The following is a 55,901-nucleotide window of genomic DNA, read 5'->3' on the forward strand; positions in this document are numbered from 1 at the left end:
CGTCGGGCGGCGCGGAGACAGAATTTGCCTGGCGGCTGTAGCGCGGTGGTCCCACCTGACCCCATGCCGAACTCAGAAGTGAAACGCCGTAGCGCCGATGGTAGTGTGGGGTCTCCCCATGCGAGAGTAGGGAACTGCCAGGCATCAAATTCGTTCCTTTTCCCCTGACGAGGAAAGTAACAGGAACAGACGGCTATCAGCAAGTGGCTGATGCCGTGAAAGAACCGGTGGAGCGGTAGTTCAGTTGGTTAGAATACCTGCCTGTCACGCAGGGGGTCGCGGGTTCGAGCCCCGTCCGTTCCGCCACTTAATTGGAAAGCCCTGACTTAACGGTCAGGGCTTTTTCCATTGCAGCAAATTTTATCGGTAAAATTGGCCACCCTGATTTCTGTCAAGCCCGAAAATCCAATTAATAGTCGCTAATTATCTGAATTTACATCGATAATCTTACTATCATCCCTCATTTCTTTATTGCACCCGCGACCGTAGTAGCAGACCCCGACATGTACTGCCACTCTAGACTTCAGGTGCGCCACGGTTGCTCAGCTGTATACTCACTGAGAAAGTCGATAAAGGCCCGCACACGCTGGCTTACGCCAATATCACTATAGTAAACCGCATTGAAGGGCATCTCGACCGGAAGGCGTTGATTGGCCAACACTTCAACAAGTTTTCCCTCAGCAACCTCACGATCGATCATATAGTCCGACAGACAGGCGATGCCATTACCGTTAAGACAAAGCTGCTTGATGGTCTCACCACTGTTAGAGGAGAGAGTCCAGTCGATATCATAGAGTTCGCCGCTTTCGCGAGAGACGGGCCAGCGATTGAGTCGTGGGGAGTCATCAAAGCCAAGACAGTAGTGGTTATCCAGCTCAGCCACCGTTTGAGGTATCCCATGCTCATGCAGATAGGCTGGTGAAGCAACGACCTTGCGAAAGCTATTGAACAGCAGTCGGGCGCGCAGCGTAGAGTCGGTTAGGTTGCCGGCGCGAATAGCGATATCCACTTTCCGCTCAATCAGGTTGATAAAACTTTCTGAGGAGATCAAAGAAAGGGTCACTTCAGGATAGCGCAGACGAAATGGCTTAATCATCGGCATCAGCAAATGCAGGATAACTGGTGTCGCGGCATCAACGCGCAGCAGTCCTTTAGGCTCCTGTAAACTTTCCATCAAATCGCTTTCTGCCGTGGTCATCTCCTGCAAAAAGCGTTGAACATGGCGGAAATAGCGTTCGCCCTCTTGTGTAAGCGCCAGCTGCCGCGTTGTACGGGTCAGCAGGGCAATACCAAGCTTGCTCTCAAGTTTTTTAATTGTCCTGCTGACGGCAGAGTTAGCCATCTGCAACTGTTCAGCAGCGCGACTGAAACTTCCACTTTCTACTACGCTGACAAACACTTTTAGTTCGTCAGAAGATGCCTTCATTCTTCCTCCCTGCAGTAACGTGGTCATTAAGCCTGTTTATGACCGATAATGTTGTTATAACCAATATAGGATCCCTAAACCATGACACCGTATATGTCGTCACCTGATCTGCCTCGTTTTGCTTAGCTGACATAGAGGGGCTGCTTTATTCTGGAAAAGGGTGATGAATTCTGACATTCACCTGCATCCATTGAAACCCCGGTCTAAAATCCCTATAACAGACAGGTGTTAACTGTATTTTGAATCATCAGCCAGGCGGGAAAGTGCGCAAAAAAACTTATGCAATGCGATATGTAGCAGGACAACCAGTGGAACAGATCTTTCCACCTGGCGCGATGCTCCATCTCGGTCAGGCACTGCCACCCGGCGCGCCATTGCCCGCACATCCAAATCTCAAAGTCCTTGTATGGAATATCTTCAAGCAGCAACGCGCAGACTGGATGTCGGTACTGGAAGGGTTTGGTAAGGATGCTCACCTGGTATTATTACAGGAAGCGCAGACTACTCCTGAACTGGTGGCGTTTGCCACCAGCAATTATCTGGCTGCCGATCAGGTACCTGCCTTTGTGCTGCCTCAGCATCCCTCTGGGGTGATGACGCTAGCCTCTGCGCACCCTGTCTATTGTTGTCCGCTGCGCGAGCGGGAGCCACTGCTGAGGCTGTCAAAATCAGCCCTGGTTACCGCATATCCTCTGCCCACTGGTGAAATGCTGATGGTCGTTAACATCCATGCAGTTAACTTCAGTCTGGGCGTCGATGTTTATAGTAAACAGCTGGGCCCAATCGGGGAGCAGATTATGCATCACCAGGGGCCAGTGATTATGGCCGGGGATTTCAATGCCTGGAGCCGGCAGCGCATTAATGCGCTGTACCGCTTTGCTCAGCGTATGAAGCTGGAGGAGGTAATGTTTACTGCCGATCATCGTCGTAAAGCATTTGGCCGCCCGCTGGATTTCGTCTTTTATCGCAATCTCAGAGTGAGTGAGGCATCCGTACTGGTGACGCGCGCTTCCGACCATAATCCCTTACTGGTGGAGTTCAGTTCTGGTCGCTAGTCAGGCGCATAGCGTTTGCCTGCAGAAGAAGGGAAATTCGGGGGATAAGTAAATAGCAGCAGATGAATAAAAGTAAAAGGCTGACAAATATCAGCCTTTTCAGCATATCAGGTATCAGGTGTTGCGTTATTATTCACAAACAGCGTTAAGTTATCGCCGGGTTGAATATCTTTTGCACTGTCCAGCACACTGTTCCAGCGCATCACGTCTTTGATATTGACGCCGTGATGACGGGCAATACTGTCAAGAGAATCACCCTTACGAACACGATAGGTGATGCTGTTGCCGTTATCAGCCAGTCGGGTGCCATTCGAACCGATAGTCAGAGTCTGACCGGGTCGGATATCAGCACCGCGCAGATTGTTCTCCTGCTTCAGTGTGGAGACACTAACGCCAAGTTTAGAGGCGATACCAGAAAGCGTATCACCCTGTCGCACTTTATACCCGCCATTCGCGCTGGCTTTTGCAAGCTGCATGGGCTGTACCGCTGCGATGTCACCGGAAGCCAGTGAGTTACGCAGTTTGGCGACATTCGACTTCGGCACCATAATATAGTGCGGGCCGTTTGGCGCGGTTGCTCCGCCTTTGTAACCGGTATTGAAGCTCTTAAGTTTCGTGAGCGACATACCCGCCATTTCGGCGGCCTGCGTCAGCTGTATCTGCTGACCCACTTCCACTCGCGCCAGAGCACGACTTTCATTAGGTGTCGGCAGTTTGATACCGTAACGCTGGTTATTTTTGAGCAAGTCACTCAGCGCTAACATTTTAGGCACATACACAGTCGTTTCGCGTGGTAGCGATAAATGCCAGAAGTCAGTCGGCTTACCGCGCGCCTTGTTCTGCTTTATCGCTTTGAGTACACGTCCTTCACCGCTGTTGTACGCTGCGATGGTTAGTAACCAGTCACCGTTAAACATGGTATTAAGACGCTGCATCATATCCAGCGCAACTTTCGTGGATGCGACCACATCGCGTCGCCCATCGTAATACTGGTTCTGTTTCAAACCATAATTTCGACCTGTTGCAGCAACAATCTGCCATATACCAGCGGCATTGGCGGATGAGGTTGCGCGGGGGTCAAAAGCGCTCTCCACTATGGGTAGCAGTACCAGTTCCATCGGCATTTTACGTTTCTGTATCTGCTCGACTATCCAGTACATGTACGGCTCTGCCCGTAATGTTACATCGTGGAGATAGCTCTTATTTTTTAAAAATTTACTCTTTTGTTCGCGGATTGCCGGATTTTCCGGAATCCCCATCTTCAACTCGTCACTAATGAAACGCCAGAGATCTGCGTCTGCTGCGAGGCCAGTTCCATCTTCCTGCCATCGCGGCGACAAAAACTCGTCTCCGTACTTTCCATTTTCACCTTGACCAGCTGAAGACAGACTCTGTGCATGCTGTACCGGGATATTGGCATCGTTCCTGGACGCCTGACATCCTACCAGCAAGACTGAGGCGAGTAAGATCGCTTTAGCCTTCATATGTGTGTCAATAGTTCGCTTAAAAGACGAGCAACTATACGTGACGACTTTTCACAACACAACCCGAAAAATCAAAAAGCGTCTTTCTTCTCGCGTAGAACGGCAAATGTCCGCCATACTGGTTCATCAGTAATGTTAACGTTTAATGCTCTTTGTAAATCAATGTCTTGCGTACGCAGAAATAAATTTATTGACCGTTCGTGCGCCAGTTTTGTTGGCAAACTAATGCTATTTTCAGCGCGTAAGTCCTTAATTTTCTGATATTCGGCCATTATTTGCGGGTCATGGGGCATAATAGCCGCAGCAAACTTCAGATTGGATAAAGTATATTCATGCGCACAACAGACTAAGGTCTCACCCGGAAGCTGATTAAGCTTTTGAAAAGAATGATACATCTGTTCGGCCGTGCCTTCAAAAAGGCGGCCGCAGCCACCCGAAAAGAGGGTATCGCCACAGAAAAGATAAGGTGAGCTGTAATATGAGATATGTCCTAAAGTGTGACCAGGGGTGTGGAGCACCTCGAAAGTCAGGCCCAGTATCGAGACTGTATCGCCTTCGCTGACTATCGTTCTTGCCCCTTTAGCGGCGGTTTCCTGGGGACCATAGACCTCAAGCTGTGGGAAATGCTCACACAGTGTTTTTACTCCGCCCGTGTGGTCGTTATGGTGGTGAGTCAACAGAATAGCGACCGGCTGCCAGCCATTGGACGCCATTTTTTCTAACACTGGCTGAGCTTCGCCGGGATCGACAATCAGACATTTACCTTCATCATCAGTCAGCGTCCAGATGTAATTGTCCTGCAACGCAGGAATACTGGTAAGATTCATCATCACCTCTTGCAGGTCGTCGGAAAAGGAAGAGCGTAAAGCATGAAGCCCGCGAAATCACGCCAGATTCTGAACGCACCGCTGTCCTGGCGCGATATGCCGTGGGGAGATTATTTCCGCGACGCGCTAACGCAGCAGCTTCAGCCTTACCTCGGAAAGCTATATGGCTTTCATATGCTTAAGCTTGGCAACCTCAGCGCAGAAATCAACACCGAAAATTGTGCTATTTCACATCAGGTTAATGTTGGCAGTGGAGGTGAGCTGTTACAGGTGCTGGCTGACCCGATGCAGCTGCCGTTTGAGTCGAAGTCGATCGATGCCTGTTTGCTGGCCCATACGCTCGCCTGGAGTCAGGATCCTCACCGTGTATTGCGCGAAGTGGATCGGGTATTAATTGATGATGGCTGGATGATCATCAGCGGCTTTAATCCGTTCAGTCTGCTTGGCGTGAGTAAAATGGTGCCGGGATTAACCCGCAAGGCGCCATGGAGCGGGCGAATGTTCAGCCAGATGCGGTTACTCGACTGGCTGGGATTGTTGAATTATGAGGTGGTCTACCGCACCCGATTTCAGGTACTGCCGTGGCACCGACAGGGCGGAAAACTGATTAGCGCCCACTTACCGGCGCTGGGATGTCTGAATATTGTGGTGGCACGTAAACGCACTTTCCCGCTGCTGCCGACCCGGGCTAAGAAGAGCATGAGCACCAGCAAGATTCGCCAGACAGTCAACGCCACACGTCAGTTTCGGCAGACAGAAGATCAGGATTCGGTCTTATAGCCGATATCTTCAAAGGCGGGGTTCTCAGCCGCACTGCGGGCCAGCACGTCGCAGCGCTCATTTTCAGGATGCCCGGCATGACCTTTAACCCACTCCCACTGAATCTTATGGGTGCTCAGTGCCAAGTCGAGACGCTGCCAGAGATCGACATTCTTCACCGGTTTTTTATCGGCGGTTTTCCAGCCACGCTTTTTCCAGTTATGGATCCAGCTGGTGATCCCCTGCCGCACATACTGACTGTCGGTGCTGAGCACCACATCGCACGGCTGGGTCAGCGCTTCAAGCGAGACAATTGCCGCCATCAGTTCCATCCGGTTATTGGTAGTAAGGTGATAGCCGGCGCTAAAGGTTTTCTCATGCTGACCGTAACGTAAAATCGCCCCATAACCGCCGGGACCGGGATTTCCAAGACAGGATCCATCGGTGAATATTTCTACCTGTTTGCGCATCTCTGGTAGACTTCCTTCTGACAAAAACGCCAAGTCTGACATAAAACGGGTCTTATGAGCACTGCAAATAACCGCCAGATCGTTCTCGATACTGAAACCACCGGCATGAATATGATCGGGGTACATTATGAGGGGCACCGCATCATTGAGATTGGTGCGGTAGAGGTGATTAACCGTCGCCTGACCGGTAACAATTTCCATATGTATCTCAAGCCTGATCGGCTGGTCGACCCCGAAGCGTTTGGCGTACATGGCATTGCCGATGAGTTTCTTGCCGACAAGCCCGCGTTCAGCGAGATCGTTGATGAGTTTCTCAATTACATTCGCGGTGCTGAACTAGTGATCCATAACGCTCCGTTTGATATCGGCTTTATGGACTATGAGTTTTCTAAGCTGAACCGTGGCATTGAGAAAACCGAAACCTTCTGCAAAATTACGGATAGCCTCGCGCTGGCGCGTCGTATGTTTCCCGGCAAGCGCAACAGCCTTGATGCGCTTTGCTCACGTTACGAAATAGACAACAGCAAACGAACCCTGCACGGCGCACTGCTTGATGCCGAGATTCTGGCTGAAGTCTTCCTGACCATGACCGGCGGCCAGACATCACTCTCTTTTTTATCGGAAAGTGAAAGCGCCCGTCAGGCACAGGGAGAGAGCATTCAGCGCATCGTGCGTCCCGCCTCTGCACTGCGTGTGGTCACGGCCAGCGAAGAGGAAGTGGTTGCCCATGAATCACGTCTGGATCTGGTGATGAAAAAGGGCGGGAGCTGCCTGTGGCGCGGCTGAATTGCGTAATTTTGTGGATAAAATCAACGGCAAGCTGAAAAAAACAGCAAACAATTTATTCGCCTGGAAAAAGCATTGACGCCGTAACAGCCTGCCATTACTATGCGCCTCGTTCTCGACGGGGAACAAAGCGCGGAGCGGTAGTTCAGTTGGTTAGAATACCTGCCTGTCACGCAGGGGGTCGCGGGTTCGAGCCCCGTCCGTTCCGCCAATATCTTTAAAAAAGCCGATTCAGAAATGAATCGGCTTTTTGCTGTCTGCTATTCAGCGGCAGCTTGATTTTTTGGCGCCACCCCATTGGCATGCCAGTGGGCAACCTCCTCAGCCTCACGATCTTCACGGGCGATAAAGCGATAGCAGCCTGCAGCCAGACCGGCACCAATAAACCAACTGAAGTTTGCCACTTGATGCAGGGATGGGATAAAGCTAATCACCAGGCAAACCGCCACCGACGGCAGCAGCGCGCCAATCGCTTTGGGGTTAAAGCCACCGTGATACCAGTAACGGCCTGCTGGCGTATCGTTAAACAGATCGTCGACCGAGATACGTCCACGTCTAATCAAATAGAAATCGGTCAGCAAAATCCCGAACAGCGGCCCGATAAATGATCCCAGCACATCCAGGGTGTAGTGAATCAGTTCAGGAGACTGGAACAGGTTCCACGGCGTTAACAGCACCGAGCCAATTGCAGCGATCATCCCACCAGTACGGAAGCTAATTTTCTGTGGTGAACAGTTAGAGAAGTCAAAAGCGGGTGAAACGAAGTTCGCTACGATATTGATGCCGATGGTGGCGGTAATCATGGTCAGCAGTCCAATCGCAACTGCCAGATCGTTGCCGACCATGCTCACGGTTTCAATGGGATCGGTAATCATTTTGCCAAACAGCGACTGGGTACCCGATACAATCACCACCGTCACCACGGAGAACAGCAGAAAGTTAAACGGCAGGCCCCAGCGGTTGCCGCGACGGATCTCTGACATGCTTTTGCCGTAGCGTGAAAAGTCACCGAAGTTCAGCAATGGCCCGGAGAAGTAAGAGACCACCAGCGCCGTCGCCGTAATCATCTGCCATGTCTGCTCTCCAGCCGTGAGCGATTTGCTGGCCAGGGTAAAGGAGATTCCATCGAAACCGGTCTTGTATACAATCCATCCCGCCAGCGCCACCATTACCACATACACTGCTGGCCCTGCGACATCGATAAACCGTTTGATGGCATTCATGCCATGCCAGAACACCATTGCCTGCAGTAACCACATAATGCCGAAGCAGCACCAGCCCAGCAGCGACAGACCCAGCCAGTGCGGAACGGTCATCGATGTCAGCGAAGGCGCGAACTTCAGCAGCACCAGCATCAGCGCATTCGCCGCCAGATAGGTCTGGATGCCATACCATGCAAACGCGATCAGTCCGCGTATCACTGCCGGAATGTTGGCGCCAAACACGCCAAATGCCTGACGGCAGATCACCGCGTAAGGCACGCCCGCCATCTGGCTCGGTTTCGCCACCAGATTTGCACAGATTTGCACGATGCAGATGCCTGCCAGCAGGCAGAGCAGCACCTGCCAGCTGGCTAATCCCAGTGTGAAGAAGCTGGCGGCCACCACATAGCCGCCCATGCTGTGTACATCGGACATCCAGAAGGAAAAAATGTTGTACCACGACCAGTTCTGATCGCGTGTCGGTGCCAGGTCGTCGTTACAGAGCCGTGGGCTGTAACGGGCACTGGCTTCAGAGGCCGTGCTGACCACCGTTGATTGATTTGGCATGAAACCTGCTCCTTTACCCGAGAGTGGAATGAATAATCTGGTAAAACGGTATTGCAGGATTCAGGCCAGATCTCTTTTCTTGTATACAATTTTTAATTTTCACGTATACGATAGTGGCACACAGCGAGCGACCGGAGCAGGTAATGACGAGTAAAACAGGCCAGCGAGATGCCACCAGGCTGCAGGATAAGGATGAAGGAATTTACCAGGCGTTGATGAACGCCATTGTTGAGCACCAGCTGCCGCCGGGGAGTAAATTGCCGGAAGAGGCACTTTCCGGGGTATTTGGTGTGAGCCGCACCGGTATTCGCAAAGTGCTGCAACGCCTCGCGGCGGTGCAAATGGTCACTCTGACGCCCAAACGTGGTGCGCAGGTGGCCACACCCGGCGTTGAAGAGGCGCGTGACATCTTCTCAACCCGTAGCTTAATGGAGTGCGCCAATCTGCCTGCGGTACTGGCGCATCTGCAGCCCCCTCATCTGGTGGCGCTGGAGCAGCTCATCGTGCAGGAGAACCAGGCGCACGCCGATCATGATGGCCCGGCTGCAATTCGGCTCTCAGCAGCGTTTCATATTCAATTACAGGCGATTTCCGGTAATCAGGTGCTCACCGGCATGGTAACCAGCCTGACGCAGCGCTCTTCGCTGGTGATTGCCGCTTATGGCGCGCCCTGGCAGCGAGGCTGCCGCTGTGACGATCATGGGAATCTGCTGCAGTTACTCCGTGCGCGTGCGCTGGCGCCACTGACGCAGGCGCTACAGCATCACTTTGAGCACATCGTTTCCAGCCTGCACTTTGAGCGCAGCGGGGAAACCCTGCCCGATTTCCCCCGACTGTTTGCCGCCGGCTTTGGAGTTGCCTCATGAGCCTGATTCAGGTTATCAACCCCAACACCAGCCTGACGATGACCGAAACCATCGCTCAGGCCGCACGTGCGGTCGCCGCGCCGGGTACCGAAATTCTGGCTGTTTCGCCGTCGCAAGGCGTGCCCTCCATTGAAGGGCACTTCGATGAGGCAATCGCCGCTATCGGTGTGCTGGAGCAGATCAAACTGGGCAGAGCGCAGGGTGTCAGCGGCCACGTCATTGCCTGCTTTGGCGATCCGGGTTTACTGGCTGCACGCGAACTGGCCAACGGACCGGTGATCGGCATCGCGGAAGCGGCGATGCATACCGCCACCCTGCTGGCGACGCGATTCTCCATTGTCACCACGCTGCCACGCACCCTGGTGATTGCACGTCATCTGCTGCAGCAGTATGGCTTTACCCATCACTGTGCAGCACTGCATGCCATCGATCTGCCGGTTCTGGCGCTGGAAGATGGCAGCGGCGTGGCGCAGGAAAAAGTGCGACAGCGCTGTATTCAGGCGAAACGGGAAGATGGCAGCGGGGCAATTGTGCTGGGCTGCGGCGGGATGGCGACACTGGCTGCCTCGCTGACCCAGGAGCTGGGCCTGCCAGTGATCGATGGGGTCAGCGCGGCGGTTAAAATGGTGGAGTCGCTGGTAGCGCTTGGCTTTGGCACCAGCAAACATGGCGATCTGGCCTGGCCTTTGCAGAAACCTCTCTCTGGTGCGTTTCAGCATCTAAACTAACGGAACGTTCCCGATGACAGGAAGCGAGTGATGACTGACGCTGCAGAGAAGAAAGAGTACAGCTTTAACAAAAACTATCCGCGCGATGTAATCGGTTATGGCGCTCATCCGCCGCACGCCGCCTGGCCCAATAAGGCCCGGGTGGCGGTGCAGTTTGTTCTGAACTACGAAGAGGGCGCAGAAAATAGCGTGCTGCACGGCGACGCGGGCTCAGAACAGTTCCTCTCCGACATCATCGGTGCAGCCAGCTATGCCGATCGTCACATGTCGATGGAGTCGTTGTATGAGTACGGATCCCGCGCCGGTTTCTGGCGCATCCACAATGAATTTCAGAAACGCGGTCTGCCGTTAACGGTTTTCGGCGTGGCGATGGCGCTGGCGCGTCACCCGGAAATCGTCGAGGCGATCAAGCAGGCCGACTATGATGTCGTCAGCCACGGCTGGCGCTGGATCCACTATCAGGGGATGGATGCAAAAACCGAACGTCAGCATATGCAGCAGGCGGTCGATGTGCTGGTCGATCTGTTTGGTAAAGCGCCGACAGGCTGGTACACCGGCCGCGACAGCCCGAATACGCGTCGGCTGGTGGTGGAGCAGGGGGGGTTCAGCTACGACAGCGATTACTACGGCGACGATCTGCCTTTCTGGACCCATGTCACCTGTCAGGATGGCACGGTGAAACCGCACCTGATTATCCCCTATACCCTGGAGTGCAATGACATGCGCTTTGCCTCGCCGCAGGGATTTAACACCGCCGAACAGTTCTTCACCTATCTGCGCGACAGTTTCGATGTGTTATATGAAGAGGGAGAGACAGCGCCGAAGATGATGTCGATCGGCATGCATTGCCGCCTGCTGGGGCGCCCTGGCAAATTCCGCGCACTGCAGAATTTCCTCGATCACATTCAGCAGCACGATGATGTCTGGATTTGTACCCGCCAGCAGATCGCTGACCACTGGATTCGCACGCATCCGGCAGCTTAATCCGGTTCCGGCGCTGGCCCCGCTCAGTTCGGGCGAAGCGCCGGATAGTGTCAACTCATCAGACTGACCTGTGCCGCCACGATGCACCAGCCGTGGCGCATTCGCACCCAGGTCTGCTGCTGACGGCCAATTTTATCGCTGCCGGTACGGGTAAATTCGGTGCTGCAGACTGCATAATCCTCGCCAAAAGTGGTAATTACGGTGTTACGCAGCGTCCGGTTCAGCCCGGCGGAAGGGCGTGCAGCCCGGAAGGCCCGAATCTCATCAATGCCATACAGATTCTCACCTGCACCAAGACGCACGGTTCGCGGATCGTGCCAGAACAACGCATCCAGTTCCGCCACGTCATTGCTGACCAGCGCCTGCTCGTAGCGATAAAACTGCGCCGTTACCTCGGTGACCACCTGCGGTATATTAATCTCTCTGTTCATCAGGCTCCTGCCATATTCATTTGCGGCATGGTGATGCCGCGTTGTTCCAGTGTCCACGCGGTACGTAATACCGCCTCTTCATTAAACGGACGGGCGATAAGCTGTAATCCAATCGGCAGACCACAGCGGGTTGCCAGCGGCACGGTACAGACTGGCAACCCCAGGAAGGAGATCGGCTGCGTCAGCATACCCATGCTCGCTTTAGCGGGCAGAGATTCACCCTGAATCGACAGTGTCTGCTGACCGAGGGTGATCGCGCTGCAGGGTGTGGCCGGGGCTATCAGCACATCGACGTGGTCAAACAGCGGTAAAACCTGCTGCTGAAAATGGCGGCGGAAGCGCTGTGCCTGCACGTACCAGGCACCTGGCATCATGGCACCGGCCAGCAGACGCTCGCGTGAGTTGGGTTCAAACTGCTCCGGCATCTGGCGCAGAGCGGGCAGATAGTGATTACCGCCTTCTGCGGCGGTCATGATAAACGCCGCCGAGCGGGCCAGTTCTGCTTCCGGCATCAGCACTTCTTCCTGTGCATCAAGTGCTGCTGCGACCACTGCGACGGCAGCGCGGGCATCCTCATCGCACCAGCGGGCAAAAAAACCGCCCAGTACGCCGCAGCGTAATCCTTCACTGCCCTGTGATAGCCCCGGCAGGGTCTCGGCCAGCGGACGCTCGGCCTGAAACGCATCGGCACGGTCTGCGCCCTGCAACTGATCATAAACCAGCGCCAGATCCTCAACCCGCCGCGCCAGCGGACCGATATGGTCAAGGCTGGCGACAAACGGATGGCTGCCGCTACGTGACAAACGGCCAAAGGTTGGCTTGAGGCCAAAAATGCCACACAGCGACGCGGGCACCCGAATTGATCCGTTGGTGTCGGTACCCAGCGAAAAGTGGACCAGCCCGGCGGCCACCGCGGCGGCTGAACCGCCTGACGAGCCGCCCGCCACGCGGCTTAGATCGCGCGGATTGTGCGTCGCACCATAGTGGCTGTTTTCGGTGGTAAAACCATAAGCGTAGGCATCCATGTTCAGCATGCCCGACAGCAGTGCGCCAGCGTGATGCAGCTTATCGACGGCGAACGCATCCGCGCGTGCCGCAGGTCGATCGCTGAACAGGCTGGCTCCTGCCAGCGTGCTGTGGCCCGCCACATCAAACAGGTTTTTCACCGCATAGGGGATGCCCGCCAGTGGTGGCAGCGTCTCGCCGCGCTGCCGCTGCGCATCAAGCGCTGCGGCCTCTTTTAACATGCGCGGGCCCGTCACTTCCGTCCAGGCATTCAGCGCGGGATTATTCTGCTCAATGGCCTGCAGCGTGCTCTTTGCCACTTCCAGCGCGCTGATCTCACCCTGCTGGATCGCCTGCTGCAGGGTCTGAATCGAAACGTCACCTAACCTCATGCCTGGTATACTCCCGCCACTTCAAGCCGGTCACCCAGCGGAAACGCCATCAGCGGCGCAGCCATCTCCGCGAGACGCGACAGCTGGATCAGCAGTTCAGCGCGGCGGGCGTCATCCAGTTCCAGTTGCAGGATCTGCTCCATATGGCCGATGTAACTGGCCCAGTCGTGTTGATTCATGATTCGCTCCTGTTAAAAACCGGCGGCGCTGCCGTTACTGCGCGGATCGCTCGCGCCTTCAAACATGCCGTTGCGGTGGCGCACTATAGCGCCAGCATGGCCCACGGATTCGCTGAAGTCCGGCAGCTGTTGCACCTCATGGCCCCATTCGCGCAGTTGTTCGACCGTTTCGGCGGAAAAGCGGCCTTCCAGTTTCAGCGAGTCTGATGATTGCCCCCAGGTTCGGCCCAGCAGCCAGCGCGGCGCACTGACCGCCTGTTGTAACGGCAGGCCCTGAATCACATGGCGGGTAAAAATCGCTGCCTGGGTCTGCGGCTGGCCATCTCCGCCCATCGCGCCATACACCAGCGTGCGGCCATCCTTCAGGCGGGCGGCAGCGGGATTCAGGGTATGAAACGGCTGCTTACCAGGCACCAAAGCCAGTAAATGTTCAGGGTCCAAACTGAAAGCGGCGCCACGGTTCTGCCAGGTGATGCCCGTGCCGGGCAGCACCACACCGCTGCCAAACTCGTGGTAGATGCTCTGAATAAAGGATACGGCCAGACCGCTGCTGTCCATCACGCCCATCCAGACCGTGTCGCCTGGCCCGCGACCGCTACCCCAGGCGGCGGCTTCTCCATCGGCGATCTGGCTGGCGAGCGTGGCGAGGTGATCGCCATCCAGCAGCGCCTGTAAATCTTCCGTAACGTAGCGCGGATCGGTAATGTGCTTATCGCGCAGCGCAAACGCTTTTTTGGTGGCTTCAACAATGCGATGCACCGTCTGAGCGTCGTCAGCGTCCGCCATTTCAAGCCGATCGGTGATGCCGAGGATTGCCAGCGATACCATGCCCTGAGTCGGCGGGGTGATATTCCAGATGTCGCCTTCGCTGTGGGAGAGATGCAGCGGCGTCGCGCGACGGGCGCGATGCTGTTGCAGATCGGCCAGCGTCACCGGCATGCCCAGCACTGCCATCTCACTGGCCAGATGCTGAGCCAGCGGACCGCGATAAAAGCTGTCGAGTCCCTGTTCAGTGAGCTGAGTTAGGGTATTCGCCAGCGCGGGCTGGGTAAAACGGCTGCCTGGCTGCGGCACATCGCCGTCGGGCATAAAGGTGGCGCTGAAGCCAGGTTGATGCTGCAACTCACTGCGAAAGGTCCTGGTGGCGGCAGTCTGTGAAGCGGTCACCGGAATTCCATCGGCGGCATAGCGAATCGCATCCCGCAGCAGGCGTGCCAGCGGCAGCGGCGGGGTGCCCATCTCGGCAGAGAGGGTTAGTGCTTCCTGCCAGCCGCTGACCGTACCGGCCACGGTCAGCGCGGCTTTCGGCCCGCGATGCGGGATCTTCAGGTGATCGGCATAAAAATCACGGTGAGCCAGCGAACCGGCTGCGCCGCTGGCGTCAATAGCGACAGGATCACCGCCGGGCGGCAAAATCAGCCAGAAGCCATCGCCGCCCAGTCCGTTCATATGCGGGTAGACCACGGCGATGGTCGAGGCGGCGGCCACCATCGCTTCAATGGCGTTACCGCCATCACGCAGCACCGCGAGTGCGCTTTCGCTCGCCAGATGGTGCGGCGCCACCGCCATTCCCTGCGGGGCCATATTGCTTTGAATCATCTTTTTCTCGTTCTTCGGGTGACAGAATCCATAACAAAGCAAGAGCTGTTCCAGTTTTCATGCTCAGCTGACAATGCGCCGCTTAACCTGGCGTAAATTGTGCTAGCTTCTGCTGAAACAAAAGTTACAGGACGCCTTATGAAACAGCTTGATGAACGACTCAGAAGTCACTATCCCCAGCTCTCTCCGCAGGAGCAGCGTATTGCCGACTTCGTGTTTGACCACTTCGATGACCTGATCAGCTACAACAGCGCCGAGCTGGCGCGGCTCAGTGGCGTGTCGAAAGCCACGGTCAGTCGGCTTTTTAAGCGTCTGGGCTACGAGAAGTACAAGGATATGCGAGATGAGTTACGCATCCTGCGCCAGAGTGGCATGCCGCTGACCGACAACCGTGATGCCGTGCAGGGCAATACGCTGCTGGCGCGCCACTATAAGCAGGAGATGGCTAACCTGACGCAGTGGGTGAACGGCCTGGATGCCCGGCACTTTAATGACGTTATTCAGCAGCTGGCGCAGGCAAAACGCGTCTTTATTGTCGGCATGCGCAACGCCTATCCAGTGGCGCTGCATCTGCGACAACAGCTGGTGCAGGCGCGTTCAGAGGTGCATATCCTGCCGCAGCCAGGTCAGACGCTGGCTGAAGAAATGGTGGACATCACGCAGGATGATATGGTGATAGTGATGGCGTTCCGTCGTCGTCCCCGCATCATTCGCCCGCTGATGCTGCAGTTGCAGGCGGCCGGTATCCCGCTGCTGGCGCTGTGTGAGCCACAGGCGCAGGCGGTGATTGCGCTGGCTCGCTGGCAGCTCTGTACGCCGCTGGACAGCGTCTCCGCCTTCGACAGCTATAGTGCGGCTATGAGCCTGGTTAACCTGATAGCGAATGCCTTGCTGCACGAAATGCTGGCCCAGGGACGCCAGCGTATCCATCAGATTGCCGACCTTTACCAGCAATTTGACGAGCTGGAGCACCGTTAACAGGCACCTTTTTGGTGCTTTGCCCCCTTTCTGAGCACGCCTGCCGTGGCGTAGTCGCTCCGATTACGCCCGATTTCTGCCGAACGCTTTGCCGCTTAACCCTTTTTCTCACATGGACCGTGTTGGCACATTAGTTGCAGATTGCATATCAAAGAATCTTTTGTTTCACGTAATCTCACCGGGGTGCATAATGAAAAAAGTTTTAATAGCGGTTGCGGCAGCGGCATTACTGATGGCACAAGCGGGAAGCGCGCTGGCCGATCAACTGCAGGACATTCAGAAGCGCGGCGTGATCCGCGTGGCGGTGCCGCAGGATTTCCCGCCGTTTGGTTCGGTCGGCACGGACCTGCAGCCGCAGGGATATGACATCGACACGGCGAAATATCTGGCAAAGCAGATGAAACTTAAGTTGCAGCTGGTGCCGGTCAGCAGTGCCAACCGGGTGCCCTATCTGCAAACCGACAAGGTCGATCTGGTCATCTCCAGCATGGGTAAAAATGCGGAGCGGGAAAAAGTGATCGATTTCAGCCGCGCCTATGCGCCGTTCTTCCTGGGCGTATTTGGTCCGAAAGCTGATGAAATCAAAGCGGCGAGCGCCCTGAGCGGCAAGTCGATTGGCGTTACGCGCGGTGCGGTAGAAGATATGGTGCTCAGCGAAGTCGCACCGAAAGATGCACAGGTGAAACGCTACGAAGATAACAACACTACGTTATCTGCTTATCTTTCTGGTCAGGTGCAGTACGTTGCGACCGGCAACCTGGTGGTCGCCGCGATTGCGCGCCAGAATCCGGCCAAAGCCCCGGTGGCGCAGTTTATGCTGAAAGATTCACCCTGCTTTATCGGCCTGAAGAAAGATCAGCCTGCATTGAAAGCGAAAGTGAATGCGCTGATTGAGCAGGGCATTAAAGACGGCACGCTGAATAAACTGTCAGAAGAGTGGCTGAAAGCACCGCTGCCTGCCAACCTCGGCGCCTGAGGACGGATTCATGACCGGGCAACTTAACTTTCCCGCCCTGTGGCCCTACTGGCCGGAGCTGCTCTCCGGTCTGTGGGTCACTATACAGCTGACGCTGCTGGCGACCACCGGTGGCGTGGCGATCGGCATAGCAGGCGCGGCGCTGCGCAGCGGCAGACCCAGCTGGATGAGCCGACTGTGGGGCATCTATGTCGAGCTGATCCGCAATACGCCGTTTGTGGTGCAACTGTTCTTTATCGTTTTTGGACTGCCTGCGCTGGGACTGAAACTTACAGCCGGCGAGGCGGCACTGCTGGCGATGCTGATCAACCTTGGCGCCTACAGCACCGAGATTATCCGTGCCGGGATTCAGGTAACGCCCAAAGGGCAGTGGGAAGCGGGACGGGTGCTGGGATTAACCCGCAGCCAGACGTTTATTCGGGTGGTGCTGCCGCCCGCGCTGCAGCGCATTTATCCGGCGCTGGTGAGTCAGTGCATCATCGTGATGCTGGGCTCGTCGGTGGTGTCGCAGGTCTCCTATGAGGAGCTGACCTTCGCTGCCAACCTGATCCAGTCGCGCACCTTCTTAAGTTTTGAGGTCTATCTGGTCACCACGCTGATCTACCTGGCGTTGTCGATTGCGATGCGCCATCTGCTGCTGGCGATTGGCCGTAAATGGTTTGGAGTGCAGCCATCATGATGACGACCTTTACCGACTGGGACATCCTGCGCAACCTGCTGCTGGCCGCACGCTGGACCCTGTTGTTATCGCTGGTGGCGTTTGTCGGCGGAACGCTGGTGACGCTGCCGCTGCTATTTATGCGCCTTCTGCAACGTAAGTGGCTGACGCGCGCGGTACGGGGTTACACCGCGCTTTTTCAGGGAACGCCGCTGCTGATGCAGCTTTTCCTGGCGTTTTTCGGCGTCGGCCTGTTTGGGATTGATGTCGCCCCCTGGACGGCAGCCTCGCTGGCGCTGACCTTCTACACCAGCGCCTTTCTGGTCGATATCTGGTACGGCAGCATCCGCGCCCTGCCGAAGGGGCAGTGGGAAGCGTCGCGCTGCCTCGGCCTGACCTTTGGTCAGACGCTGTGGCGGGTGGTGGCACCGCAGGCGATCCGCATCGGTATCGCCCCGACGGTGGGATTCGCCGTGCAGGTGATCAAGGGCACCGCGCTGGCGTCGATTATCGGCTTCATCGAGCTGACCAAGGCCGGCACCATTCTGAACAACGTGACCTATCAGCCGTTTAAAGTCTTTGGGCTGGTGGCGCTGGGCTACTTCCTGATGTGTTATCCGCTGTCTCGCTACAGCCAGTATCTGGAGAAAAAATTCAATGCCGCTCATCACCATTAATCAGGTGCAAAAATATTACGGCGACAACCATGTGTTGAAAGGCGTGGATCTGGATATCGACATGGGCGAGGTGATCTCGATCATCGGTCGCAGCGGATCGGGTAAAAGCACGCTGCTGCGCTGCATGAATGGGCTGGAAGGCTATCAGGAGGGCAGCATCAAGCTCGGCGGGATGACGATCACCGACCGCGATTCTCAGGCGCGTGAAATCAGCCGCTCGGTCGGGATGGTGTTTCAGAGCTTTAATCTGTTCCCGCACATGACGGCGCTGGAGAACGTCATGCTGGCCCCGCGCCGGGTGCTGAAGAAAAGCGACGCCGAGTGCCGGGCGCTGGCGGCGCAGATGCTGGAGAAGGTCGGGCTGGGCGAACGCCTTAACTACTATCCTGCCAGCCTCTCCGGCGGTCAGCAGCAGCGCGTGGCGATCGCCCGTGCGCTGGCGATGACGCCGAAAGTTTTACTCTGTGATGAGATCACCTCCGCGCTCGATCCTGAACTGGTGGGCGAAGTGCTCAAGGTTCTGGAGCAGCTGGCGGCAGAGGGCATGACGCTGATCCTCGTCACCCATGAAATGAACTTCGCCCGCGACGTGGGCGATCGTGTGGTCTTTATGCATCAGGGGCGCGTCTGGGAACAGGGCGACAGTAAGACGCTGTTCGCCCAGCCGCAGACGCCAGAGCTGAAGCAGTTTATCTCTTCGGTTCGTCTCTGAGTTTTAGAAAAGGAAATGATGATGGATATAACACAATTCCCGCAACTCAATCCGCCACAGCGTCTGCTGATGGGACCGGGGCCGATCAATGCCGATCCCCGCGTGCTGCGCGCTATGTCAAGTCAGCTGCTGGGTCAGTACGATCCTGCGATGACCCACTACATGAACGAAGTGATGGCGCTCTATCGCGGCGTGTTCCGCACCGAAAACCGCTGGACGCTGCTGATCGATGGCACGTCACGTGCTGGGATCGAATCGATTCTGCTCTCCGCTATTCGCCCTGGCGACAAAGTGCTGGTGCCGGTATTTGGCCGCTTTGGACATCTGCTGTGCGAAATTGCCCGCCGCTGTCGTGCGGAAGTTCACACCATTGAAGTGCCGTGGGGCGAGGTCTTTACCCCCGACCAGATTGAAGATGCGATCAAAAAAGTGCGGCCACGGCTGCTGCTCACGGTACAGGGCGATACCTCGACCACCATGCTGCAGCCGCTGGCGCAGCTGGGTGCCATCTGCAAACAGTATGGCGTGCTGTTCTACACCGATGCCACCGCGTCGCTGGCGGGCAATGCGCTGGAAACGGATGCCTGGGGACTCGATGCCGTATCCGCGGGGATGCAGAAATGCCTGGGCGGTCCCTCAGGCACGTCGCCGATCACCCTGAGCGCCGAAATGGAAACGGTGATCCGCAAACGTAAATGCGTTGAGCAGGGGATCCGCACCGAGGCGCATCAGGATGGCGAAGAGGAGATGATCTACTCAAACTATTTTGATCTCGGCATGATCATGGATTACTGGGGCCCGGAGCGGCTCAACCACCATACCGAAGCCACCAGTGCACTGTTTGGCGCGCGCGAGTGCGCCCGTCTGATACTGCAGGAGGGGCTGGACAATGGCATCGCCCGTCACAAGCTGCATGGTGAAGCGTTGCTGAAAGGCATTCAGGGAATGGGCCTTGAGACCTTTGGTGACCTGAAACATAAAATGAATAACGTGCTGGGCGTGATGATTCCGTCCGGTGTTAACGGCGATCAGGTGCGCAAGCTGATGCTGGAAGATTTCGGCATTGAGATTGGCACCTCGTTTGGCCCGCTGCATGGCAAAGTGTGGCGAATCGGCACCATGGGCTACAACGCGCGTAAAGATTGCGTGATGCAGACGCTCTCCGCGCTGGAAACGGTGCTGACCTATGTCGGTTATCGCACGCCGCAGGGCGCCGCCGCGCAGGCCGCCTGGGATCACTACGGGAGCCAGGCATGATGATGAGCGCCAGCGAAGCCCAAACCGCTGCACAGCGCGTGATGGCGCGCTGCGATGCGCTGGCAGCGATCAGCGAAACGGCTGAGGGGCTGACCCGCGTCTACCTGTCGCCCGAACATCTGCGCACCAACGCCTGCGTGGGGGAGTGGATGCAGGCGGCGGGAATGCAAGTGTGGCAGGATGACGTCGGCAATATCTGTGGGCGCTACGAGGCGGCAGAAATGGGTGCGCCCGCGCTGCTGCTCGGCTCACATCTCGACACGGTACGCAACGCCGGTCGTTACGACGGGATGCTGGGCGTCCTCAGCGCCATTGAAACCGTGCAGTGGCTTAACGAACATCAGTGTCGCTTACCGCTGGCGATTGAGGTGATTGGCTTTGGCGACGAAGAGGGCACCCGCTTTGGCATTACATTGCTTGGCAGTCGCGGTATAACCGGCAGCTGGCCGCAAAGCTGGGTAACGCATCCCGACGGCAACGGCATTACCGTGGCGCAGGCGATGGCGGATGTCGGTCTCGATAGCAATCAGATCGCCTCTGCGGCGCGGCGGGTTGAGGATATTGTCGGTTATCTTGAGCTGCACATTGAGCAGGGCCCCTGCCTGGAGCAGGAAGATCTGGCGCTGGGCGTGGTCACGGCAATCAACGGTGCGCGCCGTCTCAACTGCCGTTTCACCGGTGAAGCGGGTCATGCGGGCACGGTGCCGATGACCCACCGCAAAGATGCGCTGGCCGCTGCCGCGGAGTGGATGGTGTTTATCGAACAAACCACCCGTGAGCAGGGGCCGCAGCTGGTGGCCACCGTCGGCACCCTGAACTGTGCGCCGGGTGCGGTGAATGTGATTCCTGGCGAGGTATCGCTGTCGCTGGACGTGCGTGGTCCGCTGGACAATCCGCTGGAGACACTGCTCTCCAGCCTGTTAACCCAGGCCGAGGCGATTGCGCTGCGTCGCGGACTCCAGTTTGAGTCGAACGAATATTATCGCATCGGTGCCACTGCCTGTGATTCCGCGCTGCAACAGGCGCTGAGTCATGCGGTGGAAACGGTTCAGGGCCGTAGCCTGTCACTGCCAAGCGGCGCCGGGCACGACGCGATTGCGATTGCTGAACGCTGGCCGGTGGGCATGTTATTTGTGCGTAACCATCGCGGCATCAGTCATCATCCGGCGGAGTCCGTGGCGGTTGAAGATGTGGCACCCGCATTGCAGGCTTATTTACAGGCGGTCTTGCTGATTGCCGAACGGAGCTGAACATGGAATTAGCCGCATTTAATCAACTGCCGGCTGACAGGGCGCAGGTGGCCATCCGGCATTGTGTGGCGATCCCGCACTGGCAGCAATCGCTGGTGGCTGTCCGGCCTTTTGCTAACACCGATGCGCTCCTGGCAACTGCCGATGCGCTGGCCCGGCAATGGCAGCAGCCTGAACTGGAGTCAGCACTGTCGGCGCATCCCCGCATCGGTGAGCGCGTGAACGGCGCAGATAAAGAAGCTAGCCTGTCGCGCGGCGAGCAGACCGCCATGCAGCAGGCCGATCACGCTCTGCTGCAGGCGATGCAGCAGGGTAATCAGGCGTATGAAGCGCGTTTTGGCCGGGTGTTTCTGATTCGTGCTAAAGGGCGCAGCGGTGAACAGATGCTGGCAGAGCTGCAGCGTCGGTTGCAAAATGACGATCAGACCGAGCAGCAGGAGGCGCTGGATCAGCTGCGTGAAATTACGCTGTTACGCCTTGAGGAGACGATTCAATGAGCACCGTTACCACCCATATTCTGGACACGGCGCTGGGTAAACCGGCCAGTGGCATAGTGATTTCGCTGGAGCAGAATAGCCCGGAAGGATGGTTTCCGATTTCACAGGGTGAAACGGACAGCGACGGGCGTCTGAACGATCTGACTCCCGAGCCGCTGACACCGGGCCACTATCGTTTAACGGCAGAAATTGGCGACTATTTTGCCGTCGCCGGTCAGGATGCGCTCTACGTCAGCGCCCAGATAGATTTTATGATTGCCGAGGCGGGCAGCCACTTCCATCTGCCGTTTCTGATTTCGCCCTGGTCGTGGTCAACTTATCGCGGCAGTTAAGGGGTGCCTGACTGGACTGCCGCGCCCGCCATTCACAGCGAAAAGCGATCCGCATCCTGCCAGGCCGGAAAACGCTCGCGGTAAGCATGAAGCGCGTCCAGCGACAGCTCGGCATCCAGCCGGGCGCGCTGATGCGGCTCAGCCGCGCTGAGGATCTCGCCCTGCGGTGAAATAATCTGGCTGTCGCCGCTGTATTCATGCTGATTGCCGTCACTGCCCACGCGGTTACAGCCTGCCACATAAGCCTGATTTTCAATCGCCCGCGCTAACAGCAGCGCCTGCCAGTGCAGCGCACGCGGCGCCGGCCAGTTGGCGACATAGAGCGCCAGATCGTAATCGTTGCGGTTGCGCGAGAAGACCGGAAAACGCAGGTCGTAACAGATTTGTGGCAGGATACGCCAGCCGCGCCACTCAAATACCTGACGCTGTTCGCCTGGCAGATAGTGGTGATGCTCGTCCGCCATGCGGAACAGGTGACGCTTGTCATACTGATGCAGCGTGCCGTCCGGCTCGACCAGCAGGAAGCGGTTGACCGCGCCATTGTCGGTCTGAATCGCCGCGCTGCCGCCGACCAGTGCATCGGTGCGACGGGCATGCTGATGCAGCCACTCTGCCACCTGCGCCTGAGGCAGCGAGCTTTTTGCCGCTTCCATCGCAAAGCCGGTGGTGAACATCTCCGGCAGTAAAATCACATCGCGTCCGGTGAGTCCGGCCAACTGCTTATCAAAATGGCGAAGGTTGGCCTCGCCATCCATCCAGCTCAGCGTCTCCTGCAAAAGTGTCATTTTTAAAGCTGACATAAGCGCTCCGCGGCAGCATCTAATGTCGCCGGCTGTTTGGCAAAACAGAGGCGGATCAGTTTATGAGGAAAAGGTTCGACGCAGAACACCGACAGCGGAATCGCAGCGACGCCCACTTCGCGGGTCAGCCACTGGCAGAAACTGACATCATCCAGATCGGAAATAGCGCTGTAATCCACCAGTAAAAAGTAGGTGCCTTCGCAGGGGAGCACCTTAAAGCGGCTGTTGTTCAGCGCCGTTGCCAGCCGGTCTCGGCGGTCGCGATAAAACGCAGGCAACTCAAGATAGTGTTCGGGATGCTCACGCAGCATATCGGCAATCGCCAGTTGCGCCGGGGTATTCACCGAGAAGGTCAGGTACTGATGCACCTTGCGCACTTCAGCGCTGATCGCCGCAGGGGCAATGCAATACCCCACTTTCCAGCCGGTCATGTGGAAGGTCTTACCAAACGACGACACCGCAATGGCGCGCTGACGCAGTTCGGGATGTGCCAGCACGCTGGCGTGGCCCGCCTCATCAAAGCAGATGTGCTCATAAACTTCATCACTCAGCACGTAGACCGGCCGAGCAGCAATCGCCTGCCACAGCGCAGCGAAATCCTGCTGCTGCCAGACGGTCGCCGAAGGATTGTGCGGTGTGTTCAGGATCACCAGCCGGGTTTTGTCACTCAGCTGCGCAGCAAAGGCTTGCCAGTCCACCCGGAAGGCGGGCGGCTGCAGCGTAATGCGTCTCATGACGCCACCTGATAACTCCACCGCGGGCGCATAGCTGTCGTAGCTCGGATCAAAGCAGATCACCTCATCGCCTGGCCGCACCAGCGCGGTAATTGCCGCATAGAGCGCTTCGGTTGCGCCCGCCGTTACGGTAATCTCCGCATCAACATCAGGACGATAGTCATAAAGCCGCGTGGTTTTCTCTGCAATCGCCTCACGCAACGACAGCGCACCGGTCATCGGCGCATACTGATTCGCGCCCTGGCTGACGTGATAGGCCAGCCGCTGCTGCAGATAGTCCGGGCCGCTGAAATCGGGAAAGCCCTGAGAGAGATTGATGGCGTTATGCTGCTGCGCCAGCGCACTCATCTGGCTGAAAATCGTGGTGCCGAGCAAAGGGAGTTTACTCTCGGGGATCAGGTTGTGCTGCGTCATGATGTCAGGCCTTAAGCGCGAAGATTGATGCGGTGTCACCCGGTGTTTGTGCCACTATAAACAGGATGGTAGTATTTGGCAATCAAGACGCTTAGACGGCTAAATGCTTCATGCTCCGCACGTCAGCGGCGTTGGCTGCGCTTGCTTACCCGAGTCACTTACTCATGTAAGCTCCCCGGGATAAGCGCGCTTGCCGCCTTGCTGACGCACGGATCATTTAGCATTTACATGCGTCATGCTCCGCGCGTCGGTGGCGCGTACTTATCCGTGATTACCTTTCACCGCAAGGAATCTTTATGTCGCAGAGTCTTCCGTTAGATCAATTGGTCGCCGCCTGTCACTGGATTGGCGTTAAAGGCTGGGCACCGGCCACCGGCGGGAATATGTCCGTGCGCCGCGATGAACATGTCTGCCTGCTGAGTGAATCGGGCAAAGATAAAGGCACGCTGACGCGGGATGACTTTATCGAGGTCGATATCGCCACCAGCCAGTCGCTCTCTGGCCGTAAGCCGTCAGCAGAAACCGGGCTGCACACGATGATCTATCGCCTCTTTCCCGAGGCGGGCGCGGTGCTGCATACCCACACGGTGAATTCGACCGTGCTGTCGCGGGTGGAGCAGGGCGCGGCGCTGCTGTTGCACGGCTATGAGATGCAGAAATCGTTAAGTGGCCAGCACACCCATCTGGATACGCTGGCGATTCCCGTATTCGACAACAGTCAGGACATTGCGGCGCTGGCGTCAGAAATTGAAGATTACGCCGCCCGCTTTCCGCTGCGTTATGGCTTCCTGCTGCGCGGCCACGGCTTAACCTGCTGGGGCCGGGATGTCAGCGAAGCCCGCCGTCATCTGGAAGGCCTGGAATTTTTATTCGAATGTGAACGTCAACGTCGCCTGCTGGAGAAAGCATGATTCACGCCATTGTTACTGATATCGAAGGCACCACCAGCGATATTCGCTTTGTACACAACATCCTGTTTCCCTATGCCCGCCAGCATCTGCCGGACTTCGTGCGTGACAATGCGCACCAGCCTGAGGTGGCGGCGGCGCTGCAGTCGGTACGTGAAGAGGCCGGTCAGCCGCAGGCCGATCTGGATGGGGTGACGGACATTCTGCTGGGCTTTATGGACCAGGATCGCAAATCCACCGGCCTGAAAGCGCTGCAGGGTATGATCTGGCGCGATGGCTACGTGAACGGCAGTTTTACCGGTCATCTCTATCCCGACGTCCTGCCTGCGCTCACCCACTGGAGGGCGCAGGGCATTGAACTTTATGTATATTCCTCCGGATCGGTTGCGGCGCAGAAATTGTTATTTGGCTACAGCGACGAAGGTGATATTACTGGCCTGTTCAGCGGCTATTTTGACACCCGCGTCGGCGCCAAGCGTGAAGTCGCGTCTTATCGCGCTATCGCCGCTGAAATTGGTCAGCCAGCGGCGCAGCTGCTGTTTCTCTCCGATATTCATCAGGAGCTGGATGCCGCCGCGGAGGCGGGCTGGCAGACGCTGCAATTACTGCGTGGCGAGGCGGATGACGAGAGCCGCCATCGTCAGGTGACTGATTTTTCCCAGATTAACCCGGAGTCGATTTAGGATGAGCGCACTGACTATTTTTACCGACCGCGAAGCCAGCCAGCCGGTGTGGCACAGCACCGACGCAGAAGCGATTCGTGACCGCCTGAATGCCAAAGGTGTCCGTTTTGAGCGCTGGGAGGCCGATCGTGATTTGGGTGAAAACCCGGATGCCGAAACGGTGATCAACGCCTATCAGCACGCGATCGATCGGCTGGTGGCGGAGAAGGGCTATCAGAGCTGGGATGTGATCAGCATGCGTGCCGACAATCCGCAGAAAACCGTGCTGCGCGAGAAGTTTCTCAATGAGCATACGCACGGCGAAGATGAGGTGCGTTTCTTTGTTGAGGGTGCAGGACTGTTTTGCCTGCATCTGGATGGCGAGATCCTGCAGATCCTCTGCGAAAAAAATGATCTGATCTCGGTACCCGCGGGCACGCCACACTGGTTTGATATGGGATCGTCACCGCACTTCACGGCTATCCGGATTTTCGATAATCAGGAAGGCTGGGTGGCGAATTTCACCGGCGATAAGATTGCGGATGCCTATCCGCGTCTGGCGTAATTTGTCAGCCGGCACGGTGAGGCGTTTGCCATGAACCGAAACGCCTCGCAGCGCATTACTGTGGCTGGAAAATGCCACTTTGCACCTGGTCAGGCGTGACCACACCCGTGTCCAGTATCCAGCCGCTGATCAGGGCGGCAGGCGTGACATCGAACGCCGGGTTGTAAACTTTCGCCGCTTCCGGTGCCCACTGCACGCTGCCAAAACTGCCGGCAACGCCCGTCACTTCGCTGGCGGCGCGCTGCTCAATGGGAATCGCTGCGCCGTCAGGACAGCTGCGATCCAGCGTGGTATGTGGAGCTGCTACGTAAAACGGAATCTGATGATAATGCGCCAGTACCGCCAGGCTGTAGGTGCCGATCTTATTCGCCACATCACCATTGGCGGCGATACGGTCAGCGCCCACCCACACGGCATCTACCTCTCCACGGGCCATCAGGCTGGCGGCCATGGAATCGGTAATCAGCGTGTAAGGAACCGACAATTCTCCCAATTCCCAGGCGGTTAACCGGCCGCCCTGTAACAACGGGCGGGTCTCATCAACCCAGATATTCCTGATGAGCCCCTGCTGATGCGCACGGGCAATCACGCCCAGCGCGGTGCCCACGCCAGCGGTTGCCAGCCCACCCGTATTACAGTGGGTCAGAAGCTGGCTGCCGGGTTTCACCCGTGAGCAACCCGCATCAGCGATGGCATCACACAGCTGCTTATCTTCCTGCACCAGACGCCAGGCTTCCTCAGCCAGCGCGGGGACAAAGTCTGTCTGCGCCAGCGCTACTTTCATCCGGTCAAGATTATTCATCAGATTGACAGCGGTGGGGCGTGCCGCGCGCAGGGTCTCCAGCGCCTGCGCCAGTTCAGCGCGCGTCAGTCCCTGTTCTGCCAGCCGTGCCAGCAGCAGCGAGGCGGAAAGGCCGATCAGCGGCGCACCGCGTACCCGCAACGCATGAATATGCTCAATCAGCTGGGGCACGCTGTGCGCGGGCAGCCAGTTCTTCTGCTGCGGCAGTGCCTGCTGATCCAGAATCCAGAGCTGATTGTCACGAACCTGTAAGCTGGTGGTTTGAAGTGTCTGCATTGTGGGTGAAATCCATGTTGCGTTAATGATGCGTATTGTGCCAACATGCTGAACGGATGTATAGACGTCTGAACGGCTTATTACACCTGATTTATCCCCCTTCGATTGATGAGGAACAGGCAATGTCGCAATACCGTACCTTTACTGCTGCTGATGCTGTGGAATATGCCCGACAATTTGGCGGCGTGGACGCTCCTGCCGCGCTGAGCAGCGCAGAAGAGATTGGTGATGGCAACCTCAACCTGGTGTTTAAAGTTTATGACGATCAGGGCAACAGTCGGGTGGTGGTCAAGCAGGCATTGCCGTATGTGCGCTGCGTGGGGGAGTCCTGGCCGCTGACGCTGGATCGGGCGCGGCTGGAAGCGCAGACCCTGGTTGAGCATTACAAATATTGTCCGCAGCATACGGTGAAGATCACCCATTACGATGCGGAACTGGCGGTGATGGTGATGGAAGATCTCTCCAGCTATCGCATCTGGCGCGGCGAGCTGGTGAAGGGCGCATATTACCCCGAAGCGGCTCAGCAATTAGGCGATTATCTGGCGCAGACCCTGTTCCATACCTCCGATTTCATTTTGCACCCGCATCAGAAAAAAGCGGAAGTGGCGCGTTTTATTAATCCGGAAATGTGTGAAATCACCGAAGATCTTTTCTTCAACGATCCCTACACCAACCATGAGCGCAACAGCTATCCCGCGGCGCTGGAGCCGCTGGTCGCCAGCCTGCGTGATGATGATGCACTGCGCATTGCGGTGGGCGGTCTCAAGCATCGTTTCTTTGCCCACGCTGAAGCGCTGCTGCATGGTGATATTCACAGCGGATCCCTTTTCGTTGCCGATGGCAGCCTGAAAGCAATTGATGCGGAATTCGGCTATTTTGGCCCCATCGGGTTTGATGTCGGTACCGCCATTGGCAACCTGCTGATTAACTACTGCGGCCTGCCGGGTCTGCTGCCACCGCGTGAGGCTGCCGATGCACGCGAGCAGCGCCTCAGCGATGTCCACACCCTCTGGTCGACCTTTGCCGCGGGCTTTCTGGCGCTGGCGGCAGAGAAAACCCACGATCATGCGCTGGCTTATCCGGGCTATGCGGCGGCGTTTCTGCGTAAAGTGTGGGCGGATACCCTCGGTTACTGCGGCACCGAACTGATTCGCCGCACGGTGGGGATGTCACACGTGGCGGATATGAAGCTGATTGCCGATCCGGCAATGCGTACCGACTGCATCCGTCATGCCATTAATCTGGGACGCACGCTGATTCTGGCGGCCGATCATGTAGAAGATGTGGATGCGCTGATTGCCCGCATCCGTCAGGCAGGATAAAAAAAGCCGACATAATGTCGGCTTTCCTCTTCTGACCCTGTTCCCTGCAGGTTGGGCTGAGTCACTGCGGTCAGATTTCCCCTGATTTGGCATCGTGCCGGCCTCCTGATGAAGCGTGCTGAACTTCAAGCGATGGGAGCATACGCCTGGAGTAAAGCATCGCGGGAAATGGATGGCCCGCGCTGAGCATGCCATGGATGGCGTTTTTGCGTCTTTACGGAGGGCGTATGCTCCCTGAGCCAGTGCTGCGGGCCGACGGCCCTGACCTTATGCTGCCTCACTCGCGCGTGACGCAGGCTGAGGCGCTTTCTCTGGCACCGGTACCGCCAGTGCATCCGCCTCAAACTCATCGACGTTAATCGAACGCAGACGGCTGGCCTCAGCACGCTGCAATACTTCCGCCTCTTTAGTATCAATCCAGCCCTGCTCCAGCGCGCGCTTCGCCAGCGCATCCAGACGGGTAAAGGAGAGGTGCTGCTTCGTCTGTTTGCACAATCTGTCATGGATCACTTCTGCCGCCATCACATCCTGCAGCGCCTGTTCCAGCTGGCCGGCAGGATTGTGCTCGCTGGGCGTCAGGTACATGCCACGGCCCAGACGGCTGCGGGTGGCTGACGGCTGTTGCAGCAATTTTGCCAGCTGATGGTCCAGGCGGTCAGACGGCGCGGGGCAGTGATGACCGCCTGCAAAAATAGTCATCCGCAATGCGCCCGCGACCAGACGGTTCGGGAAGTTGCGCAGCAGATCGTCCATCGCGACTTCCGCCTGATGCAGTGCATCCTGCACGCCCCAGTGAACCAGCGGCAGATCGGCTTCGTTGCGGCCTTCATCGTCATAGCGTTTCAGCGTCGCCGAGGCGAGATAAAGCTGGCTCAGCACATCACCCAGACGCGCGGAAATACGCTCACGACGTTTCAGGCTGCCGCCCAGCACCGCCATCGACACATCAGAAAGCAACGCCAGGTTGGCACTGATGCGGTTCAGGTGCTGATAGTAACGACGGGTGCCATCGCGGGTCGGGCTGGCGCTGGTGCGTCCGGCGGTTAAGCCCAGCCACAGGCTGCGCATTGTACTGCTGCCGACATGGCCGATATGGCTGAACAGCGCCTGATCAAACGCATTAACATCGTTGCTGGCTGCCGCCGCCATTTCCTGCAGCACATAAGGATGGCAGCGAATCGCGCCCTGTCCGAAGATAATCATGCTGCGGGTCAGAATGTTCGCGCCTTCCACGGTGATAGCGATGGGGGCGCCCTGATAGGCACGAGCCAGGAAGTTGCTATTGCCAAGCATAATGCCTTTGCCCCCGGCAATATCCATGGCGTCGATAATGGCGCGCTGGCCGCGGTGGGTGCAGTGATATTTAACAATCGCCGACAGCACCGCCGGTTTTTCACCCTGCATAATACCGGCCGTGATCAGCGTGGCCGCTGCATCCATTACGTAAGCGTTTCCGGCAATGCGCGCCAGCGGCTCTTCAATCCCTTCCATCTTACCGATTGAGAGCCGGAACTGACGGCGGATATGGGCATAAGCACCGGTTGCCAGCGCCACACTTTTCAGGCTGCCGGTTGAGTTAGAGGGCAGCGTAATGCCGCGCCCCACTGACAGACATTCCACCAGCATCCGCCAGCCCTGACCGGCCATTTCCGGACCGCCGATAATATAGTCAATCGGCACAAAGATGTTGTTGCCGCGCGTTGGTCCGTTCTGGAATGGTACGTTGAGCGGGAAGTGGCGATGACCAATCTCCACGCCGGGAGTATGGGTCGGGATCAGTGCACAGGTAATGCCGGGATTCTCGTTGTCGCTGAGCAGATGATCCGGATCAGAGAGTTTAAACGCCAGGCCCAGCACGGTGGCGATCGGCGCCAGCGTAATGTAGCGTTTGTTCCAGGTCAGCCGCATGCCCAGCACCTGCTGACCCTGCCACTCGCCCATGCAGACCACGCCGGTATCAGGGATTGCCCCGGCATCCGAGCCCGCTTCCGGACTGGTGAGCGCAAAGCAGGGGATCTCATCGCCGCGTGCCAGCCGTGGTAAATAGTGATTTTTCTGCTCTTCGGTGCCGTAGTGTTGCAGCAGTTCGCCCGGACCCAGTGAGTTAGGCACACCCACGGTAATCGCCAGAATTCCGGAAACACCGGACAGTTTTTGCAGCACACAGGCCTGCGCATAGGCGGAGAAATCCAGTCCGCCATACTCTTTCTTAATGATCATCGCGAAGAAACGATGCTCTTTCAGGTATGCCCAGAGTTCCGGCGGCATGTCGGCCAGCTCATGGGTGATCTGGAAATCGTTGGCCATCCGGCACGCTTCCTCAACCGGGCCATTGAGAAAGGCCTGCTCGTCCGCTGTCAGGCGTGGCTGCGGATAGTTGTGCAGCTTCTGCCAGTCCGGTTTGCCCTGGAACAGATCGCCTTCCCACCAGGTGGTGCCTGCATCGATCGCTTCTTTTTCGGTGCGCGACATCGGCGGCATCACCTGCTGGAAACGCTGAAACATCGGCTTCGAAAACAGGCTACGACGCAGCGACGGCAGGTTGAACGGCAGCAAAATGATCGCCAGCGGCAGCAGCAGCCATGGCGTCCAGAGGTGAGCGACAGCCATCGCCGCAGTCCACAGCAACAGGATTGCGCTGCTGAGCCGCAACGACAGGCGGTGATAGAACAGGGCGCCAATCAGCGCAACCGTGGCAAGTATCGAAACAACCATCATAATGAACCGCTCCAGGAAGTAAGAGGTCTGACCTGTTATGTAGAGAGGTTTAGAGCAGTTGAACGGATTTATCAATTTGTTTACATCGCAATTACAACCTGCCTCACAAAAACTGTTTTCTGTTCATTTTTTCATCAGTTGGGGCAGCGATAATCGCCGCCTCTGCCCGGCCGGGGGTGGCATGGCGCTTTGCGCTGACCGGCCATTCCGTTAAACTTGCTGCGATTAACCTCTTCTAAAAAAGGACATCCCTATGTACCAGGACATCATCCGCTCTGAGCTTAATGAAGCTGCTGATACGCTGAATAAATTCCTCAGCGACGACGCCAATATCCATGCGATCCAACGTGCTGCGGTGCTGCTGGCTGACAGCTTTAAGGCGGGCGGCAAGGTGCTTTCCTGCGGTAACGGTGGTTCACATTGCGATGCGATGCATTTCGCCGAAGAGCTAACCGGTCGCTACCGTGAAAATCGTCCTGGCTATCCGGCGATTGCCATCTCTGATGTCAGCCATCTCTCCTGCGTCAGTAATGACTTTGGCTATGACTATGTCTTTTCCCGTTATGTGGAAGCGGTAGGGCGTCCGGGCGATGTGCTGCTGGGCCTTTCTACTTCCGGTAACTCTGCCAATATCATTAAAGCGATTGAAGCTGCTCGCGCTCAGGGGATGAAAGTGATCACCCTGACCGGTAAAGATGGCGGTAAGATGGCAGGCAGTGCCGACATCGAAATCCGGGTGCCGCACTTTGGTTATGCCGATCGCATTCAGGAGATCCACATTAAAGTGATCCACATCCTGATGCTGCTGGTCGAAAAAGAGATGGTGAAGTAATTGCGCTGGCCTCCCGCCTGACGGGAGGCCGCTTAATCTAAGGTGGTGGCTATGTGCGAATTGCTCGGGATGAGCGCCAATGTTCCCACGGATATCTGTTTCAGCTTTACCGGACTGGTTCAGCGTGGCGGTGGAACCGGGCCTCACAAAGATGGCTGGGGCATTACCTTTTACGAAGATAAAGGTTGTCGTACGTTTAAAGATCCGCTGCCGAGCTTTAATTCGCCGATTGCGCGTCTGGTACAGGAGTATCCGATCAAATCGCATTCGGTGGTGGCGCATATCCGCCAGGCGAATCGTGGACAGGTGTCGCTGGAAAATACCCACCCGTTTACCCGCGAGCTGTGGGGCCGTCACTGGACCTATGCGCACAACGGCCAGCTTAAGGGCTATCGTCAGCTGGAGACCGGCACATTCCGGCCGGTGGGCGAAACGGACAGCGAGAAGGCGTTCTGCTGGATCCTTCATCAGCTGGCGACGCGCTATCCGCGCACGCCGGGCAACTGGCCAGCAGTGTTTCGCTTTATCGGGGAGCTGGCCGGCACGTTGCGGCAGAAGGGGGTGTTTAACATGCTGCTGTCAGACGGCCGTTATCTGATGGCCTTTTGCTCTACCAATCTGTTCTGGATCACCCGCCGGGCACCGTTTGGCCGGGCGCAGTTACTGGATCAGGATGTGGAGGTCGATTTTCAGCAGCACACCACGCCGCATGACGTGGTGACGGTGATTGCTACGCAGCCACTGACGGCCAACGAAACCTGGCAGCGGATTGTGCCAGGTGAATGGGCGCTATTCTGCCTTGGAGAGCGCCAGGAATGAGCGGGAAGCGGCTTCGGGACTGGCTAAAACGGGTGCCGGGCTGCTGTTCATCACGTATTTACCGCTGGCGACATTGACCATCGGCGGCTGATGATATTTAGCAAAGTAAGCGTATCCCGGTTGTAGCTGCTGCCAGAAACTGGCATCGCTGGAGTAGCGATGACGCTGCATGTTGCTGTCGGTCATGCGGAATGGATAGATGCTAATGCTGATATCCTGCTGGCCGTTACGCAGCGCGGCATTCACATACGTAAAAATCTCATCCATATAGGCGTTAGTCATGGCATAGCAGCCAATCGACTTACAGTCGCCATGAATCATCAGGTAATTGCCGCTGTAGCCCTGATTACGGTCGTACTGATTCGGAAAACCAATATTGATCGCGCGATAAAACCGGCTGTCCGGTTTCAGCTGATTCAGCTTCACGTTGTAAAAACCTTCCGGGCTTTTGAAATCGCCTTCACGGCGTTTCGGGCCGAGGCCGCCAGAAAAGTTACAGATGCGGTAGGTATCCAACAGGCGGTATTCGTTACCGATTTTGCCGTAGAGTTCAAGCGTACGTTCTTCCTTGAAGATCTGGATATAGACCGGGGTACCGAGTAACTGCTTTTTTAATTCTTTACTGACCGGTGCCGCTGTCTGAACGGGTTCGGGTGTCATTGCCATGCTGAGGGCTGGCAGTAAAATCATCGCAAACAGGAGTGCGATTTTGCCCATGCTGTGTCTACCTTGAGATGAAGAGAACATGACGCAAAATGTGCGTCTCTGTTTGCATTATCGGAACAGTCCGCTACCGCAGCGCAACATTAAACATTGTCTGTTTTTTTAGCAAGACGGCGTCAGCCAAATTCGCGATTTACTGAAGGATATTCGGTCAGAAATTTGTAAACTTTAATCGCCAGCGCGACAAATATTGCAGTTACCCCAGACAACTGTATACTTATCCAGTGCTGGAGGGGGTATGCGTAAAATCATTCATGTCGATATGGACTGCTTCTATGCCGCGGTGGAGATGCGTGATAATCCCCAACTGCGCGACATCCCGATCGCCATTGGTGGCAGCCGCGAACGTCGCGGCGTGATCAGCACCGCCAACTATCCGGCCCGAAAATTTGGCGTGCGCAGCGCGATGCCAACCGGTATGGCCCTCAAGTTATGCCCGCATTTGCGCCTGCTGCCCGGGCGCTTCGATGCCTATAAAGAAGCTTCCGCGCAGATCCGCGACATCTTTACGCGCTACACGCCGCTGATTGAGCCGCTCTCCCTTGATGAAGCCTATCTGGATGTCACCGACAGCCCGCACTGTCATGGCTCTGCCACGCTGATGGCGCAGGCGATCCGTGCCACCATCTACCGTGAAACCGGGCTTACCGCCTCAGCCGGAATCGCCCCGATTAAGTTTCTGGCGAAAATCGCCTCGGACCTGAATAAGCCGGACGGGCAGTATGTGATAACCCCGCCGGAGATGTCCGCTTTTCTGCTGGCCCTGCCGCTGGCGAAGATCCCTGGCGTCGGCAAGGTTTCGGCCAAAAAGCTCGAGGAGATGGGGCTGGTAACTTGTGGCGACGTGCAGAAGGCGGACTTAGCGCAACTGCTGAAGCGCTTTGGTAAGTTTGGCCGGGTGCTGTGGGAGCGCAGCCACGGCATTGATGAACGTGGCGTGATTGTGGAGCGTGAGCGTAAATCGCTGGGGGTTGAACGCACCCTGGCGGAAGATATCAGCGACTGGGATGCCTGCCTGGAGATTATCGATTTTCTCTATGCCGAACTGGATCGACGGCTGACGCAAATCCGGCCTGACAGGCAGGTAGCGCGCCAGGGCGTCAAACTGAAGTTCAGTGATTTTCAGCAGACGACCCAGGAGCATATCTGGCCGGTGCTGAATAAAGAGGACATGATTGCCATCGCCCGTAAAACCTGGGATGAGCGTCGTGCCGGGCGTGGCGTGCGGCTGGTGGGATTGCATGTCACCCTGGTTGATCCCCAGCTTGAGCGTCAGTTACTGCTGGGTTTGTAATCGTCAACCTTACCAATCGGTAAGGCTGACGCCGGGTTATTTCTTATACTTCGCCGCCAGGGTAGCAAACCACGGCGCGACGAAATCCTCATTGCTGCCCCAGCCCGGAATGATCTTGTTCAGCGACGCGACGTTCACCGCGCCAGGCTGGCTGCTGAGCTGCTGCTGAGAGATCGACGCCGCTTTAAACTGGTAGGTGGCTGGCGTCTCTTCACCGGCAATCTTCTTCGCCACCAGACGCATATTTACCGCGCCAATGGTTTTAGGATCGACCGCCACCGTCTGCACCCACGGGCTGTTTTTCTCGCGCATCAGCTGCAAATCCTGGTTCGAGACGTCGATGCTGTAGAGCTTGATCTCGGTCCGGCCATTCTCCTGCAGAGCTTTATAAGCGCCCTGGCTGAAGGCATCCCAGGCGCCCCAGATGGCGTCGATTTTGCCTTTCGGGTATTTCGCCAGAATTGCGCCAATTTTATTGGCGGTGTCGCCCTGAACGTCAGTAGAAACCGCGCCAATCGACTCCAGCTGATGAATGCCCGGATTCTCTTTCAGCAGTTTTTCATATACCACCTGACGGCGCTCCATCGGCGGGAAACCGGCGACCCACAATTTAACAATGTTCGCCTTGCCGTTGAAATCATGAATGAGCTGGCCCAGTGACAGCTGCGCCAGCGAAGCATCATCCTGCGCGGTGACGGTAACGCCCGTAATCGGGCTATCCACCGGCGTATCAAACACTGACAGTTTGATGCCTGCATCGGCAATGCGCTTTACCAGCCCGCTGGCGTAGGGCGCTTTACCGTGCGACAGCACAATGCCGTCATATTTCTGGCTGATCGCCTGATTCACGAAATCCTGGAAGCGCGCATCGTCGCCGTTGCTCAGGAAGGTACTGACCTTGAAGCCAAGCTGACGACCCTGTTGAATGGCGCCGGCGACAAACTGCGTGGTGTTGTCATCGGAACCCAGATTGCGGATCACCGCAATACGGATTGGCCCGTCATGACTGGCGATAGCCGATGGCACCGGGGTGACGGTTTCCGCGAAGGCGGCGCTGGCATTCAGCAGGCTCAGGGCCAGCAGCGAGAGTGTTATTTTTTGCATTGTTATCAACTCCGGTAAACGCGCCTCAGCGGCGCTGGATGTAGGTGATCGCCAGTGCTAAAGCCAGCACCAGCCCTTTTATAATGTCCATGGCGTAATAGGGAACGGAGAGCATCACCAGACCGTTTTGCAGCACGCCGAGGATCACCGCACCGACCAGCGTGCCCAGCGCATTCGGCTTGCCGGAGCCCGCCAGTGAGAAGCCGATCCACGCCGCAGCGACCGCGTCCATCAGATAGCCGCTCCCGGCATTCACCTGCGATGAACCGATACGCGAGGCAAGCAGGATACCGCCCAGGCCGGCCAGCAGTGAGGCGACCACATAAGCCAGCACCCGGTAGCGGGTGGTACGGATGCCGGAGAGGCGCGCCGCTTCCGGATTACCGCCCAGCGCATACATTCGGCGACCATGTTTGGTCAGCGACAGCGCCAGCTGCGCGGCGACGGTCACCACCAGCATAATGATCACAATGGTCGGCACCTGACCGAGCAGGCCAAACGTCGTCGGAATGGTGCCTTCCGCCATATCACCGCTCGGCAGCACCATGTTCTCGGTGATCGACCCGCCAAAGCTGTAGGTCATCGCCACCCCCTGAATGACAAACAGTGTCGCCAGCGTTGCCAGCATGTCGGGGATGCGCAGGATCACAATCAGAAAGGCGTTAAACAGCCCGACCAGGGTGCAGAGCGCCAGGGTGATCAGGATCGCGGTGGTGGTGCCGAAGCCGTACCAGACAAACAGCGAAATCACCAGCGCATTGGCCAGCGAGGCGGTCGAGCCGACCGACAGATCAAAGCCGCCAACAGTCAGCGAGATCGACACGCCGATCGCAATCACCGTGACAATGGCAATGGAGCGCAGAATATTGATGATGTTATTGGGTTCAAGGAAGCTGTCGGAGGCGAGACCAAAGGCGGCGATCAGGAAAACCACCGTGAGCAGCATCCCCCATTTATAGAGAAAGTCGAATAACTGGTGACGCCACGGCGAGGCTGTCAGATTCAGGCTGGTTTCTTTGCTGCTCACGCAGGGGTTCCTCCGGTGGAATAGAGCAAAAGCGTCTCTTCAGTGACGTCGCGTGCAGCCAGTTCGGCCACAATACGCCCATCCCAGAGCACGCAAATCCGGTCGCATAAACCGACCAGTTCAGAAAATTCACCCGACGCGTAAATAATGCCTTTCCCCTCGCGCGCCAGGTTGTCGATCAGGGTGAACAGCTCGGTTTTGGCTTTGATATCGACGCCTTTGGTCGGCTCATCGAAAATCAGCACGTCAGCGTTGTTGCGCAGCCATTTGCCAATCGCCACCTTCTGCTGGTTGCCGCCGGAGAGACGACGCAGCGGCTGTGCCGGGCCGGTGGTACGCACCTGCAACTGGCGGATAACCTGCTCCGCCCAGCGCCACGCCTGGCGATGCCCAAACAGGCTCCAGCGCGAAAAGCTGTCGTCCGCGCTGACGCTGAGGTTCATTGCCACCGACTCATCAATAAAGATCCCCTCTTTGCGCCGCTCTTCCGGCACCAGTGCCATACGGCGACTCACGGAGTCGTGCGGCGACCGGGGCTGCCACGGCTGACCGTGCAGTTCACCGCGACGGATGCGGCTTTTGCTGGCACCAAACAGCGCTTTGCAGAGCTCGGTTTTGCCCGCACCGGCCAGGCCAGCAATGCCCAGAATCTCACCTTTGCGCAGCCGCAGCGAGATATCCTGCAGCAGTTGCTCATCGTGCAGCCCCTCCACCGCCAGCAGCAACGGCTGTGACTGTTGTTCGCGGCGGGGCGGAAAAATATCGGTGAGCTGATGGCCCAGCATCTTCTCCACGATTTGCTCACCACTCAGTGCGGCCATCGGACCGGTTTCAATCAAACGGCCATCACGCAGCACCGTCAGCTGGTCGCAGATGGCTTTCAGTTCATGGATGCGGTGAGAGATAAACACCACGCCGATGCCGCTAACCTGCAGACGACGCACCACAGCAAATAGCCGCGCGCTTTCATGCTGATCCAGCGGGGCAGTGGGTTCATCCAGAATCAGGAAACGGCAGTGGTGCGACAGCGCCCGCGCCAGAAGAATTTGCTGTTTTTCCGCCAGGGTGCAGCGCTCGACTAGCTGGTTGACATCCAGCGCGACGTCGAGCTGAGCCAGCAGCGCCCGTGCCTGACGGCGGATCTCGCCCCAGCGATAGCGGTGACCGGGCTCTGCCAGTCGATCCAGCAGAATGTTTTCCGCTACGCTGAGCTGCGGCACCAGTGCCACGTCCACTTCCTGCTGAACCAGATGGATACCCAACTGTTTAGCATCACGCGGCGTGCGGAGGGAGACTGGCTCACCATCCAGCAGGATCTCGCCGCTGTAGTGACTGTGCGCACCGGAAAGAATCGCCATCAGCGTTGACTTGCCCGCGCCGTTTGCGCCGGTTAGCGCATGAACCGAATGGCCTTCAGTGCGGAAATCCACCGACGATAGCGCGGCAAACCCGCTAAAAGCGATGGAGATGTTACGCATCTCAAGGCAATTTAACCCTGGCATGTCATTACTCTCCTGAAGAATCACTGGCCGCATTTTTTCCTGAACCTTCAGGCGCGGCAACAGCCGAAAGCGCATAAGGTAGCACGAAATCTTATTAGCCATCCGGACATCTGGACATAACGGCGGCTAAAACCAGCGAAGTGTGGGAAAGTGGCGGAATAGCGGGGTAAAGCACAGAAAAGATAGCGAATTATGCTGGTGAAAAGTGACAGACATAAAAAAGCAGGCCGGAGCCTGGTTATGATTATTGACAAGGTGAGAGACGATTAGCTTTCAGACCGAGCCAGCACTGGGAACACGGTCAGATCGGAAAGAGGCAAAAACCGCCATCCGTGGCATGCTCGGCCTGCGCGATTACGCACCTCATCCGGGAGGCGCGCCCGTTGCCGGGCCAACGCTTTGCGTTGTTCAAAAACGCTCCGGGCGTTTTTGCCCATTGTGCGGGCCGCTTTCCTCTTCTGACTGTGTTCCCGGAGCATTGAGTTCATTCGTTGTGACAGAATTACTTTTCGGGCACCACATTCAGCAGCGTGGTCAGCAGTTTCCAGTAAAGGCCCACGCTTTCAATATGAACCTGCTCATCAGGCGAGTGCGGCCCGGTAATGGTCGGCCCAATTGACACCATATCCATGTTCGGATAAGGCTTTTTGAACAGGCCACACTCCAGACCGGCGTGAATCACCTGAATGTTCGGGGTTTTGTCAAACAGCGCGATATAGGTCTGGCGGGTCAGTGCCATGATTGCGGAGTCCGCATCAGGCTGCCAGCCTGGGTAGCCGCCTTTCGCGTTGGTCTGCGCGCCTGCCAGCTGGCCCAGCGAGGTCAGCATCTGCACCACATAATCGCGACCGGTGTCGATCAGCGAACGGATCAGGCAGTTGATCTCTGTGTGATCATCTTCCATTGTCACCACACCGATATTCAGTGAGGTTTCGACCACGCCTTTCGCCACGTCTGAATTACGGATTACGCCGTTTGGCGTGCTGTTCAGCAGATTCAGGAAGCGATCGCGGCTGTCAGTGCTCAGGGCATCACCCTGATGCGCCAGCGGCTCGGTGACCAACGCGATGTTTGGCTCCTTGACGCCATGCTCGTTTTTGATGGCGCTCAGGAAGTGCGCCGCCGCTGATTTCAGGGCATCTGCTTTGTGGCTCTCGACCGCTACGGTAGCAAAGGCTTCACGCGGAATCGCATTGCGCAGCGTACCGCCGCTGAAGGCCAGCAGACGCAGATCCAGTTCAGGCGCGTGTGCCGCCAGGAAGCGCGCCAGCAGTTTGTTGGCGTTGCCGAGGCCCATATGAATATCGGCACCGGAGTGACCGCCGCGCAGCCCTTTCAGCGTCAGCTTCAGGGTCTGGAAGTCAGCAGGCACGGTTTCACGCGTCAGCGGCAGAGTGGTGACGAAGTCGATACCCCCCGCACAGCCCATATAGATCTCACCTTCCTCTTCAGAGTCGGTGTTGATCAGGATTTCTGCCTGCAGCCAGTTGGGCTGCAGACCAAATGCGCCATCCATGCCGGTCTCTTCGGTCATGGTCAGCAGCACTTCCAGCGGGCCGTGTGTCAGGCTGTTGTCAGCCAGTACCGCCAGTGCTGAGGCCATACCGATGCCGTTGTCCGCGCCCAGCGTGGTGCCGCGCGCTTTCACCCACTCGCCGTCAATCCACGGCTGAATTGGATCTTTAGTGAAGTCATGAACGGTATCGTTATTTTTCTGCGGCACCATATCCAGATGCGCCTGCAGTGCAACCGGGGTACGGTTTTCCATGCCTGCGGTGGCGGGCTTTCGAATCAGGATGTTGCCGACCTGATCGCGCTCACACCAGAAGCCTTGCTCTTTAGCCCAGCCAGTGATGTCGCTCGCCAGCGCTTCTTCGTGAAAAGAGGGATGGGGAATAGAGCAGATCTTAGCGAAAATATCCCACAGCGGCTGTGGAGAGAGTTGAGACAATTCAGACACGACAGGTCTCCTGTATCAGTGTACCGGCGAGGCCGGACATCGCGAGTTTCCAGTGAAAAATCGCCGTCAGAGAATCTGACGAGCCAGGCCTGAGAATATCACTGTTTTTTACCAGGTGCGCTCTCAGACGCGCTAAAAAGCCGCAACCAGCGCGCGGGTGCTGGTTTTTAGTGCTTCAACTCCTTATAATCCCGCGCAACCTTTTCCCCGTTGCACATTTTTACGCCACTTCGGTTGGCTGGGATTTCTATTCTATGAGCGAAAAATACGTCGTTACCTGGGACATGCTTCAGATCCATGCCCGTAAACTGGCACAACGCCTGCTGCCTGTTGAACAGTGGAAAGGCATTATCGCGGTGAGCCGCGGCGGTCTGGTACCGGCTTCGCTGCTGGCACGTGAACTGGGTATCCGCTACGTCGATACCGTCTGCATCTCCAGCTATGACCACGATCATCAGCGCGAAATGAAAGTCCTGAAGCGCGCAGAAGGCGACGGCGAAGGCTTTATCGTGATCGACGACCTGGTCGATACCGGCGGCACCGCGCAGGCGATTCGTGACATGTACCCGAAAGCGCGTTTCTGCACTATTTTCGCAAAACCCGCCGGTCGCTCACTGGTTGATGATTATATCGTCGATATTCCGCAGGATACCTGGATTGAGCAGCCGTGGGATATGGGCGTGGTTTACATTCCGCCGATTGTTAAAAACTGATTGATACGCGTCAGACAACGCCCGGTTTTCCGGGCGTTGTGCTTTCTGTGCCTCGCCCCCCGCATTGCCATACAGTACACTTAGCCATCGCCGTTTCTGTTGCAGGAGAAGTGACTATGTCGAGCAAAAATCTCAGCGAGGAGCTATTCAAGCCGCGTTTCAAACATCCTGAAACCTCTTCCCTGGTTCGCCGCCAGCATCATGCTACCCCGGATGTCCACTCTGCCCTGGATGGTGACAGCCAGCGTGGCTGGTATCGGATGCTGAATAAGCTGATGTGGACCTGGCGTGGCCTGACGCCACAGGAGATCAGCGAAGTGCTGGCGCGTATCGCCATCAGCACCGTTGAGCATACCGATGAGGCGCTACTCGACACCGTGATCGGTTTTCGCGGCGGCAACTGGCATTTTGAATGGTGCAGACAGGCGGGTATCTGGCAGCAGAAAGCGCTGGAAGCTTCCGACGACAGCGAGGCGGGTGACTACTGGCTGCATGCGGCGCATCTCTACAGCGTCGCCGCTTATCCCTATATAAAGGGTGATGAGCTGGCTGACCAGGCACAGACGCTGGCGAATCGTGCCTATGAAGAGGCGACACAACGGCTGCCAGGCGAGCTGAAACCCCTGACATTTGCCATCACAGGCGGCAGCCCGGTCAGTGGATTTTTGCACATGCCGCCTGATGTAGAAGCGCCTTATCCCACGGTGCTGTTGTGCGGCGCACTCGACTCGTTACAGAGCGATCACTACCGCCTGTTTCATGACTACTTCGCACCGCGCGGCATTGCGATGCTGACCATTGATGTGCCGTCAGTCGGTAACTCAGTGAAATGGACGCTGAATCAGGACACCAGTTTTCTGCATCAGCAGGTGCTGCGCGATCTGAAAAACGTGCCCTGGGTCGATCACACCCGCGTGGCGGCGTTTGGGTATCGCTTCGGCGCTAACGTGGCCGTGCGGCTGGCCTATCTGGAATCACAGCAATTGCGTGGGGTCGCCTGTCTGGGTCCGATTGTGCATGCCCTGCTGACGCAGAAAGCGTTGCAGGATGCGATACCGGATATGTACATGGATATGCTGGCGAGCCGAATGGGCATGGCAACCGCCTCCGACAGCGCGCTGCGTACCGAACTCAATCGATATTCGCTTAAAACTCAGGGGTTGCTGGGCCGCCGGACACCGACGCCGATGCTGTCGGGCTACTGGCAGAATGATCTCTTCAGCCCGGAAGAGGAGAGCAAGCTGATCGCAAACTCTTCATCAGATGGCAAAGCGTTGCTGATTCCGGTGAAGCCGATGATGGCCAGTTTCGACAAGGCGCTGAATGATATTTGCGACTGGCTGGCGAAGCGTTTAAAAAGGTAACTGGCAAAATTTACAGTATTTGCTACAACTAGTAGCGGAATTCTTCCGGACTGCCATACCGTGCGCGATGACGTGACCAGGCAGTCCGGAAAATCAGGGCTGTATAGCGGTCAAAACCTATGGAGAATCAGCATGACGTTACCAAGTGGTCATCCCCGCAGTCGCCTGCTTAAGCGTTTTACTGAGCTTGGGCCTTATATTCGCGATGGGAAATGTGGCGAAACCCGTTTCTTCTTCGACTGCCTGGCTGCCTGCGTTAATGTGAAACCAGCACCTGAACTGCGTGAGTTCTGGGGCTGGTGGATGGAACTGGAAGCGCAGCCTGACCACTTTACCTATGTCTACCATATCGGTCTGTTCGATAAAGAGGGTGACTGGTCGGTGGCAACCATCAAAGGTAAAGAGAATACGGCGCGCGTAGAAGAGACCTTACGCAACTTCCATACCCGCCTGAAAGCGATGCTGCAGGAGTTCGAGCTGGATCTGATTCCGGCCAGCGATTTTGACGAAAAACCGGTGAAGCTGAGCGCCTGATGGGGTGATTAGCGATAAAAAGGGCGAGTTTAAAACTCGCCTTTTTTTATGATCACCGTTTCTGCAGCCCACCTCCGGCCTTTAACGGCGCGGGGTGGGCCTGAAAATCAGAACTGGTAAGTCACACCCATCGCCACGACGTCGTCATTGTTAATCGACAGCGCGTTGTCATCACCCAGCTGGTTGATTTTGTAATCCACAAAGGCGGACATATTTTTGTTGAAGTAATAGGTCGCGCCAACGTCAATATATTTCACCAGATCTGCATCGCCGATACCGTTTTCGATATCTTTGCCCTTGGTCTGAACATAGCCCACAGAAGGACGCAGTCCGAAATCAAACTGATACTGTGCCACCAGCTCGATGTTCTGCGCTTTATTGGCTGCGCCCGCAACGGTAGCGCCGGTATTACGGTTGGTGCCGCTGATTGGCGTCATGTTGCGGGTATCGGTGTAGATCGCTGCCAGGTAGATGCTGTTGGCATCATACTTCACGCCTGCGCCCCAGGAATCCGCACGGTCACCGCCGCCATAGGCGCGCGCCTGCTGCTGGTTAGTGCGGTCAGATGAGGTGATGGCACTCATCAGGCTTACGCCGGAATCACCCAGAGCATAGCCCAGTGAAGCACCGTAACCGTCGCCATTCTGGCGGTTAATGTCGGTGCGACTGTTGGCGCTGGTGGCGTCGTTTTTGCCCTGATACTGCAGCGCAATTTTCAGCCCATCGACCAGACCAAAGAAGTTGTTGTTGCGATAAGTCGCCACACCGGTGGCGCGCTGGGTCATAAAGTTGTCAGAACGGGCCGTGCCATCGCCGCCGAATTCCGGGAAGACGTCGGTCCAGGCTTCGACGTCATACAGCACACCGTAGTTACGCCCGTAGTCCACCGATCCATACTGCGAGAATTTCAGACCGGCAAAACCGAGGCGGGTTTTGTTTCCATTGCTGGCGTCGCTGCCTTCGGAGTTATTAAGGTTGTACTGATATTCCCACTGACCGTAACCGGTCATCAGGTCATTAATCTGAGTCTGACCCTTGAAGCCGATACGCGTATAGGACTTGTCACCGTCTGCGCTGGCATTATCGCTGATGTAATGCTCAGCTTTAACTTTGCCGTAGAAGTCCAGTTTATTGCCATCTTTGTTATAAACTTCAGCAGCCTGCGCGGCAGACGCCAGCGTCAGCGTGGAGAGGATCATGGCCAGTGTGCTTTTCTTCATTTGCTATCAATCCCAATGTGAACGCCATAAAAAAATAAAGGTTTTGTAAAACACGGACTTTTTACCCGTCGCTGATGAACTTTTTATGACACTTTTCCTGGTTTCTTGTTAATGCTGAATTTTTGGTCTACGCCAGTGTCCGCGTAATTTCGTGCTTTTACCCCGCTGGCTGTTGGCTTCCTTATCGACTCCTGTTAAAACGTCCTTTCGTAAAAATTTTTCACTACGGCAGGAAATATGAGTGGCAGTCAGACCTTAGTGGTCAAGTTGGGTACCAGCGTTCTTACCGGCGGCTCTCGCCGGCTGAATCGGGCGCACATGGTGGAACTGGTTCGTCAGTGTGCGCAGCAGCATGCCGCAGGACACCGCATTGTGATTGTCACCTCTGGCGCGATGGCCGCCGGACGCGAACATCTGGGCTACCCCGACCTGCCGCCGACCATCGCCTCAAAGCAGCTGCTGGCTGCGGTGGGGCAGAGCCGTCTGATTCAGTTGTGGGAGCAGTTATTCTCTATCTACGGTATCCATATTGGTCAGATGTTGCTGACCCGTGCCGACATGGAGGATCGCGAACGCTTCCTGAATGCCCGCGACACGTTGCGCGCGCTGCTGGATAATCACATTGTGCCGGTGATCAACGAGAACGATGCTGTCGCCACTGCTGAAATCAAAGTGGGCGACAATGACAATCTCTCGGCGCTGGCGGCCATGCTCGGTGGTGCCGACAAGCTGCTGCTGCTGACCGATCAGCAGGGACTGTTCACCGCCGATCCGCGTAACAATCCTGAGGCTGAGCTAATCAGTGACGTCCATGTGATTGATGATGCGTTACGCGCCCTGGCGGGCGACAGCGTGTCCGGACTTGGCACCGGCGGCATGTCGACCAAGCTTCAGGCGGCGGAAGTCGCCTGCCGCGCCGGAATAGACGTGATCATCGCGTCGGGTAGTCGCAGCGGTGTGATCAGCGATGTGATTGACGGCAAGCCGGTCGGCACGCGCTTTCATGCGCAGCAGTCGCCGCTGGAGAACCGTAAACGCTGGATATTCGGTGCGCCACCAGCGGGCGAACTCACCGTCGATGATGGTGCACTGTCGGCGATTATCGAACGCGGCAGTTCGCTTCTGCCGAAAGGGATCCGTGCTATCCAGGGGAATTTCTCGCGCGGTGAAGTAATCCGTATTCGCAGCCTGCAGGGCCGGGACATCGCCCATGGCGTGTCACGCTACAACAGCGACGCGATGCGGATGATTGCCGGTCATCACAGCCAGCAGATCAGCGAAATTCTGGGATATGAATATGGCCCGGTGGCGGTTCACCGCGACGACATGATTGTCAGTTAAGGAGTGGACAATGCTTGAAGAGATGGGAAAAGCGGCACGTGCCGCAGCTTATACCGTGGCCGATCTGTCGACGGCAGAGAAGAATCAGGTTCTGATGACCATTGCCGATCGTCTGGAGGCGGAAAGCGCAGATATTCTTGCAGCCAATGAGCTGGATTTAGCTGATGCGCGCCAGAACGGCATGAGCGCCGCGCTATTAGACCGACTGACACTCAATCCGCAACGCCTCGGCAGCATCGCCAGCGATGTGCGCCAGGTCTGTCAGCTGGCCGATCCGGTTGGACAGGTAATTGACGGCGGCCAGCTCGACAGCGGGTTGCGCATTGAACGCCGTCGCGTACCGCTGGGGGTCATTGCGGTCATTTACGAAGCGCGTCCCAACGTCACGGTTGACGTTGCCAGTTTGTGCCTGAAAACCGGCAACGCCGCCATTCTGCGCGGCGGTAAAGAGACCTGGCGCACCAATGCAGCCACCGTAAGGGTGATTCAGAACGCGCTGCAGCAGCACGGCTTACCGGCTGCTATTGTTCAGGCCATTGAAAACCCCGATCGCGAGCTGGTGAATCAACTGCTAAAGCTGGATCGCTACGTTGATATGCTGATCCCTCGCGGCGGAGCCGGGCTACATAAGCTGTGCCGGGAAAACTCAACCATCCCGGTAATTACTGGCGGCATCGGCGTCTGTCACATCTATATTGATGAGACGATGGAGATTGAACCGGCACTTGATTTGATCGTCAACGCCAAAAAACAGCGTCCCAGCGCCTGTAACTCGCTGGAGACGCTGCTGGTGGATCAGGCGATTGCCGGGCGTTTCCTGACCGCCTTTAGCGCGCGCATGGCGCAGGAAGCCATCGCACTGCATGCTGACAGCAACGTGCTGACGCTGCTGCAACAAGGCCCGGCATCGGTCACGCTGATTAATCCACAGCAGTACAATGATGAGTGGCTGTCACTGGATCTTAACGTCAAATTAGTGGCGGATATGGATGAGGCGATCGATCATATCCGCACCCACGGCACGCAGCACTCTGATGCCATCCTGACCCGCAATACCTGCAACGCCGCGCGTTTTGTTCGTCAGGTCGACTCCTCAGCAGTCTATGTCAATGCCAGCACCCGCTTTACTGATGGCGGACAGTTCGGGCTGGGGGCTGAAGTGGCGGTCAGTACCCAGAAGCTGCATGCCCGCGGGCCGATGGGTTTAGAGGCGCTGACCACCTACAAATGGATAGCCTGGGGCGACGACACGCTCCGGCCATAACGGCCATAATATTTAACAAAACGGGAGTCTTTCACAGACTCCCGTTTTTTTTAGCGCCCCTTTTCGATCCAGTTAAATATAGAGTTTTCTGAGCATCAGCTTAATTTTTGTTCCGGTCTTGTCTCCGCTGGCTATTATTCTGGATGATATTTACACAATTTCTTACGGAACATTCCTGAAAGCAGAGCCTGTACGCGGCCTGAGGCAATATTTTTTGGTCTGCCGCGGGCTGAAGCGGATAATGATAATTAGAAATGCTTTATAAAGCGGTTAGGTAGTAAACGAGCGGTAATATAAAATGAACTGGTAGCAATAATGAAAATAACATCCAGTATCTCTTCAATGGTTGATTATTAACTAATGGTTAAAAAAGAAAGTACAAGACAAGCTTTCACCGCCAGGCTGATAGCGGCCTGTGAGAGTGCTGGCATCGTCGGACATGGACGAAATAAACGGGTTGCCAAAGCCCTGCAGCAGCAAGGCTGTAAGATTTCAACGCCGGCAGTGTGGAAGTGGTTTAACGCGCACTCAGTGCCTGATGGCGGCAATTTGCTGGCCCTCAGCCAGTTATTGGGAGTCAGGGTAGAGTGGCTGCAGTACGGTATGGAGCAACCCGCTGAATCAGTAACGCTAAGCACGTTGGCCGGTCATAAAAATGTGTTTCGGGTGGATAGCCTCGACATTGGTCAGCGAAGCGCTGCGGGTCTGCCCGCGCGTGATGAGTTTGTCGAGACCATCCAGGCGATCGAGTATGGTCTGGATGAGGCACGGGTACTTTTCAATGGTCGCCAGGCGGAAAACATCCGGTTAATTGCTATCAACAGCGACTCGATGGCTGACACCTTTGCGCCACGCGACCAGCTGTTTGTGGATATCAGTGTGCGAATGTTCGACGGCGACGGCATCTATATTTTTACCCTTGATGAGCAACTCTACCTCAAGCGGTTGCAGCTGCAGCATAAAAAAATTGCTGTAATATCAGATAATAAGCGTTATGAAACCTGGTATCTCAATCATGACGAGGTCAGCAGCCTGAAGATACTGGCAAAAGTGATCATGAGCCAGGCGCGACACTATCAAATCCTCGGCTAAGGCCGCTTCTGCCGCTTTTCTCAAAAGAACTGCAAAAAAATAATCGGCATAAATTCATAAATTTAACCAGCGGTAAATAAAAAATTAACCAACAGTATTTGATAAAGCATAAGAACCTGTTAATAATTTGAATATGGATGAACGAGGCAGTTCTTTCAGGGATGACCCGCTCTTAAACAATTGAGGCGCTGCACAAGCGCGAATCATACCACCCAAAAGTCAGTGAATTTTGGGATGGGGTGGATGCGCAAAATGCAGCGTCGTCAGATGCCGTTTATTTCCCCTCGCTTACTTTACCTCCTGGCTGCTAACGCAACCGGGCGGCGAGCGTGCGATCGCGATACACGACATTCGGGCCCGTTCGGATCACCGAAAGCTCGCGCCTGCCACCCCATCGCCAAAGACTCATTCACAGGAGGAGTTATGGCGATAATTCACTATGGCAAAAGCGTTTTTATGGGCAACGCACGTACTCGTCGCCATCGGCGGCGCCAACCTCTCAGCAGCCTGCAACAGAGTATTGACCAGGCCCTGAACTTCCCCAATGAAACACCCACCCTGCGGCGTGCAGAGAAAATCTGCCAGCGTCAGGTCAGCCCGCGCGTTGACCGTGCCATCACTGCACCCCGCATCATCAGCCAGGACACACCCAGTTTCGACAATTGCTGTCTTCCACACGTTCATCTCTACGCCGTGAGCTGAAACGTAAAGAAATCCTGTTTTTACGTTCCGGTTAACTCTCCGCTATCTCCAGCTATCACTGGGCGCAACTTACTGAATTACTGTTCAGTTTTGCTGCAGGGTCAGTAAGACCTTCTGCTGTGCCGGGGAGAATAATGATCAGCAGGTGTTATGTATTTCTTTTCACAAGGTTGACTTGCTTTAACCCGCTATTGAGGAGTCGTTATGAGCCAGATAATCGCAGTACTGAATTTTGAAGAGGGATATGTCGACACGCCTTATCTCGACACGCTGGGCTTTCCTACGGTGGCGGGCGGCATCCGCATCGGGCCAAAAGGGGCGTCGCTGAGTAATTACGCTTTCCGCGTGCCACGGCGCGTCGGAGATGTCTGGAAGCAGTGCATTCTTGAAAACAAAATTCAGGAAATGCAGAGCAGAGAGTTGCTGAGTAATGCGCTGGCGAAGTGCAACGACGCTCGCACCGACGTGTTGCTGAGCATGAATTATCAGTTGGGCGTCGAGGGCGTACTGCAGTTCAAAAACATGCTCACCGCCATCGTCGCTGAACAGTTTAATGAAGCGGCTGACGCGATGATGAACAGCCTCTGGGCCCGTCAGACACCGGGCCGCGCCCGACGTCACGCGGAGATGATGCGCAGCGGAACTTATTCGATTTACAGGGGGTTGCTATGAGATGGCTCATGTTTCTCATCGCCGTGCTAACGGCAATCATTATTCTGTTTCTGCTGCAGCGCTTTACCACCCTGCAGTTTGTCTCCCATGCCCGCCTGCTTTTCAAAACCTGGTCTGTCTGGCTTGCGTCGCTGGGTTCCATGCTCAGCGCCTGGGCACAGTCGTTTCCTTCTGCCGCCATTGATGCCTGGAGCACACTGCCCGAAGACGTTAAAGCCATTCTGCCGCACAACTACCTGGGGCTGGTAGGCGCATTCATGGTGGCCATGGGGGTAATTGCACAATTTGTTCGTCAGAAAAGCCTGTTCAACGCGAAGGAGCAGGGGGGAGGAACGCAGCCATGACTCTGATAACCACCTTACTGGGCGGCGGCTGGCATTGGCTTGCTGCTCTGGCTGCCGTCATTGCGGCGCTGTGCGCCAGTTACTTCGGCGGCAGGAAAATCGGCAAAGTGCAGCAAAAAGCGCGATCTGACGTCGATAACGCGCAACAGGAGGCGTCCCGCGTCACCGCGGTGGCGCAACAGCAACAACACAACCGCGAGGAGGCTAACCGTGTGGCGACTGACAACCATAGCCTTGATGACGCTGCTGCTCGCGACAAGCTGCAGCAGTCGAAATACCACAAACCCTGAGCCGGTGGCGATCACCGACTCTGCCTGCGTACTTTTTTCCCCTCTTTATACCTACGGCGATGACGCGCAAAAAATGGACGTTCGTACAGTGCGCGCCATCAACACCCACAACGACATGTGGGACTCCCTTTGCGGCCATCCGGCTGCGGCTAAGTAGTGCGCTGATGATCAGCGCACTAATCCAATGATCCTGAGGAGGATTCTATGATCGAAGTTAACTCTTTTGCTGAACTGCGTACCACGGTTCCACCAAAATCAGGGGAAGTCGCGAGCCTGAAACGCTATTACGACAAAGACTCCAGCTTCCGTGGTGGCGCTGACTTTGTCGGTTTTCTCAGCACCACCCCGCTAAAAGATGATGGCGGGACGGTGGCGGTGGGTAACGGTTTCTACTGGAAGCGCACCATCAACGATCCTGCTGAAGTGAATATCCTGCACTTTGGCGCGAAAGGGGATGGCGTCACCGATGATACTGAAGCCTTTAAGCGGATGCTGGCATGGACGCAGATCTACAATGCCTATGCGAAAGCGATTCCAGTACGTTTTCCGGGTGGCCGCTTCCTGATTTCACCCATCGATCTCACCGATACGGAGTTGTCGTTTTTTGGTCTGTCAGGGGATGACATTGAACAGGGATCGGCACCGCGTACCACCATTGTTTCTGACAAAAGCCCCAATCCCGTGTTTAAGGTCATGGCGCGCCGAATCGCCATCAAAGGTATCGCCTGGCACGGGCAGTCGAATGCCGATGTCTCCGCCAAAACCACCATTACCGCCGAGCAGTGCAGCAACATTCAGCCATTTTTCGAGAATACGATTACTGGAGGTCAGGTCGTCAGTATCTTCTGTTTCAAGGCGCAAAGTACGGGGGGAACCGTCTTTAAGCTGCAGGATACGCTCGATAGTAAGTTCGATCAGATCTACACCTCAAGCACCTATGGTCGGGTGTTTGATGTCGGCTGGTCAAACGCATCAAAGGGGAACTGGGATCACTCTACCGCCATTGAGCTGTGTAATGCCAATTTCCAGACAGGTTATGGCGACGCCACACTCTATATGCCACGCGTCACGCAGGGGATTTTGCGCAACGTCTGGATTGAGCATTCGCTTAACCCGGGGGATCTTTCGGACGGCGGCTGGAACATTGAGACGCTCAACATTGAAGATTGCGCCACACCGCTCAATCTCAACAATGCCCGCGTGGTGATGCGTCATATCAACCTGCAGGCGGGGGCGAGAATCACCAATGATCTGGCCGGAAGTAAATGGTTATCGACCTTTGAATATGGCTATCGGCGGGATGAGAACTATGGCACGTTCATGACCGGTTCGCTGCGTGCCGGCTATTACAGCGGCTATAAAGTCGTGAACAACACCGATACCGATAACTGGTATCGGTTAGGGCAGCTCTTTTTTCCGGCGGCTAACCAGCAATGGGTGATGGAGCTGATTGGGAAAGCGGATGCCACCACGCCCTCCGGCACTGCTGGTTCGCCGGTTAATGTGCCTGGCACGGGTAAGACCCTGATCAACCTTCAGCGACTGGAGACGGTCTGGGCTGATGCTTACCATATGGGACAGCCTTCAGTGCTGGACATTCGTTATGGCCGGGTAGGTACCACTTATGCCGTAATCTGGGTCAAACTGAAAGCCAATAGTGGAGAAACCATGTTCAACCTGAAGACCACAGGCCCGACCCGCTTCGATACGGGTTCCTGTTCGTTGTTCCAGTCTGATATGTCGGTGGTTACGGACATCACAAGTATCAGTAACCTGAAACCCGCTGCACGTTTCGGCATGCACAACGGAGTGGCGGGCATCGGCGCCAACGAAAAAGGGGTGGTTACACTCGCTTCCGCAGCAGGTACACCGACCAATAAGACCGCTCCAACCGGCTTTGTGCTGATCAATATCAACGGTGTTGACCGTAAGGTTCCTTACTACGATTGATGATTGGCATGTTTTGGGCGAGGCTTCGGCCTCGCCCTTTTTTTATCTGCGTCTCTGAAACATCATTAGCAGCTGCTCTCTGCCAGACAAATAACGACAAAGCCGATATTGTCCTGTTCTGCGCAGGAAGCGCTCAGGCAGAAGGAAGGAAACGCGATGAAAAGAGGTTTTTAAGTGGCTGCATTAGCTGGCGTGCCGATGTGAGTGCCTCAGCCCAACCCTATATTTTTGATTTTATTCAAAAAGTAGGGCGGGTAGCCATATCAATAGCTTATGGCCGGGTACCCTTTGCCCGCATGGGTTTAGCAGGGCAGGACCCGTACACCGGCAAAATCACTATCAAGGGCGCGACCTGTCAGGTGCTATCTGGCTGTAAGCCGCATAACTGCCCGGCGCTATCTATCGCCATCCTTTACTCTCCGGAAAAAGGCGCGATCCATGGTGTCTACTCCGATTACGATCAGAAAATCGAGCGTCAGACGCTCACCTGGCTCAATCTCAATCCAGCAAAAGATGCGGAGATGCGAAACATTCTGTTCACCATCTGAATGGCAACGTAGCAGAGTCAACGTCCCTCCAGGAGCGCAGTGCTTGCCAGGGCTGACGATAACACCGTAAATGCTACGTGTTGCATTCGGGCAACGCTATTTGCGTTTAATTTCAATTACGGCTTGCGTCACAAGGAGATGTGTGGCTTAATGAATTGTCGGTTTGATTAACAGACACTATCAAAGTAAGTAACCAAAGCAGTTCTCATCTCTAAGTTTGTCGCGAGACATCCCTTCTTTTTGAGTCTTCTCTTACGTTCTGATTAAAATCTGTTCTCAGGCCATTATGCCGGAAGGCTCGATATATTAAGGATTTAAGCATGTCTAACAAAATTCGCGGTACCGTTAAATGGTTTAACGCAGAGAAAGGCTTCGGTTTCATCTCTCCTCAGGACGGCAGCAAAGATGTATTCGTACACTTCTCTGCAATCCAGGGCACCGATTTCCGTTCATTAGACGAAGGTCAGCAAGTTGAATTCACAGTAGAAAATGGCGCTAAAGGCCCAGCTGCTGCGAACGTTGTTGGTCTCTAAGGACTGAAAATTACTTTTAAATGTCCTCACTGTAATGGCTCACAGTTTCGTACATCACATTTTGATGTTACAAGAGCCAATCCGCATGGAGCGAAATGCATTTTCTGCAAATCTGTCGTTGTTCAGGTGAACGCGGCGAGGATTGCAATTCAGAGCCAGCTTCGCGCTCTCTGATTAAGGCTAGTGAGCTTTATAGCGTTGTTGCATTTACAGTAATAAAAGGTTGCCTCTGGCAGCCTTTTTTGTTTCTGCGTTTCTCCCTTTCACGCTTTTTCCTCGTAACCTGCCTATTTACCTTTACTTATCCTGTTTAACTTTTACCGCTTACCGCTTACCGCTTACCGCTTACCGCTTACCGTTCTACTGCCTGTAACCTGTCTGCTCTTATCGTCACCCTTCTTAAACTGGCCCGCCGAAGCAGGCCGTTGAGAGGGATTAGCGAAGCACGGGTTGCAGTGAGAGCTTGCCGGTATTAAAGACGCTCATCGCCTGTGCCATACGCTCTGCCTGATCCTGCAGCGCTTGTGAGGCGGCTGACGCTTCCTGTACCAGCGCGGCGTTCTGCTGCGTCACCGCTTCCATCTGGGTAATCGCTTGATTGATTTCATTTATGCCGCTGCTCTGTTCGCTGCTGGCAATGGTGATTTCGCTCATAATGTTTGCCACGCTCTGCACGCTGTTCACCACTTCACCAATAGTTGAACCGGCGTGTGTCACCAGTTTGCTGCCTTCATCAACTTTAGCGACAGAATCTTCAATCAGAACCTTAATCTCTTTGGCCGCTGAAGCTGAGCGCTGCGCCAGGTTACGCACTTCACTCGCCACGACCGCAAAGCCGCGACCCTGTTCCCCCGCGCGCGCCGCTTCAACTGCGGCGTTAAGTGACAGAATATTGGTCTGGAAGGCAATGGAGTCAATAACGCTGATGATATCGACAATTTTTCGTGAGGAGAGGGCGATTGCTTCCATCTTCTCAATGACCTGCTCCATTACCACGCCACCTTCCCGCGCCACACTGGAAGTGGTTGAAACCAGGTGATTGGCTTCACGCGCATTGTCGGCGTTGTGTTTCACGGTTGACGTCATCTGTTCCATGGCGGAGGCGGTCTCTTCCAGCGAACTGGCCTGCTGTTCGGTGCGCGTCGAAAGATCAAGGTTTCCGCTGGAGATCTGATTAGAAGCCACTGCGATGGTGTCAGAGCCGGTACGCACTTCTGTCACAATTGACAGCAGGTTATCGTTCATCCGCTGCAGCGCCTGCATCAGCACACCCGTTTCATCTCGCGAGGTCACCTGCATCTGGGTACTCAGATCACCTGCGGCAACGCGTTCAGCGACATCAACCGCTGCAACCAGCGGACGCACAATAGAACGGGTCAGGAAATAGCCCAGCATAATAGAGGCCAGAATCGCCAGTGCGGAGAAAATCAGCGTGATGGAGATAGCAGCATGACCATTTTCCACAATTCCCTGACCTTCACTGCGCAGCTGCGAATCCTGAGAGTTAGCAAAATCCACGGCATCCTGAAGAAACTTATTCTGGGTGGCCGTCATCGATTTCAGCACATAGGTGCTGGCAGCATCAAAATTGCCTGCTTTAATCAGGGTGATCAACTCTGCTTTAACCTTCTCAAATGCCTGAGACGAGGCCAGCAGACCGGCGATCTTTTTCTTGCCAACCGGTGTGACCTGAATATCTTCGATCTTTTTCATGGCACTGTTGGTGCGTTGCGTTGCTTCATCCAGCTGACCATAACGCTTAACATTCATTTCCGGACGCGTCGTGTCGATTACCATGCCGCGCAGGTATTTGATCTGATCGTTGACGCCATCACGCACATCGAACGCCAGTCGTACTTTTACATAGCGATCGTCGACGATTGAGGCGATCGCCGTATTAATACTGTTAATTCTTGTTATGGATGTTACACCAATCACTATCAGTAACGTTACAATAATACCGAAGGCTGCTGCGAGCCGCATTCCCACCTTCATATTCTTAATACTGAACATGTTCTCTTCCCCGTTTTATTATTAATCAATTTGTTAGCAGCACGCAGGTTTCATGCTGTTGTGCGCAGCGCCTTACTGATGTCTGTGGTGACAATTGCAGGCAAAAAGGTGATCTCACGCATACAGTTATCGGAGCTCGAAGTTGTACCTTTAATAATTTTTAAGTAATAACGCTGAGTGAATAAATAACCAGTAAAAAGCATCAGAAGGGTTTAATGAATGTTTGCAGGTGTAACTGCAGGCAAAAAAAAGGGCTATCAGCAGGGATGCTGACAGCCCGATCCACACAAGCATGAATGGATTCAGAAAACTAAGAAGTAGAGGCCTACCCAGAACACGACGCTTAAGGTGACGGCGGTAATCCAGGCCAGCTGGCGTAAACGGCCACGCAGCATATTTTGGCGGGAAGGCGTAACAGGTGCGGGCGTAACAGGCAAAGTTTCAATGTGCATAGTCGATTCCTGGTCAGGTCAGCGAGTCCGCTGGCTAAAAAGTAAAAACGCGCCGGGCATGCTTATCAGCGCGCATTCGCTTAGCGGGCCGCGTCGAGAACGTTGAAAATCACGTCTGACAGCTCATTCAGCTCAAATTTCGCCACATAACCGTCGGCACCCACTTTGCGCACGTGATCTTCGTTAGCGCTGCCAGAGAGTGAGGAGTGGATCACGACCGGCAGAGCCTTGAGAATCGGGTCACGCTTGATGTTGCGGGTCAGCGTAAAGCCATCCATTTCTGGCATCTCCAGATCGGTCAGCACCAGGG

The 55,901-nt window shown here is 55.9% G+C and carries 58 protein-coding genes, 2 tRNA genes and 1 rRNA gene (1 of these 61 running past the window's edge); 39 read left to right on the top strand and 22 right to left on the bottom strand.

The window, feature by feature from the left end; genetic code table 11:
- The first annotated feature begins 27 nt into the window (after positions 1–27).
- Both rrf and WFO64_RS00010 read left to right on the top strand, forming a co-directional pair.
- Positions 28–143, top strand: a 5S ribosomal RNA gene (rrf, locus tag WFO64_RS00005).
- Positions 144–229: 86 nt separating this feature from the next.
- Positions 230–306, top strand: a tRNA-Asp gene (locus WFO64_RS00010).
- A gap of 217 nt (positions 307–523) precedes the next feature.
- On the opposite strand, the gene yafC is transcribed toward WFO64_RS00010, so the two are convergent.
- A complete protein-coding gene (gene yafC, locus WFO64_RS00015; protein ID WP_337007852.1) occupies positions 524–1,426 on the bottom strand; it encodes a DNA-binding transcriptional regulator YafC in 903 nt (300 codons plus the stop codon).
- Between the two features lie 263 nt (positions 1,427–1,689).
- Here yafC and WFO64_RS00020 point away from each other — a divergent pair, with 263 nt between their 5' ends.
- On the top strand, positions 1,690–2,481 hold the full coding sequence (locus WFO64_RS00020) for an endonuclease/exonuclease/phosphatase family protein (RefSeq protein ID WP_337007854.1): 792 nt from the start codon (positions 1,690–1,692) through the stop codon (positions 2,479–2,481).
- A 107-nt stretch (positions 2,482–2,588) separates the two neighbouring features.
- Here the strand turns inward: WFO64_RS00020 and mltD are convergent, their stop codons facing one another.
- Both mltD and gloB read right to left on the bottom strand, forming a co-directional pair.
- Positions 2,589–3,965, bottom strand: coding sequence for a murein transglycosylase D (mltD, locus tag WFO64_RS00025; RefSeq protein WP_337007856.1), 1,377 nt, complete (start codon positions 3,963–3,965; stop codon positions 2,589–2,591).
- 71 nt (positions 3,966–4,036) lie between these two features.
- Positions 4,037–4,792 (bottom strand): hydroxyacylglutathione hydrolase, encoded by a 756-nt coding sequence (gloB, locus tag WFO64_RS00030; RefSeq protein WP_337009448.1) that lies wholly within the window; start codon positions 4,790–4,792, stop codon positions 4,037–4,039.
- Between the two features lie 42 nt (positions 4,793–4,834).
- On the opposite strand from gloB, the gene WFO64_RS00035 reads away from it, so the two are divergent.
- Entirely contained in the window at positions 4,835–5,572 is a 738-nt protein-coding gene (locus WFO64_RS00035) for a class I SAM-dependent methyltransferase (RefSeq protein WP_337007858.1), read from the top strand.
- Here the strand turns inward: WFO64_RS00035 and rnhA are convergent.
- On the bottom strand, positions 5,554–6,021 hold the full coding sequence (gene rnhA / locus WFO64_RS00040) for a ribonuclease HI (protein WP_010255125.1): 468 nt from the start codon (positions 6,019–6,021) through the stop codon (positions 5,554–5,556). The genes WFO64_RS00035 and rnhA overlap by 19 nt on opposite strands.
- A gap of 54 nt (positions 6,022–6,075) precedes the next feature.
- Here rnhA and dnaQ point away from each other — a divergent pair, with 54 nt between their 5' ends.
- Together dnaQ and WFO64_RS00050 are read left to right on the top strand one after the other, a co-directional pair.
- A complete protein-coding gene (dnaQ, locus tag WFO64_RS00045) occupies positions 6,076–6,807 on the top strand; it encodes a DNA polymerase III subunit epsilon (protein ID WP_337007860.1) in 732 nt (243 codons plus the stop codon).
- A gap of 134 nt (positions 6,808–6,941) precedes the next feature.
- A tRNA-Asp gene (locus WFO64_RS00050) sits at positions 6,942–7,018 on the top strand.
- Between the two features lie 49 nt (positions 7,019–7,067).
- Here the strand turns inward: WFO64_RS00050 and WFO64_RS00055 are convergent.
- The gene (locus WFO64_RS00055) at positions 7,068–8,576 is read right to left on the bottom strand and encodes an NCS1 family nucleobase:cation symporter-1 (RefSeq protein WP_337007862.1); all 1,509 of its coding nucleotides are present in this window, start codon (positions 8,574–8,576) and stop codon (positions 7,068–7,070) included.
- A 143-nt stretch (positions 8,577–8,719) separates the two neighbouring features.
- On the opposite strand from WFO64_RS00055, the gene WFO64_RS00060 reads away from it, so the two are divergent.
- From WFO64_RS00060 to puuE, 3 genes are read left to right on the top strand one after another with little or no spacing between them, the layout of a single operon-like run.
- Positions 8,720–9,442 (top strand): GntR family transcriptional regulator, encoded by a 723-nt coding sequence (locus WFO64_RS00060; RefSeq protein WP_337007864.1) that lies wholly within the window; start codon positions 8,720–8,722, stop codon positions 9,440–9,442.
- Entirely contained in the window at positions 9,439–10,170 is a 732-nt protein-coding gene (gene hpxA, locus WFO64_RS00065; protein ID WP_337007866.1) for an allantoin racemase, read from the top strand. Before WFO64_RS00060 ends, hpxA begins: the two co-directional genes overlap by 4 nt.
- Positions 10,171–10,200: 30 nt before the next feature.
- Positions 10,201–11,154 carry an allantoinase PuuE gene (gene puuE / locus WFO64_RS00070; RefSeq protein WP_337007868.1) on the top strand — a complete coding sequence of 318 codons (954 nt, stop codon included), beginning with the start codon at positions 10,201–10,203 and terminating at the stop codon, positions 11,152–11,154.
- A gap of 50 nt (positions 11,155–11,204) precedes the next feature.
- On the opposite strand, the gene hpxZ is transcribed toward puuE, so the two are convergent.
- The 4 genes from hpxZ to WFO64_RS00090 are packed head-to-tail and all read right to left on the bottom strand — an operon-like array spanning position 11,205 to position 14,760.
- On the bottom strand, positions 11,205–11,585 hold the full coding sequence (gene hpxZ, locus WFO64_RS00075; protein ID WP_337007870.1) for an oxalurate catabolism protein HpxZ: 381 nt from the start codon (positions 11,583–11,585) through the stop codon (positions 11,205–11,207).
- On the bottom strand, positions 11,585–12,982 hold the full coding sequence (locus WFO64_RS00080) for an AtzE family amidohydrolase (protein ID WP_337007872.1): 1,398 nt from the start codon (positions 12,980–12,982) through the stop codon (positions 11,585–11,587). The genes hpxZ and WFO64_RS00080 overlap by 1 nt, the downstream gene beginning before the upstream one ends.
- Positions 12,979–13,161 (bottom strand): oxalurate catabolism protein HpxX, encoded by a 183-nt coding sequence (hpxX, locus tag WFO64_RS00085; RefSeq protein WP_337007875.1) that lies wholly within the window; start codon positions 13,159–13,161, stop codon positions 12,979–12,981. The genes WFO64_RS00080 and hpxX overlap by 4 nt, the downstream gene beginning before the upstream one ends.
- 12 nt (positions 13,162–13,173) lie before the next feature.
- The gene (locus WFO64_RS00090; protein WP_337007877.1) at positions 13,174–14,760 is read right to left on the bottom strand and encodes a gamma-glutamyltransferase family protein; all 1,587 of its coding nucleotides are present in this window, start codon (positions 14,758–14,760) and stop codon (positions 13,174–13,176) included.
- 138 nt (positions 14,761–14,898) lie between these two features.
- On the opposite strand from WFO64_RS00090, the gene hpxU reads away from it, so the two are divergent.
- The 9 genes from hpxU to uraH all read left to right on the top strand — a co-directional run bounded on the left by hpxU (position 14,899) and on the right by uraH (position 22,097).
- Entirely contained in the window at positions 14,899–15,738 is an 840-nt protein-coding gene (hpxU, locus tag WFO64_RS00095; protein WP_337007879.1) for a MurR/RpiR family transcriptional regulator HpxU, read from the top strand.
- A gap of 190 nt (positions 15,739–15,928) precedes the next feature.
- Entirely contained in the window at positions 15,929–16,714 is a 786-nt protein-coding gene (locus WFO64_RS00100; RefSeq protein ID WP_337007882.1) for a transporter substrate-binding domain-containing protein, read from the top strand.
- 10 nt (positions 16,715–16,724) lie between these two features.
- Positions 16,725–17,393, top strand: a complete 669-nt coding sequence (locus WFO64_RS00105) for an amino acid ABC transporter permease (RefSeq protein WP_337007885.1) — start codon at positions 16,725–16,727, stop codon at positions 17,391–17,393.
- The gene (locus tag WFO64_RS00110; protein WP_337009450.1) at positions 17,393–18,049 is read left to right on the top strand and encodes an amino acid ABC transporter permease; all 657 of its coding nucleotides are present in this window, start codon (positions 17,393–17,395) and stop codon (positions 18,047–18,049) included. Before WFO64_RS00105 ends, WFO64_RS00110 begins: the two co-directional genes overlap by 1 nt.
- Positions 18,030–18,761, top strand: coding sequence for an amino acid ABC transporter ATP-binding protein (locus WFO64_RS00115; RefSeq protein WP_337007887.1), 732 nt, complete (start codon positions 18,030–18,032; stop codon positions 18,759–18,761). Before WFO64_RS00110 ends, WFO64_RS00115 begins: the two co-directional genes overlap by 20 nt.
- A 21-nt stretch (positions 18,762–18,782) precedes the next feature.
- Positions 18,783–20,018 carry a pyridoxal-phosphate-dependent aminotransferase family protein gene (locus WFO64_RS00120; RefSeq protein ID WP_337007889.1) on the top strand — a complete coding sequence of 412 codons (1,236 nt, stop codon included), beginning with the start codon at positions 18,783–18,785 and terminating at the stop codon, positions 20,016–20,018.
- Complete coding sequence (hpxK, locus tag WFO64_RS00125) at positions 20,015–21,268, top strand: allantoate amidohydrolase (RefSeq protein ID WP_337007891.1); 1,254 nt, start codon at positions 20,015–20,017, stop codon at positions 21,266–21,268. Before WFO64_RS00120 ends, hpxK begins: the two co-directional genes overlap by 4 nt.
- Positions 21,269–21,270: 2 nt before the next feature.
- Complete coding sequence (gene uraD / locus WFO64_RS00130) at positions 21,271–21,765, top strand: 2-oxo-4-hydroxy-4-carboxy-5-ureidoimidazoline decarboxylase (RefSeq protein WP_337007893.1); 495 nt, start codon at positions 21,271–21,273, stop codon at positions 21,763–21,765.
- Positions 21,762–22,097 (top strand): hydroxyisourate hydrolase, encoded by a 336-nt coding sequence (gene uraH, locus WFO64_RS00135; RefSeq protein WP_337007895.1) that lies wholly within the window; start codon positions 21,762–21,764, stop codon positions 22,095–22,097. Before uraD ends, uraH begins: the two co-directional genes overlap by 4 nt.
- A 32-nt stretch (positions 22,098–22,129) precedes the next feature.
- Here uraH and WFO64_RS00140 read toward each other — a convergent pair whose 3' ends face one another.
- Together WFO64_RS00140 and WFO64_RS00145 are read right to left on the bottom strand one after the other, a co-directional pair.
- Positions 22,130–22,897 (bottom strand): amidohydrolase, encoded by a 768-nt coding sequence (locus tag WFO64_RS00140; protein WP_337007897.1) that lies wholly within the window; start codon positions 22,895–22,897, stop codon positions 22,130–22,132.
- A complete protein-coding gene (locus WFO64_RS00145) occupies positions 22,885–24,045 on the bottom strand; it encodes a pyridoxal phosphate-dependent aminotransferase (RefSeq protein WP_337007899.1) in 1,161 nt (386 codons plus the stop codon). Before WFO64_RS00145 ends, WFO64_RS00140 begins: the two co-directional genes overlap by 13 nt.
- Before the next feature lie 296 nt (positions 24,046–24,341).
- On the opposite strand from WFO64_RS00145, the gene WFO64_RS00150 reads away from it, so the two are divergent.
- From WFO64_RS00150 to WFO64_RS00160, 3 genes are read left to right on the top strand one after another with little or no spacing between them, the layout of a single operon-like run.
- Positions 24,342–24,956 carry a methylthioribulose 1-phosphate dehydratase gene (locus WFO64_RS00150; protein ID WP_337007901.1) on the top strand — a complete coding sequence of 205 codons (615 nt, stop codon included), beginning with the start codon at positions 24,342–24,344 and terminating at the stop codon, positions 24,954–24,956.
- A complete protein-coding gene (gene mtnC, locus WFO64_RS00155) occupies positions 24,953–25,636 on the top strand; it encodes an acireductone synthase (RefSeq protein ID WP_337007903.1) in 684 nt (227 codons plus the stop codon). Before WFO64_RS00150 ends, mtnC begins: the two co-directional genes overlap by 4 nt.
- A gap of 1 nt (position 25,637) precedes the next feature.
- A complete protein-coding gene (locus tag WFO64_RS00160) occupies positions 25,638–26,180 on the top strand; it encodes a 1,2-dihydroxy-3-keto-5-methylthiopentene dioxygenase (RefSeq protein WP_061061694.1) in 543 nt (180 codons plus the stop codon).
- Positions 26,181–26,235: 55 nt separating this feature from the next.
- Here WFO64_RS00160 and mtnA read toward each other — a convergent pair whose 3' ends face one another.
- Positions 26,236–27,258, bottom strand: coding sequence for an S-methyl-5-thioribose-1-phosphate isomerase (gene mtnA / locus WFO64_RS00165; protein ID WP_337007906.1), 1,023 nt, complete (start codon positions 27,256–27,258; stop codon positions 26,236–26,238).
- Between the two features lie 122 nt (positions 27,259–27,380).
- On the opposite strand from mtnA, the gene mtnK reads away from it, so the two are divergent.
- Positions 27,381–28,580: an S-methyl-5-thioribose kinase gene (mtnK, locus tag WFO64_RS00170; protein ID WP_337007908.1), complete on the top strand. Its 1,200-nt coding sequence runs from the start codon at positions 27,381–27,383 to the stop codon at positions 28,578–28,580.
- A gap of 267 nt (positions 28,581–28,847) precedes the next feature.
- Here mtnK and fadE read toward each other — a convergent pair whose 3' ends face one another.
- A complete protein-coding gene (fadE, locus tag WFO64_RS00175; RefSeq protein WP_337007910.1) occupies positions 28,848–31,298 on the bottom strand; it encodes an acyl-CoA dehydrogenase FadE in 2,451 nt (816 codons plus the stop codon).
- Positions 31,299–31,551: 253 nt separating this feature from the next.
- Here fadE and lpcA point away from each other — a divergent pair, with 253 nt between their 5' ends.
- Complete coding sequence (gene lpcA, locus WFO64_RS00180) at positions 31,552–32,130, top strand: D-sedoheptulose 7-phosphate isomerase (RefSeq protein WP_337007912.1); 579 nt, start codon at positions 31,552–31,554, stop codon at positions 32,128–32,130.
- Positions 32,131–32,181: 51 nt separating this feature from the next.
- A complete protein-coding gene (locus WFO64_RS00185) occupies positions 32,182–32,949 on the top strand; it encodes a class II glutamine amidotransferase (protein ID WP_337007914.1) in 768 nt (255 codons plus the stop codon).
- On the opposite strand, the gene dpaA is transcribed toward WFO64_RS00185, so the two are convergent.
- Positions 32,920–33,666, bottom strand: a complete 747-nt coding sequence (gene dpaA / locus WFO64_RS00190) for a peptidoglycan meso-diaminopimelic acid protein amidase (protein WP_337007916.1) — start codon at positions 33,664–33,666, stop codon at positions 32,920–32,922. The two genes, WFO64_RS00185 and dpaA, sit on opposite strands and share 30 nt — an antisense overlap.
- A gap of 244 nt (positions 33,667–33,910) precedes the next feature.
- Between dpaA and dinB the strand changes: the two genes are divergently transcribed.
- Entirely contained in the window at positions 33,911–34,966 is a 1,056-nt protein-coding gene (gene dinB / locus WFO64_RS00195; protein WP_337007918.1) for a DNA polymerase IV, read from the top strand.
- A 36-nt stretch (positions 34,967–35,002) separates the two neighbouring features.
- On the opposite strand, the gene WFO64_RS00200 is transcribed toward dinB, so the two are convergent.
- The 4 genes from WFO64_RS00200 to pepD all read right to left on the bottom strand — a co-directional run bounded on the left by WFO64_RS00200 (position 35,003) and on the right by pepD (position 40,559).
- Positions 35,003–36,070: a sugar ABC transporter substrate-binding protein gene (locus WFO64_RS00200; RefSeq protein WP_337007920.1), complete on the bottom strand. Its 1,068-nt coding sequence runs from the start codon at positions 36,068–36,070 to the stop codon at positions 35,003–35,005.
- A gap of 25 nt (positions 36,071–36,095) precedes the next feature.
- Positions 36,096–37,097, bottom strand: a complete 1,002-nt coding sequence (locus WFO64_RS00205; protein WP_337007922.1) for an ABC transporter permease — start codon at positions 37,095–37,097, stop codon at positions 36,096–36,098.
- A complete protein-coding gene (locus tag WFO64_RS00210; RefSeq protein WP_337007924.1) occupies positions 37,094–38,599 on the bottom strand; it encodes a sugar ABC transporter ATP-binding protein in 1,506 nt (501 codons plus the stop codon). The genes WFO64_RS00205 and WFO64_RS00210 overlap by 4 nt, the downstream gene beginning before the upstream one ends.
- A 502-nt stretch (positions 38,600–39,101) precedes the next feature.
- Positions 39,102–40,559 (bottom strand): beta-Ala-His dipeptidase, encoded by a 1,458-nt coding sequence (gene pepD, locus WFO64_RS00215; RefSeq protein ID WP_337007926.1) that lies wholly within the window; start codon positions 40,557–40,559, stop codon positions 39,102–39,104.
- 254 nt (positions 40,560–40,813) lie between these two features.
- Between pepD and gpt the strand changes: the two genes are divergently transcribed.
- The 3 genes from gpt (at position 40,814) to crl (ending at position 43,170) form a co-directional block, all read left to right on the top strand.
- A complete protein-coding gene (gene gpt, locus WFO64_RS00220) occupies positions 40,814–41,272 on the top strand; it encodes a xanthine phosphoribosyltransferase (RefSeq protein WP_337007928.1) in 459 nt (152 codons plus the stop codon).
- Between the two features lie 116 nt (positions 41,273–41,388).
- Positions 41,389–42,636, top strand: a complete 1,248-nt coding sequence (gene frsA / locus WFO64_RS00225) for an esterase FrsA (protein ID WP_337007930.1) — start codon at positions 41,389–41,391, stop codon at positions 42,634–42,636.
- A 132-nt stretch (positions 42,637–42,768) separates the two neighbouring features.
- Positions 42,769–43,170 (top strand): sigma factor-binding protein Crl, encoded by a 402-nt coding sequence (gene crl / locus WFO64_RS00230; RefSeq protein ID WP_337007932.1) that lies wholly within the window; start codon positions 42,769–42,771, stop codon positions 43,168–43,170.
- A gap of 107 nt (positions 43,171–43,277) precedes the next feature.
- On the opposite strand, the gene ompC is transcribed toward crl, so the two are convergent.
- Positions 43,278–44,390: a porin OmpC gene (ompC, locus tag WFO64_RS00235; protein WP_337007934.1), complete on the bottom strand. Its 1,113-nt coding sequence runs from the start codon at positions 44,388–44,390 to the stop codon at positions 43,278–43,280.
- A gap of 237 nt (positions 44,391–44,627) precedes the next feature.
- Here ompC and proB point away from each other — a divergent pair, with 237 nt between their 5' ends.
- From proB to ymcF, 11 genes are all read left to right on the top strand, one after another.
- Positions 44,628–45,731 (top strand): glutamate 5-kinase, encoded by a 1,104-nt coding sequence (gene proB, locus WFO64_RS00240; RefSeq protein ID WP_337007936.1) that lies wholly within the window; start codon positions 44,628–44,630, stop codon positions 45,729–45,731.
- A gap of 10 nt (positions 45,732–45,741) precedes the next feature.
- Complete coding sequence (gene proA, locus WFO64_RS00245) at positions 45,742–46,995, top strand: glutamate-5-semialdehyde dehydrogenase (protein ID WP_337007938.1); 1,254 nt, start codon at positions 45,742–45,744, stop codon at positions 46,993–46,995.
- A gap of 360 nt (positions 46,996–47,355) precedes the next feature.
- Entirely contained in the window at positions 47,356–48,087 is a 732-nt protein-coding gene (locus tag WFO64_RS00250) for a S24 family peptidase (protein ID WP_337007940.1), read from the top strand.
- A gap of 423 nt (positions 48,088–48,510) precedes the next feature.
- Positions 48,511–48,789, top strand: coding sequence for a transcriptional antitermination N peptide (locus WFO64_RS00255; protein WP_337007942.1), 279 nt, complete (start codon positions 48,511–48,513; stop codon positions 48,787–48,789).
- A gap of 204 nt (positions 48,790–48,993) precedes the next feature.
- Positions 48,994–49,461 (top strand): glycoside hydrolase family protein, encoded by a 468-nt coding sequence (locus tag WFO64_RS00260; RefSeq protein ID WP_337007944.1) that lies wholly within the window; start codon positions 48,994–48,996, stop codon positions 49,459–49,461.
- Positions 49,458–49,805, top strand: a complete 348-nt coding sequence (locus WFO64_RS00265; protein ID WP_337007946.1) for a DUF7940 domain-containing protein — start codon at positions 49,458–49,460, stop codon at positions 49,803–49,805. The genes WFO64_RS00260 and WFO64_RS00265 overlap by 4 nt, the downstream gene beginning before the upstream one ends.
- Entirely contained in the window at positions 49,802–50,095 is a 294-nt protein-coding gene (locus WFO64_RS00270) for a hypothetical protein (protein WP_337007948.1), read from the top strand. The genes WFO64_RS00265 and WFO64_RS00270 overlap by 4 nt, the downstream gene beginning before the upstream one ends.
- A 204-nt stretch (positions 50,096–50,299) precedes the next feature.
- A complete protein-coding gene (locus WFO64_RS00275; protein WP_337007950.1) occupies positions 50,300–52,045 on the top strand; it encodes a glycosyl hydrolase family 28-related protein in 1,746 nt (581 codons plus the stop codon).
- Positions 52,045–52,593 (top strand): Ivy family c-type lysozyme inhibitor, encoded by a 549-nt coding sequence (locus WFO64_RS00280; RefSeq protein ID WP_337009452.1) that lies wholly within the window; start codon positions 52,045–52,047, stop codon positions 52,591–52,593. The genes WFO64_RS00275 and WFO64_RS00280 overlap by 1 nt, the downstream gene beginning before the upstream one ends.
- A 320-nt stretch (positions 52,594–52,913) precedes the next feature.
- The gene (cspE, locus tag WFO64_RS00285) at positions 52,914–53,126 is read left to right on the top strand and encodes a transcription antiterminator/RNA stability regulator CspE (RefSeq protein WP_009091867.1); all 213 of its coding nucleotides are present in this window, start codon (positions 52,914–52,916) and stop codon (positions 53,124–53,126) included.
- A 3-nt stretch (positions 53,127–53,129) separates the two neighbouring features.
- Positions 53,130–53,300, top strand: coding sequence for a cold shock small protein YmcF (gene ymcF / locus WFO64_RS00290; protein ID WP_098053076.1), 171 nt, complete (start codon positions 53,130–53,132; stop codon positions 53,298–53,300).
- A gap of 261 nt (positions 53,301–53,561) precedes the next feature.
- Here ymcF and WFO64_RS00295 read toward each other — a convergent pair whose 3' ends face one another.
- From WFO64_RS00295 to WFO64_RS00305, 3 genes are all read right to left on the bottom strand, one after another.
- Entirely contained in the window at positions 53,562–55,139 is a 1,578-nt protein-coding gene (locus WFO64_RS00295; RefSeq protein WP_337007952.1) for a methyl-accepting chemotaxis protein, read from the bottom strand.
- A gap of 302 nt (positions 55,140–55,441) precedes the next feature.
- A complete protein-coding gene (locus tag WFO64_RS00300) occupies positions 55,442–55,591 on the bottom strand; it encodes a hypothetical protein (protein WP_337007954.1) in 150 nt (49 codons plus the stop codon).
- 80 nt (positions 55,592–55,671) lie between these two features.
- Positions 55,672–55,901, bottom strand: partial view of a chemotaxis protein gene (locus tag WFO64_RS00305; RefSeq protein ID WP_337007956.1) — the 3' end only. 733 nt of this gene lie beyond the right edge of the window; only the last 230 of its 963 coding nucleotides appear in the window; its start codon lies off the right edge, out of view; the stop codon is at positions 55,672–55,674.

Origin of the sequence: Pantoea sp. AS142, from assembly GCF_037152305.1 — a bacterium.
GTDB lineage: Bacteria > Pseudomonadota > Gammaproteobacteria > Enterobacterales > Enterobacteriaceae > Pantoea.

Coding starts and splice junctions, on each gene's coding strand:
- hpxZ (WP_337007870.1), bottom strand. CDS start 11,585: ATGAACAGAGAGATTAATATACCGCAGGTGGTCACCGAGGTAACGGCG.
- hpxK (WP_337007891.1), top strand. CDS start 20,015: ATGATGATGAGCGCCAGCGAAGCCCAAACCGCTGCACAGCGCGTGATG.
- dnaQ (WP_337007860.1), top strand. CDS start 6,076: ATGAGCACTGCAAATAACCGCCAGATCGTTCTCGATACTGAAACCACC.
- WFO64_RS00280 (WP_337009452.1), top strand. CDS start 52,045: ATGATTGGCATGTTTTGGGCGAGGCTTCGGCCTCGCCCTTTTTTTATC.
- WFO64_RS00160 (WP_061061694.1), top strand. CDS start 25,638: ATGAGCGCACTGACTATTTTTACCGACCGCGAAGCCAGCCAGCCGGTG.
- WFO64_RS00275 (WP_337007950.1), top strand. CDS start 50,300: ATGATCGAAGTTAACTCTTTTGCTGAACTGCGTACCACGGTTCCACCA.
- mtnK (WP_337007908.1), top strand. CDS start 27,381: ATGTCGCAATACCGTACCTTTACTGCTGCTGATGCTGTGGAATATGCC.
- hpxX (WP_337007875.1), bottom strand. CDS start 13,161: ATGAATCAACACGACTGGGCCAGTTACATCGGCCATATGGAGCAGATC.
- WFO64_RS00055 (WP_337007862.1), bottom strand. CDS start 8,576: ATGCCAAATCAATCAACGGTGGTCAGCACGGCCTCTGAAGCCAGTGCC.
- proA (WP_337007938.1), top strand. CDS start 45,742: ATGCTTGAAGAGATGGGAAAAGCGGCACGTGCCGCAGCTTATACCGTG.
- WFO64_RS00250 (WP_337007940.1), top strand. CDS start 47,356: ATGGTTAAAAAAGAAAGTACAAGACAAGCTTTCACCGCCAGGCTGATA.
- lpcA (WP_337007912.1), top strand. CDS start 31,552: ATGTACCAGGACATCATCCGCTCTGAGCTTAATGAAGCTGCTGATACG.
- WFO64_RS00035 (WP_337007858.1), top strand. CDS start 4,835: ATGAAGCCCGCGAAATCACGCCAGATTCTGAACGCACCGCTGTCCTGG.
- yafC (WP_337007852.1), bottom strand. CDS start 1,426: ATGAAGGCATCTTCTGACGAACTAAAAGTGTTTGTCAGCGTAGTAGAA.
- proB (WP_337007936.1), top strand. CDS start 44,628: ATGAGTGGCAGTCAGACCTTAGTGGTCAAGTTGGGTACCAGCGTTCTT.
- uraD (WP_337007893.1), top strand. CDS start 21,271: ATGGAATTAGCCGCATTTAATCAACTGCCGGCTGACAGGGCGCAGGTG.
- mtnC (WP_337007903.1), top strand. CDS start 24,953: ATGATTCACGCCATTGTTACTGATATCGAAGGCACCACCAGCGATATT.
- WFO64_RS00255 (WP_337007942.1), top strand. CDS start 48,511: ATGGCGATAATTCACTATGGCAAAAGCGTTTTTATGGGCAACGCACGT.
- puuE (WP_337007868.1), top strand. CDS start 10,201: ATGACTGACGCTGCAGAGAAGAAAGAGTACAGCTTTAACAAAAACTAT.
- dinB (WP_337007918.1), top strand. CDS start 33,911: ATGCGTAAAATCATTCATGTCGATATGGACTGCTTCTATGCCGCGGTG.
- frsA (WP_337007930.1), top strand. CDS start 41,389: ATGTCGAGCAAAAATCTCAGCGAGGAGCTATTCAAGCCGCGTTTCAAA.
- gpt (WP_337007928.1), top strand. CDS start 40,814: ATGAGCGAAAAATACGTCGTTACCTGGGACATGCTTCAGATCCATGCC.
- WFO64_RS00200 (WP_337007920.1), bottom strand. CDS start 36,070: ATGCAAAAAATAACACTCTCGCTGCTGGCCCTGAGCCTGCTGAATGCC.
- WFO64_RS00110 (WP_337009450.1), top strand. CDS start 17,393: ATGACGACCTTTACCGACTGGGACATCCTGCGCAACCTGCTGCTGGCC.
- WFO64_RS00140 (WP_337007897.1), bottom strand. CDS start 22,897: ATGTCAGCTTTAAAAATGACACTTTTGCAGGAGACGCTGAGCTGGATG.
- mltD (WP_337007856.1), bottom strand. CDS start 3,965: ATGAAGGCTAAAGCGATCTTACTCGCCTCAGTCTTGCTGGTAGGATGT.
- WFO64_RS00060 (WP_337007864.1), top strand. CDS start 8,720: ATGACGAGTAAAACAGGCCAGCGAGATGCCACCAGGCTGCAGGATAAG.
- WFO64_RS00265 (WP_337007946.1), top strand. CDS start 49,458: ATGAGATGGCTCATGTTTCTCATCGCCGTGCTAACGGCAATCATTATT.
- WFO64_RS00115 (WP_337007887.1), top strand. CDS start 18,030: ATGCCGCTCATCACCATTAATCAGGTGCAAAAATATTACGGCGACAAC.
- WFO64_RS00080 (WP_337007872.1), bottom strand. CDS start 12,982: ATGAGGTTAGGTGACGTTTCGATTCAGACCCTGCAGCAGGCGATCCAG.
- crl (WP_337007932.1), top strand. CDS start 42,769: ATGACGTTACCAAGTGGTCATCCCCGCAGTCGCCTGCTTAAGCGTTTT.
- hpxA (WP_337007866.1), top strand. CDS start 9,439: ATGAGCCTGATTCAGGTTATCAACCCCAACACCAGCCTGACGATGACC.
- cspE (WP_009091867.1), top strand. CDS start 52,914: ATGTCTAACAAAATTCGCGGTACCGTTAAATGGTTTAACGCAGAGAAA.
- WFO64_RS00270 (WP_337007948.1), top strand. CDS start 49,802: ATGACTCTGATAACCACCTTACTGGGCGGCGGCTGGCATTGGCTTGCT.
- WFO64_RS00150 (WP_337007901.1), top strand. CDS start 24,342: ATGTCGCAGAGTCTTCCGTTAGATCAATTGGTCGCCGCCTGTCACTGG.
- hpxU (WP_337007879.1), top strand. CDS start 14,899: ATGAAACAGCTTGATGAACGACTCAGAAGTCACTATCCCCAGCTCTCT.
- uraH (WP_337007895.1), top strand. CDS start 21,762: ATGAGCACCGTTACCACCCATATTCTGGACACGGCGCTGGGTAAACCG.
- WFO64_RS00145 (WP_337007899.1), bottom strand. CDS start 24,045: ATGACGCAGCACAACCTGATCCCCGAGAGTAAACTCCCTTTGCTCGGC.
- fadE (WP_337007910.1), bottom strand. CDS start 31,298: ATGATGGTTGTTTCGATACTTGCCACGGTTGCGCTGATTGGCGCCCTG.
- mtnA (WP_337007906.1), bottom strand. CDS start 27,258: ATGCAGACACTTCAAACCACCAGCTTACAGGTTCGTGACAATCAGCTC.
- WFO64_RS00260 (WP_337007944.1), top strand. CDS start 48,994: ATGAGCCAGATAATCGCAGTACTGAATTTTGAAGAGGGATATGTCGAC.
- WFO64_RS00120 (WP_337007889.1), top strand. CDS start 18,783: ATGGATATAACACAATTCCCGCAACTCAATCCGCCACAGCGTCTGCTG.
- WFO64_RS00295 (WP_337007952.1), bottom strand. CDS start 55,139: ATGTTCAGTATTAAGAATATGAAGGTGGGAATGCGGCTCGCAGCAGCC.
- WFO64_RS00090 (WP_337007877.1), bottom strand. CDS start 14,760: ATGATTCAAAGCAATATGGCCCCGCAGGGAATGGCGGTGGCGCCGCAC.
- rnhA (WP_010255125.1), bottom strand. CDS start 6,021: ATGCGCAAACAGGTAGAAATATTCACCGATGGATCCTGTCTTGGAAAT.
- WFO64_RS00100 (WP_337007882.1), top strand. CDS start 15,929: ATGAAAAAAGTTTTAATAGCGGTTGCGGCAGCGGCATTACTGATGGCA.
- WFO64_RS00105 (WP_337007885.1), top strand. CDS start 16,725: ATGACCGGGCAACTTAACTTTCCCGCCCTGTGGCCCTACTGGCCGGAG.
- dpaA (WP_337007916.1), bottom strand. CDS start 33,666: ATGGGCAAAATCGCACTCCTGTTTGCGATGATTTTACTGCCAGCCCTC.
- gloB (WP_337009448.1), bottom strand. CDS start 4,792: ATGAATCTTACCAGTATTCCTGCGTTGCAGGACAATTACATCTGGACG.
- WFO64_RS00210 (WP_337007924.1), bottom strand. CDS start 38,599: ATGCCAGGGTTAAATTGCCTTGAGATGCGTAACATCTCCATCGCTTTT.
- ompC (WP_337007934.1), bottom strand. CDS start 44,390: ATGAAGAAAAGCACACTGGCCATGATCCTCTCCACGCTGACGCTGGCG.
- WFO64_RS00300 (WP_337007954.1), bottom strand. CDS start 55,591: ATGCACATTGAAACTTTGCCTGTTACGCCCGCACCTGTTACGCCTTCC.
- WFO64_RS00185 (WP_337007914.1), top strand. CDS start 32,182: ATGTGCGAATTGCTCGGGATGAGCGCCAATGTTCCCACGGATATCTGT.